Raw genomic sequence first — 54355 nt, forward strand, 5'->3', positions numbered from 1 at the left:
GGGGGGGGGTCCTGGGGTCTGGGTTTTGGGGGGGGACGGGTTGGGGGGGGCGGGCTGGGGGTGGGGGGGTGGGGGGTGGGGGGGGGGGGGCGGGGGGGGGGGGGGCCGGGGGGGGGGGGGGGCCGGGGGCGGCTCCGGGGGCGGGTGCTCCGTGGTACCCGCCCCCTCCGCCGCGCATTCCGTAGCGCCGCCCTGGCAGGGGCGGCCGCGGGGCGGGTGACAGAGTGGGCGGCATGGACGAGGACGGGCTGGTACGGGCGTGGCGGGTGGCCGAGCGGGAGCCGGGGGCGGTGCTGCTGGACGGGTTCCACGCGCTGAAGCACGCGCTGCGCTTCGGGGGTGAGGTGCGGCGGGTGCTGACCGCCGACCGGGCGGCCCTGCTGGCCCTGGCCGGTGAGCTGGCGCCGGACGTCGTGCCCGCGCTGGAGGGGCTCGCGGTGGAGGTCCCGGAGGCGGTGCTGCGCGGGCTGGTGCCGCGCTTGCACCCGACGGGGGTGGCCGCGTCGGCGGTGCGGCCCGCGGCGGAGGCGAACCGGGCGGTGCTGGCCCGTCGGCCGCGGCGGGCGCCGGTGGTGGTGCTGGAGAATCCGCGCAACCTGGGGAACGTCGGGGCGGTGATCCGGCTCGCGGCGGGGTTCGGTGCCACCGGGGTGGTGACCACCGGGGACCTGGATCCGTGGCACCCGAACGTGCTGCGGGGCAGCGCGGGACTGCACTTCGCGACCGCGGTCGAGCGTTCGGAGCCGGAGGAACTGCCGGACGGGCCCCTGTACGTGCTGGACCCGGAGGGCGCGGACATCCGGGACGTGCCGTTCCCGGACGAGGCGCTGCTGGTCTTCGGCACCGAGCGGCACGGGGTGTCGCGGGAGCTCAAGGCGCGCGCGGACCACCTGGTGGCGGTGCCGATGCGGCCCGGGGTGTCCAGCTTCAACCTGGCGACCAGCGTGGGGATGGGCCTCTTCCACTGGATGTCGGGGAGGCGCTGAGGCGCGGTGCCCGGGCGGGCGCCGCGCCTCGGGCGGGCCGTCAGGAGAAGAGCCGGCGCCAGGTGTCGGGGCCCGGGTAGCCGTCCGCCTCGCCGCCGCGCCAGCCCTGGGCCTGCTGGAAGGCCTGGACGGCCCGGCGGTCGCTCTCCGTCCAGCGGGTGCCGGGGCCGACGCCGTACGAACCGCCGAAGCCCTTGCGGACCAGCTGTTCGCCGAGCCGGCGGACGTGGTCGTTGTTCTGGCCGGGCCCGAAGAACTGTGCGCCGGGGAAGGCGGAGCCGCCGGTGGCGGGCGGCGGCGGGGGCGGCAGCCGGTTGCCGCCGTCGATGTTGCGGCCCTTGCCGTTGACCAGGTAGTCCCAGGTGTCCTTGCCGGGGATGCCGTCGGCCTCGCTGCCGCGCCAGCCCTGGGCCTGCTGGAAGGCCTGGGTGGCCTTGCGGTCGGCGTCGCCCCAGCGCGGTCCGGGGCCCTCGGAGTAGAACGCGGCGCCGCCGCGCTGCACCAGCATCTGGCCGAGCCTGGTGACGTACGCGTTGTCGGCGCCGGGGCCGAACCGGCCGGCGCCGGGGAAGGCACTCGACGAGGTGCCCCCGCCGCCCCCGCCGCCGCCGTCGTTGCTGCCGGCGGACAGGCCGGTGTAGCGGTACGGGACGTAGCCGCCGGAGTTGTGCCAGTACGCGTACGGGGTGGAGCGCTTCCGGGCGGAGGGGCCGGTCTGCTCGTAGGCGACGTACTTGGTGCGGGAGGAGTCCGTCCAGCCGCCGAAGATCGTCACGTGCGAACCCGCCTGCGGGTTGGCCGGGTTGTTGTAGATCAGGACGTCACCGGGCTGGAGGTCGTTCTTGGAGATCCGCTCGGCGAAGTCGGGCAGGGTCCAGGTGGTCTGGCTGCTGCCCAGGCCCCAGGCCATCGAGACGAAGCCGGAGCAGTCCTGGCGGTAGCCGTCCGACCAGTAGCGGCTCATGCTGTACGGCACGCCCTGATCGATCCAGGTCTGGGCGCGCTGGATGATCTGGGCCCGGGTGACCGGCGCCCCGGCGGTCTGCGGGGCGGCGAAGGAGCGGGTGCCGGCGCTTCGGCCGTAGGGGCCGCTGACCTCGCCCTGGGGGGTCTGCGGCCGGGTGGCGCTGCTGTCGCCGGGGGTGGGGGCGGGGGCCGCGGTGGCGGCGGCCGTACCGCCGCCTATCGCGGTGCCCACGGCGGCCATCAGGACCGCGGCCCGGCGGCGGACGCTGCGGGCGGCGGCGTGGCCGCCCTCGTGGACCGGCGCGGCGTGCCGCCGGGCGCGTCGGCGGGCGTTGCAGCCCCCGCATATGCAGTCCTCCGCCGGTTCGACGTCGTCGAACTCGATGAGCGGGGACAGGGGGTCGGTCAGGGTCATGCTCCGCCTCTTTCCTGCGGTCTTTCCGGGTCGCCGCCTGACGGCGGGACAGGAGTGGCCTTCCCGGCCCGATTCCGCGTGTTACCGGGACCAAAGTCCCAAAGCGGGCGGGATGCGTCACGGTGGGATGGGCCGAACGAGTGAGACCCGTTCGGCCCCCGGGCGTGGCGCGGGTGGGCGGGAGCCGGTACCAAGGACGAGGCGTGAGGCCTGGTCAGCGGGGAAGGGCGGGCGAGTACTCCGGGTCGGTCCAGCCGAGTGCGGTGGCGTCGGCCGGCTCGACCACACCGGTGACCGTCGGTTCGACGGTCCGTTCGGCGACCGGGACGCCCTGTCGGGCCTCCTCGGACCAGTCGGTCCTGGCCTCGCCGGTCACCAGCAGCGCCCCGCCGGGGCGGTCCCGACGGGGCTCGGCAGCGGAGAGGACTAGGCCCACTCCCAGCGGATGCCGATGTGGCCCGGCTGCTGGTCCGGGGCCAGGACGTGGGCGCTCGCCGAGGCGCCGATCCAGAGCTGTTCGCGGCGGTGGTCGACGTCGGCGCCCGGCTCGCGGTCGTAGCGCTCGCAGTGCGCCGGGACGGCCGCCGGGTCGAAGTGCACCTGGAGCACGTACTCGCGCACCGGGGAGGCGAAGCGGCGGCTGTACTCCATGGTCGGGTCGCCGGGCGGGATCTCCACCTCGTACTCGAAGACCGTGCTGTCGCCGAGGCCGAGCGGGCGGTCCAGCATCAGCTCGGCGACGATCAGCCCGGCCTCGGGGCGGCGGCGCACCCGGCCCAGCCGGCCGTGCCGCACCGAGGTGATCTCGGGGCAGCCGGCCGCCTCCTCGTCGGCCATGTGCACCACCAGGCAGCGGCCGACGCCGCCGACCGTGGCGCGCACCACCTGGCGCATCCGCAGCAGGTTGCCGCGCCGCTCGGCGTCCACGTAGTAGGAGTCGTGGATGCTCAGCCGCTCCAGCTCGCCGGACGGCGGGGCGTCCAGCTCGGCGAAGATGTTGGCGATCTCCTGCTCGCCCGGCCAGACGTCCTCCAGCCCGAGGTGGGAGGTGGTGGCCGCGGCGGCCCAGCGGCCGCGCGGACGCGGCGGGCCGAGCAGGGAGGAGAGCGCGCTGTGCGGCAGGCCGAGCAGCTCCTCCAGCAGGTGGACGGCGCGCAGCGAGCTGGCCCGCTCGGGCTGGCTGCGGCCGCGCCGCCAGTAACTCAGGGTGGTGACGCTGACCCTGACCCCGCGGCCGGCGAGGGCGGCGCGGATGCGGTCCAGGCTGAGGCCGCTGGCCTCGATGGCCAGGTGCAGGGTGTCCGCGAAGCCGCCGACGGGGGCGAGCCGGCCGGGCGACGGGGCGGGGGCGGTGGCCGGAGCCGGTCCGGGGCGCTCCGTGTGCGACCCGACCAGCCGCAGACGCGCGGCGTCCTGAGGCTGTTGTGCGGCCATGCGGTGACCCTCCCCACCAGGTGAGTTCGGTGGGACCGGGCCGGCGCCGGGGCGCGCCGCCAGCGGCTTCACCGAGCTTTGGGGAACCCTATGCACGGTCGAGAGGCTACGTCATCAGTCGTGCGTATGACAGTGGTCACGGCAGGTGAACCGAAGGGTTATCGATCTTGAAACAGTCCGGAAACACGGGCCGCGGTTCCGGGCCCGCACACCGTGCCGGGCGGGCCCGGACGGACACCGCCGGGGCGGGCCCTGACGGCTCCGCCCCGGCGGGGGTTCGGTGGTGCTGCCGGCTGGTGGCCGGCCGGGATGGTGGTCAGCCGACGCGGTGCTCGGCCGGGCCGGTGGTCAGCCGACGTTCAGGGCGACGTCGTCGATCACGAAGCTGGTCTGCTGGGACGAGTCCTCGGTGCCGGTGAACTTGATGGTCACGGTCTGGCCGGCGAAGGAGGTCAGGTCCAGGGTGCGCTGCACGTACCCGGCGGCGGCGTTCACGTTGGAGTAGGTCGCCAGCGTGGTGCTGTTGGCCTGGACGGTCAGCTTGTCGTACGCGGTGGTGCCGGTCTCCGCGGTGTCGATGTGCAGCCAGAAGGTCAGCTTGGCGGAGGCGCAGCCGGCCGGGATCGAGACGGTCTGCGACACGGTGTCGGTGTGGGTCGAGCCGTAGCCGTTCATCCAGGCCTTCCAGCTGCCCGAGTGGGCCGCCTGGGAGGAGCTGTTGTCGACCACGCCGCTGGAGGTGGTCCACGGCGAGGCGGTGCCGGTCTCGAAGCCGCCGTTGGTGACGAGCTGGGCGGCGGTGCAGCCGCCGGACGGCGGGGTGGTGCCGCCGCCGAGCAGGGCGGTGGTCAGCGCGTCGGCGACCGGGGAGCCCCAGCCGGTGACCTGGTCGTAGCCGGCCTTCGCGGGGAAGTCCTGGTTGGAGCCGGTGGTCACGTCGTGGAAGGTGCTGCCGTAGCTGCTGCTGTTCGCGACCGCGTACAGCCGCGGGCTCGCCTCGCCGAGGACCGGCTGCCCGGCGGCCTTGGCCTTCTGGTTGAACTGGGCGGCGTAGCCCGACCAGAGCGGGGCGGCCGCGCTGGTGCCGCCGTAGACCTGCCAGCCGCCGGCCGTGTAGATGGCGAAACCGCTGGCCGGGTCGGCGTTGGAGGAGACGTCCGGGACGGTGCGCATGGTGCCGCTGACGCCGGTGCCGGTCTGCCAGCTCGGCTTGGCGAACACGGTGGAGACGCCGCCGCCGGCGGTGCTCCAGGCGCTCTCCGAGGAGTAGGTGTTGCTGCTGGAGACCTTGAGGTTGGTGCCGCCGACGCCGGTCTGGTGCGGGCTGGAGGCCGGGAAGTCGACCGCCTTGACGGTGGAGCCGCTGGTGGAGCGGGTGCAGTCGCGGGAGCCGTCGTCGCCGGAGGCGGAGAAGATCGAGATGCCCTGGGCGGCGGCCTGCTTGAAGGCGTTGTCGACCGCGGTCATCGAGGCGGGGGTGGTGTCCGGCTCGCAGGAGCCCCAGGAGATCGAGATGACCGAGGCCTTGTTGTCGGCCACGATCTTGTTGGCCATGTCGATCTCGCCCTGGTCGCTGTTGGGGGCCTCGTAGATCAGCTGGGTGGCCTTGGGCGCCGCGCCGCGCACGATCTCGCTGTCCAGCTCGACCTCGCCCTGGCCCTGGCCGGGCTTTGCGTCGTAGTTGGCGCCGTCCACCGAGACGGTGGAGACGGCCGGGCCGGTCAGGCCGTACTGCGAGTCGTAGGTGCTCAGGTTGGTCTTGCTGTAGCCGTCGAACTCCCACAGGGCGACGGTGACGCCGGTGCCGTCCGCGCCGGTCTTGTTCAGGTTGTACGCGCCGGTGTACTGGGCCGGGGAGGTGCCGCTCGGGGTCGCGGTGGCGGCGTTCGGGCTGAGCGAGCCCGGCGTGACCAGGTGGGTCTTGCGGACCGGGTGGTCGTCCAGGCCGCTGACGCCCTGGACCACGGCGGCCAGGTCGGAGGGGATCGAGGCGGCGGCGTCGTTGGCGAAGAACGAGCGCTGCATCTGCGGGTCGACGTACGCGCTCTCGTGGGTGCCGAAGGCCTGCGAGATCTGCGCGGCGGTGCCGTGGGCGCTGACGCTCTGGCGGTTAGCGCTGACCTCGGTGACGGTCAGGCCCTGCTGGGCCAGGTACGTCTTGACCTGGTCGACGGCGGCCTGGGTCGGGCCGAACCGCGCGGTGAACTGCTCCGGCGTCAGGTACCGGCCGAACTCCGGGGTGCCCGGGGTGGCGACGGCGGTGAGGAAGCGGTCCAGTGCGTCGGAGTCGCGCAGCTTCAGGCTGACGGACACCGCGATCTGCTGCTCGGCCGGGACGTCACCCTTCTTCTCCGAGTGGGCCACCGCGGGGTTCAGGGTGTTCGGCAGGGCGACGCGCGGCGAGGCGTTGGGCGTGGCGGCCTGCGCGGTGGAGACGCCGAGCGAGACGGCGGTCAGCGGCAGCACGGCTATCGCGGCGGCGAGGGCAAGGGAGCGGGGACGCAACGGATCCTCCTCTGGCCGGCTGTGGGGGCCGGCAAGGGGCCAGGCGTTCAGGGGGGTCGAGAACGCTGGCTCGAACATGACAGAACCCGTGTGCGAAGTGGCTCATGGCCTGGCAATTCGTTGCTAAAAAACAGTCAAGTGTGGAGAGTGGGAAACTCGGCGGTTCCATACAGTGAATGACCGTGGTTCGGGCGCCGGTCCGGACCGGTTCGGGCCGAGGGGGCGGCCGTAGAATCGGACCGAGCCGAGGGAGTGCGATGACTGACGTGCAGCCGGATCCCAGGGACCCGCGACCGCTGATCGGCGAGCCGCTCGCGCTCGACCTGCTCAACACCCGCTGGGCCGGAACGCCCGTCAACGACCTGCTCGCCGAACCGGACGGCTACGGGATATGGCTCTCCTCGGCCGGCCTCGCGGACCGCTGCCGGGCCGAGGAGTCCGGGCTTCCGGCGCTGCGGGAGACCCGCGAGGCGATCTCCGGAGCCGTCCAGGAGCTGTGCGGGCAGGGCGAGTTGGGCGCCGAGGCGGTGGCCCGGCTGAACGGTGTGCTGCACCACGGACGGCTGCGCCGGGAGCTCGGCCGGCAGGGTCCGACCGAGCGCGTCGAGGTGGACCGGCCCGAGTGGCTCGCCTCCTGGCTGGCGGCGCACGACTTCCTGGACCTGCTGGACCGGGGCGCCCAGCGGATCAAGCAGTGCGCGCACGAGGCGTGCATCCTGTACTTCTTCGACACCTCGCAGAACGGCCGCCGGCGCTGGTGCCGGATGGCGGTGTGCGGGAACCGGGCGAAGGCGGCGCGGCACTATGTGAAGGCGCGGGGCTGACCGGCGTCCGGAGGGGCCGCTGCGCGGGGCGTCGGGGCCGGTTGTGGTGGTCGGCGCGCGGTCGCTGGTGCCGGATGGCGGTGTGCGGGAACCGGGCGAAGGCGGCGCGGCACTATGTGAAGGCGCGGGGCTGACCGGCGTTCGGAGGGGCCGCTGCGCGGGGCGTCGGGAGTGTGTGCGGGCGGGCGCGCGGTGGGTCGGGCGCCCGCCCGTGGGGGGTCAGGCCGGGGTGCCGAGCCGGTCGGTGAGGGCGGTGCGGAGCTCGCCCTGGCCGGGGTCGACGGCGGCCCAGGCGACGTAGCCGTCCGGGCGGATCAGCAGGACGGTGTCGCGCAGCTTGCCGTGCGGGTCGGCGGGGGCGGCGGAGACCATGCGGTCGGCCCAGGGCTCGGCGGCGGCCAGCTCGTCATTGCTGACCAGGACGAACTTCCCGGCGCGCAGCGCCTCGTAGAGCCGCTCCGGGGCGGCCGGGGCGCCCTCGACGGGCTTGCTCAGGGCGGTCAGCCGCAGGTCCGGGACGCGCTTGCCGACCTGCGGGTGGGCGTCCTTGGGGGCGGGGTAGGAGATGCCGATGCCGGAGACCAGCTTGGCGCCGCGCTCGGTGACCGGGTCGAGGTGGCCGCCCAGCGCGGTGAGCGCCCCGCGCAGGGCGCGGGTGGGGGCGGACTCGGCGAGGGCCAGCCGGATCAGCGCGCCGGAGGTGCGCAGGACCGTCTTCCCGACCGGGTGCCGCTCGGTCTGGTAGGTGTCCAGCAGGGCGTCGGTGGCGTGGCCCCGGAGCGCGGCGGCGAGCTTCCAGGACAGGTTGGCGGCGTCCTGGAGGCCGGTGTTCATGCCCTGGCCGCCGGCCGGGGAGTGGCAGTGCGCGGCGTCGCCGGCCAGGAAGACCCGGCCGGAGCGGTAGTTGGGGGCCTGGCGTTCGTCGCTGTGGAAGGTGGAGCTCCAGCGCACCTCGTGCAGGCCGTAGTCCTCGCCGAGGATGGCCCGGGTGAGGGCGGTGAGCTGCTCGGTGGTGGGGGTGGTGCCGTCGGGGTAGCGCTCCTCGCGGTCCCAGGCGATGATCCGGAACCAGCCGTCGCCGAACGGGGCGATGAAGGCGAAGCCGGCCTGGTTGGCGCCGACGGTGATCGCCTGGGCGGGCTCGCGGTCGAGCCGGACGTCGGCCAGCACCACCGAGTCGACCACCGACTCCCCGGGGAACGGGATGCCCAGCAGGTCGCGGACGGTGGAGTGGACGCCGTCGGTGGCGACGGCGTACGCGGCGCGGTGGCTCCGCCCGTCCCGGGTCTCCAGCGTCACGCCCTCGGCGTCCTGCCGCAGTCCGGTGACCTCGGCGCCGCGCAGCACGGTCGCTCCGGCCTGCTCGGCGCGCTCCAGCAGCAGCCGTTCGACGTTGTACTGCGGGGTGATCAGGACGAACGGGAAGCGGGTGGGCAGTGAGCCGAGGTCGATGCCGAAGCGGTCGAACATCCGCAGCTCGGCGAGCGGACGGCCGGTGGCGATCAGTTCCTCGGCCAGGCCCCGGGCGTCCAGCAGCTCCAGGCTGCGGGCGTGCACGGCGAAGGCCCGGGTGAGGTTGGACTCGGCGGCCCGCTTCTCCAGCACGGTGACGCCGACTCCGGCGGCGGCGAGGTCGCCCGCCAGTAGCAGTCCGGTCGGTCCGGCCCCGACGATCAGGACGTCGGTTTCGGTCGTCGGCTTCACGGCCATGTATGCAGCTCCCGTTCCTCGGAGGGGGTCGGACGCCGTTCCCGGCGTTCTCCCAGCCTCCATCATCGCGGGCGCCGTCGGGGCTGTGAACCGCCGGGCCCCGGCGGTGGGTGACCGCCGGGGCTTCGGGCCCGTCTCCGGGCGGGGACGGGACGGCTCAGGCGTGCCGGCGGATCTCGACGGTGCGGAACCGGTTGGCGACGAACGCGCCGTCGCAGTAGGCGGAGTTGGCGGCCGGGTTGGCGCCGGTGCCGTGCAGGTCGGAGAAGGCGGCGGTCTGGTTGGGGTAGACCCCGCCGGTGAGGTTGAGCGAGAGCGAGACGCCGGAGTCCAGCGCGGCCTCGACCAGCAGCGCCTCCACCTCGGGCGAGGTGGTGTAGCCGGAGGCGGTCATGGCGCCCTTCTCGCGGACCGTGGTGCGCAGCAGCTCGACGGCGGCGGCGGTGGATTCGACGGCGACGGCGAAGGAGACCGGGCCGAAGCACTCGCTGCGGAAGACGGCGCGGTCGTCCGGCTTGTCGGCGTCGAGCTTGACCAGCGCGGGGGTGCGGACGGTCGCGCCGGGGAAGTCCGGCGAGGTCACCGTGCGCGGGGCGAGGGCGAGTTCGCCGTACTCGCCGCCGGCCGCGGCGGCCGAGCGCTGCAGTACCCCGGGGTTGACCACGGCGCCGAGGATCGCCGCGGCGCGGGTGTCGTCGGACAGCAGGCCCTCGATGGCGCCGGCCAGGTCGGTGACCACCTGGTCGTAGGACTTGTCGCCCTGGTCGGTGGCGATGCCGCCGCGCGGGATCAGCACGTTCTGCGGGGTGGTGCACATCTGGCCGCTGTAGAGCGAGAGCGCGAAGGCGAGGTTGCCCAGCATGCCCTTGTAGTCGTCGGTGGAGTCGATCACCACCGCGTTGACACCGGCCTTCTCGGTGTACACCTGCGCCTGCTTGGCGTGCTCCTCCAGCCAGTCGCCGAAGGCGGTGGAGCCGGTGTAGTCGATCAGCTTGATCTCCGGGCGGACGGCGAGCGCCTGGGCGACGGTGCCGCCCTCGTGCTCGGCGGCCAGGCAGACCAGGTTGGCGTCGTAGCCGGCCTCAGCGAGCACCTCGCGGGCGGTCCGCACGGTCAGCGCGAGCGGCAGCACGGCCCGCGGGTGCGGCTTGACCAGCACCGGGTTGCCGGTGGCCAGCGAGGCGAACAAGCCCGGGTAGCCGTTCCAGGTGGGGAAGGTGTTGCAGCCGATCAGCAGCGCGAGGCCGCGCGGGACGACGGTGAACTCCTTGGTCATCACCAGCGGGTCGCGCTTGCCCTGGGGCTTGGTCCAGCCGGCCTGCCGCGGCAGCCGGGTCTGCTCGGCGTAGGCGTAGGCGACGGCCTCCAGGCCGCGGTCCTGGGCGTGCGGGCCGCCGGCCTGGAAGGCCATGCCGTAGGCCTGGCCGGTGGTGTGCATGACGGCCTGGGCGAACTCGTGGGAGCGGGCGTTGATCCGGTGCAGGATCTCCAGGCAGACGGCGGCGCGCTCCAGCGGGGTCGCGGCGGCCCAGCCGGGGCGGGCGGCGGTGAGCGCGGCGATCAGCGCGTCCGGGGCGGCGTGCGGGTAGGTGATGCCCAGCTCGACGCCGTACGGGGAGGCCTCGCCGCCGACCTGGTCGCCGTCGGTGGGGTGGCCGTCGAGGGTGAAGGGCTTGCCGAGCAGGGCGTCGAAGGCGGCCTTGCCGTCCGCCGGGCCGCTCTCGCCGTACGCCTTCGGGAACTCGGGGTAGGGCGACCAGTAGTCGCGCTCGGCGGCGGCGGCGAGCGCGGCGTCCAGGGTGGCCTGGTGGCGCTCGACCAGCTCGCTGACGAGGGGGTGGGTGACCGCTGCGGACATCTGTGCGCTCCTCGGAGGGCCTCGAAAAGCAGGACGGGACACGTCACAGAGTAACCGAACGATCGGTCGGCTCAAGGGGGTGCCGGGGAGGAATCCGGGGAAACGCGCGGGGGCGCGTCCATGGCGGACGCGCCCCCGGTGGGCTGGGGTGATCCCGGTCTACGGCACGCCGAGCTCGAAGAGGACGTACCCGGCGTACCAGCCGGAGGCGACCGCCCCGGTGCCCAGGACGGTGGCCAGCACCGGCAGGCTGAGCTTGCGCATCGCCACCGCGAGCGCGATGAACAGCGGGAACACGGGCATCAGGTAGCGCGAGATGTTGCCGGGGATGCCGAGGCTGCCGAGCACCGAGACGATCGTGGCCAGCGTGTAGGCGGTCAGCACCAGCGGCGGGCGCAGCCGGAACATCAGCACGATCAGCACCGGCAGGCTGAACACGATCAGGGTGGCGAGGAGGTCCGGCACCGCGAATCCGTACGGGTAGTCGCTGCGGCCCAGCATCACCCCGCGGATCGCGTGCCAGGTGCCCTGGCCCCAGTCGAAGTAGTGCATCCAGGCGTCGCGCTGGATCCGGAAGTAGCCGCCCCACTCGCCGGTCCGCCAGCCCACCCAGCCGACGTATCCGAGCAGGCCGACCGGGGCCAGCACCATCGCGGTCAGCGGGCGCAGGACGCCGCTCTCCCGGCGGTACAGCTCGACGATCGCGGCCAGGCCGACGGCGCCGATCAGGGCCGCGGCGGTGGGCCGGTTGAGCCCGGCGACCAGGGTGATCACCCCGGCCGCGATCCACTGCTTGGCCATCACGCAGTAGCAGGCCCAGGCGGCCAGCGCGACGAACAGCGAGTCCGAGTAGACGGCCCACTCGGCGCCCGAACCCGGGACGATCGCCCACAGGCCGGCCGCGATCACGCCCGAGCGCGCGTCGCCGGTCAGCTTCTCCACCACGGCGTAGATGCCGGCCGCGGCGAACAGCGAGGACACCACGGAGACCAGCATCCCGGCGCCGTACAGGCCGAGGCCGGTGGCCTCCGAGACCATCCGCATCAGGCCCGGGTAGAGCGGGAAGAAGGCGGCCGAGTTCTGCTCGATGGTGTAGCCGATCGGGCCGTTGGGGATCGGGACGAGCGCCGGGTGGTAGCCGAACTGCGCCACCTGCTGGTACCACCAGCCGTCCCAGGTGGCCAGCACGTCCCAGGGGTTGGCGCCGCCGCCGAACCGGGCCGGCTTCTTCGCGTAGTCGCCGGCGAAGGAGAGCAGCTTCATGAAGACGGTGAAGCCGACCAGCTTCAGCACCGCGTAGCACCACACGGCCGGCCCGAACCGGACCACCAGGGCGCGGCCGCGCTCCTGCCAGGTGCGTGCGGAGTCCGTCGGCCCGTCGCTGCGCTGCTCTGGCATGTCGGAGGCGACTGCCGGTATTGCGTTCATCAGCCGTGGACCCCAGTGCTCTGGACGTGGACGGATCGTCCGGAGAGTCTAGGGCCTGCCCCTGCGGGTTGGTGTGGACCAGTCGGACCCGATCGCGTAACGCGGGACGCGGCCGGGGATACTCGGAGGATGGCCGATCACACCACGCGCACCGCCTACACCGTGGAGTCACTGCTCGCGGTGACCGTCGACGTGTTCAACGAGCGCGGCTACGACGGCACGTCCATGGAGGACCTGTCCCGGGCGGCCGGGATCTCCAAGTCCTCCATCTACCACCACGTGCGCGGCAAGGAGGAGCTGCTGCGGCTGGCGGTGGGGCGGGCGCTGGACGGGCTGTTCGCGATCCTGGCCGAGCCGGCCGCGGTCGAGGGCCCGGCGGTGGAGCGGCTGGAGCACGTGGTGCGGCGCACCGCCGAGGTGCTGCTGGAGGAGCTGCCGTACGTGACGCTGCTGCTGCGGGTGCGCGGCAACACGGCCACCGAGCTGTGGGCGCTGGAGCGCCGGCGGGACTTCGACCACCAGGTGGCCGAGCTGCTGCGGGCGGCGGTCGCGGACGGCGCGCTGCGCGCGGACGTGGAGCCGCGGCTGGCCACCCGGCTGCTGTTCGGGATGATCAACTCGATCGTGGAGTGGTACCGGCCGGGGCTCAAGGCCGCCGACGGGGTCGCGGACGCGGTGGTCCACCTGGCCTTCGACGGGCTGCGGGCGCGCTGAGCCGTCGGCGCTGCCCGGTCGGCGCTGAGTCGTGGCGCTGTCCGGCCGGCTGGCCAGGCCGGGTCAGAGCGGGGGCACCTGGTCGGTCTCCTCGAAGACCAGCATGGTGCGGGTGCCGAGCACCTGGGGGATGGACTGGATGCTGCCCAGCACCAGTTCCCGCAGGGCCTGGTTGTCGGCGGTGTGCACCAGCAGCAGGACGTCGAAGTCCCCGCCGACCAGCGCGATGTGCGCCACCCCGGGCAGCGCCAGCAGCTGCTCGCGCACCGTCCGCCAGGAGTTCTGGACGATCTTCAGGGTGACGTACGCGGACGCCGTCTGACCCGCCCGTTCGTGGTCCACCCTGGCGGTGAAGCCGCGGATGACGCCGTCCTCGACCATCCTGGAGATCCGGGCGTATGCGTTCGCCCGGGACACGTGCACCCGCTCGGCCACCGAGCGGATGGAGGCGCGACCGTCCTGTTGCAGCAGCCGCAGGATCGCCCGGTCGACCCGGTCGAGTCTGGACATCTGTTCAGCCGACATGACCCCCCACCCCCACCGATTGGACGTACTGCCACCAGTCGACCGCCGAACAGGCCGAATGTCCACCACCTTGTCACGCTTCTGGTCAAGATGAACAGACGACCGAACAATCGGTAGGGAGCCCCCGCCACCCCTGGAGGTGCCCCGAGATGACCGTTCTCGACCACAGACACCACACGAGCGTGCCCGGTTGGCTGCCCGGGGCCACCGCCCCCCGCACCGACCCGGCGCCGCTCCTCCCGGACCCCACTCCCGTCCGGGCGCTCGGCACCCCGGCGCTGGAGAAGTACGACCCGGCCCTGCTGCGCGAGCTCTACCGCCGTCTGGTCGTCGGCCGCCGCTACAACCAGCAGGCCACCACCCTGACCAAGCAGGGCAGGCTCGCCGTCTACCCGGCGTCCACCGGCCAGGAGGCCTGCCAGGTCGCCGCCGCGCTGGTGCTCGGCGAGCAGGACTGGCTCTTCCCCAGCTACCGCGACACCCTCGCGGTGGTCTCCCGGGGCGTCGACCCGCTGGAGGCGCTGACCCTGCTGCGCGGCAGCGCCCACACCGGCTACGACCCGCGGGCCAGCCGCACCGCCCCGCTCTGCACCCCGCTCGCCACCCAGGCCCCGCACGCCGTCGGGCTGGCGCACGCCGCCCGGCTGCGCGGCGAGCCGGTGGTCGCGCTGGCGATGCTCGGCGACGGCGGCACCAGCGAGGGCGACTTCCACGAGGCGCTGAACTTCGCGGCCGTGCTGGGCGCCCCGGTGGTCTTCCTGGTGCAGAACAACGGCTACGCGATCTCCGTCCCGCTCAGCGCCCAGTCCGCCGCGCCGAGCCTGGCCCACAAGGCCGTCGGCTACGGCATGGCGGGCCGGCTGGTGGACGGCAACGACGCGCCCGCCGTGCACTCGGTGCTGACCGAGGCGGTCGAGCGGGCCCGGGCCGGCGGCGGCCCGACCCTGGTCGAGGCGCTGACCTACCGGATCGACGCCCACACCAACGCCGACGACGCCACCCGCTACCGCACCGAGCCCGAGGTCGCCGCCTGGCGCGAGCACGACCCGATCCTGCTGATGGAGCGCGAGCTGCGCGGGCTCGGCGTGCTGGACGACCGGCTGGCGCGGGAGGCGGCCGACGAGGCGGAGGCGCTGGCGGCCCGGATGCGGGCCGAGTTCCACGCCGACCCCGAGCTCGACCCGATGGCCCTGTTCGCCCACGTCTACGCCGAGCCGACCCCCCAACTGCGGGAGCAGGCCTCCCAGTTGTCCGCCGAGCTGGCCGCCGAGGCCGAGGTGCAGCACTGATGTCCACGGTAGTTTCCTCCGGCGCCCGTACCGCCTCCATGGCGCAGGCGCTCAACTCCGCGCTGCGGGACGCCATGCGCGAGGACCCGACGGTCCACGTCCTCGGCGAGGACGTCGGCGCGCTCGGCGGCGTCTTCCGGATCACCGACGGGCTCACCGCCGAGTTCGGCCCGGAGCGCTGCCTGGACACCCCGCTGGCCGAGGCGGGCATCCTCGGCACCGCGATCGGCATGGCGATGTACGGGCTGCGCCCGGTGGTCGAGATGCAGTTCGACGCCTTCGCCTACCCGGCGCTGGAGCAGCTGTTCTCGCACGTCGCCAAGATGCGCAACCGTACGGCGGGCCGGCTCCCGCTGCCGATCACCGTCCGCATCCCGTACGGCGGCGGCATCGGCGGCGTCGAGCACCACAGCGACGCCTCCGAGGCGTACTACACCAGCACCCCCGGCCTGCACGTGGTGACGCCGGGGACGGTGGCCGACGCGTACGGGCTGCTGCGCGCCTCGATCGCCTCCGACGACCCGGTGGTCTTCCTGGAGCCCAAGCGGCTCTACTGGGGCAAGGCCGACCTCGACCCGGCGGCGCCGGTCGAGCCGATCGGCCGGGCGGTGCTGCGGCGCACCGGCACCTCCGCCGTGCTGATCACCTACGGCCCCTCGCTGCCGGTCTGCCTGGAGGCGGCGGAGGCGGCGAAGGCCGAGGGCTGGGACCTCGCGGTGCTGGACCTGCGCACCCTGGTGCCCTTCGACGACGAGACGGTCTGCCGGGTGGTGCGCTCGCTCGGCCGGGCCGTGGTGGTGCACGAGGCGAGCGGCTTCGGCGGCACCGGCGCGGAGGTCGCCGCCCGGATCACCGAGCGCTGCTTCCACCACCTGGCCGCGCCCGTGCTGCGGGTCACCGGCTTCGACATCCCGTACCCGCCGCCGATGCTGGAGCACCACCACCTGCCCGGGGTGGACCGGATCCTGGACGCGGTCGCCCGGCTGCAGTGGGAGGACTGAGCATGATGCCCGTCGTGCGGGAGTTCCGGCTGCCCGACCTCGGTGAGGGTCTCACCGGGGCGGAGGTGGTGCGCTGGATGGTCGAGGTCGGCGAGGTGATCGCGGTCGACCAGCCGGTGGTGGAGGTGGAGACGGCCAAGGCCGTGGTGGAGGTGCCCTGCCCTTACGGCGGGGTGGTCACCGCGCGGTACGGCGAGGAGGGCGAGGAGATCGCCGTGGGCGCGCCGCTGGTGACGGTCGCGGTGTCGTCGTCGGTGGGGAGCGCCGCGCAGGGGCCGGAGGAGCCGGGGGTGGTCGCCGCTCCGGTGGCTCCGGTCGCCTCCGAGGTGGAGCGGCCGCTGGTCGGGTTCGGGGTCGCCGAGCCGGGCCGGAGCGGGCGCCGGCGTCGGGTCGGGGTGGCTCCCGCTCGGGCTGCTGCTGTTCCGGAGGCTGCTGCTCAGGGTGCTGTTCAGGCTCCTGCTCGGGCCCCTGTTCAGGCCCCTGTTCAGGCCTCCGCTCAGGCGCCGACCGGGCCGGCGGTGGTGCCGGTGATCTCGCCGCTGGTGCGGCGGCTGGCCCGGGAGCAGGGGGTCGACCTGACCGCGCTGGCCGGGAGCGGGCCGGACGGGCTGATCATGCGTGCGGACGTCGAACGGGCGGTCGTGGCCAGGGTGGCCGCTCCGGCGCCCGCCGGGTCCGCCGCGCCGGCCGTGCGGGAGGGTGTGGTCCCGCTGCGCGGACTGCGCAAGGCGGTGGCCGAGAAGCTGAGCCGCAGCCACCGGGAGATCCCGGCGGCGACCTGCTGGGTGGACGCGGATGCCACCGAAATCATGGCGCTGCGGCGGCAGTTGAACGCGACGCCAGGGCCGAAGGTGAGCGTTCTGGCACTGCTGGCGCGGATCTGCACCGTCGCGCTGGCGCGCTTCCCGGAGCTCAACTCCTCGGTGACCGAGGACGGTTCGGGCATCGTCCGGCATGCGGCGGTGCACCTGGGCTTCGCCGCGCAGGGCGAGCGCGGGCTGGTCGTCCCGGTGGTGCGGGACGCGCAGAACCGCAGCACCGAGCAACTCGGCGAGGAGTTGGGCCGGTTGACCGAGGCGGCGCGCGGCGGTGCGCTCGCCCCGGGCGAACTGACCGGCGGCACCTTCACGTTGAACAACTACGGGGTGTTCGGCGTGGACGGCTCCACCCCGATCCTCAACCACCCGGAGGCGGCGATGCTCGGGGTCGGCCGGATCGTCGCCAAACCCTGGGTCCACCAGGGCGAGTTGGCGGTGCGCGAGGTGACCCAGCTGTCGTTCACCTTCGACCACCGGGTCTGCGACGGCGGGACGGCGGGGGGCTTCCTGCGGTTCGTCGCGGACTGCGTGGAGCAGCCGGGGATGCTGCTGCGGCAGCTCTGATCCCGGCCGTCGGGGGCGGGGCATGGTTGCCCTGGGTGCGCGGAGGGGCACCCAGGGCAGTCGTGGACCGAGGAGAGTAGCGCGTCCCCGGCCCGGATGTCCGGGCTTCGCGCGATTCGTCGGACACGCGCTCCGGCCGTGCCACGCTGCCTTGGCGTCAGCAGAGACAAGCCAGGTGGTGGCGCAGGTCGGCCGGAAGCGAAACGATTCTCTTGGGTACTCGAAACGTAGCGGTGAAGTCCCGCAGGTCAGTTCTGGTCCGCACCGGGTACGGCCCGGCGGGGGCCGCCTCCGTCCCGGGCCTGCCGGCTGCGGCGGCGGAGGCGGAGGTGCAGACGGCGGTACTGCCGCCGGTGTCGCTGCTGGAGCCCGTCCGGCCGGTGGTTCCGGCCCGGCCGCCCTACCCGCCGGCCGTGCCCGTCCCCGTCCATGCCTCCGCCCCCGCCCCTGCTCCCGCTTTCGCTCCCGACACCGCCCCCTCCGGCCCGCTGTTCGCCGAGGCGCCCGGCCTCAACTGGGCCGGGCCGGGCGACCGGTGGAGCGAGGCCTGGGGCGTGCGGACCCCCGTCGGGCAGCTCCCCGCTGCCGTGCTCCCCGCCGCCGGGCAGGACGGGATCGCCGGGCAGGACGGAATCGCCGGCGGATCGCCGCTCACCGCCCGGGACGTCGGGCTGGTCCGGGCCGGCCTCGCCGCCGTCGTGCCGGTCGCCGACCAGGCCACCGCGCACTTCTTCGCGCTGCTCTTCCTGCGCCACCCCGAGCTCCGCTCGTTCTTCCCCGCCGCCATGGACGTCCACCGCGACCGGCTGTTCCGCACCCTGCTGGCCGTCGTGCGCGAGATCGACCGGCCGGCGGCCCTGCGCGCCACGCTGACCGGGCTCGGCCGCGGCCACCGCCGGCACGGCGCGCTGGCCGGGCACTACGTCGCGGTGGAGGAGTGCCTGGTGCGGACGCTGGCCCGGTACGCGGGCGGCGACTGGGACGCCGAGGCCGAATCGGCCTGGCGCCGCGCCTACCGGATGATCGCCTCGACCATGATCGAGGCCGCCGAGGAGGACGCCCGCACCTCGCCGCCCTGGTGGCAGGGCGAGATCGTCCGGCACGAGCGCCGCACCCGGGATGTCGCGGCGGTCACCGTCCGCCCGGACCAGGCGTACCCGTTCCGGGCCGGGCAGTACGCCGCGCTGGAGACGCCCTGGTGGCCGCGGGTCTGGCGGCCCTACTCCTTCGCCGGTGCGCCCCGGCCGGACGGGCTGCTGACCTTCCACGTCAAGGCCGTCCAGGCGGGCTGGGTGAGCAACGCGCTGGTCCACCGGGCCGCGCCCGGGGATGTGCTGCGGCTCGGCCCGGCGGCCGGCTCGATGACCGTCGACCACGCGGCCGGCCCGGACCTGCTCTGCCTCGGCGGTGGCACCGGCATCGCGCCGATCCGCGCCCTGGTCGAGGAGGCCGCCGAGCACGGGGTGCCCGGCCGCCGGGTCGAGGTGTTCTACGGGGCCCGCCGGGCCGAGGAGCTGTACGAGCTGGACGGGCTGCGCGAACTGGCTTTCCGTAACCCGTGGTTGACGGTCCGCCCGGTGCTGTCCGGTGGCGGCCGGGCGGGCGGCCCGCCGCTGGGCGGCCCGTGGTCCGCCGACCGGCTGACCGGTGAACTGCCCGAGGTGGTGGGCCGGTTCGGCCCGTGGAACGGACGCGAGGCGGTGCTCAGCGGGCCGCCTGCGATGGTGCGCCGGGGCATCGGGGCGCTGCTGCGGGCCGGGGTGCCGGCCGAGCGGATCCGGCACGACCCGGTCGGCGACCCGGCCGCCGCCTGATCACCCGAGGTCGGGTGCGAGGAGCGCGCGGATGCCCTCGATGTTGGCCGCCAGGTACGCCCGCAGCCGGGGCGGGACCACGTTGACCGAGGTGACGCCCTCGCGGGTGAACGGCAGCCGGACCACCTCGTACTCGCCGTTGGGGTCGGTCACCTCGGGCCCGTGCCGCCGGCTGAGGTCCATCGAGGCGAGCCGGCAGACGAAGAAGTGCTGCACCTTGATCCCGTGCGGGTGCGGCGGGGTGCCGTCGTCGACGAGGGTCCCCCCGGCCGGAGGCTGGGGGAGCGTGTGGCTGATGGTGTCGACGAAGGCGGGCACCACGTCGACCACCTTGCCGCCGAGCTCCTCGTCCACCTCGCGGTGCAGGGCCTCGACCACCGTCCGGTCCTCGCGCTCGACCCCGCCGCCGGGGGTGATCCAGTACGGGTGCGGCGAACCCGGCCGGACCCGCCGGATCAGCACGATCGACGCCGGGCCGTACGGATCGTCCGGGTCCAGCTCCAGCAGGATCGCCCGCGCGGTGCGCTTCACGACCGGGCGCGGTGGCGGGGTGTGCTTCTCGGGGCCCATGGCCACCTCCGGGACTCGCGCGTTGTGCGGGAGTCTCCCGCGCCGGGGAGGGGGTGAAACCCCGGGAACGGGTCGAAACGCACCGGGAACGGGTCGAATCGTACGGGGAGCGGTCGAAACGCCGACCCGGTCGGGTGCATCCGTTCGGGGTCCCGCTGTGCTGCAATGAGCAGCTATCGGGCAAATCGGAGGTTTCGCTCCGTACGCCCGTTCTGTTCTCCGTTCGGAAAGGCGCGGTGGGGCGATGAATTCGGCGTTCATCTTCTGGCACCGCTTGGTCTGGACCAGCCCCGGCTCGTTCACCATTTGAAAAAGCACGCCTTGTCCACTACATCACCAAACGTGGACGATGATGATCGAACGTGGATTGGTTGCATAAACCGGCACAAAAACCGTCGAAAACATGTCCGGCCGCCGTCGGACCAGCAGACCGACGGCGCGGGCAGAACGAGAGGTACTGGCGCCATGCAGCACAGCACAGTCCAGGGTCACCTGGTGATGAACCTCGTGGTCTCGCACGAGCTCTCCTTCCGCCTCCCGGTGGACCTGGCGTACGAGGCCGACGATCCGTACGCCGTCCGGCTCACCTTCCATCTGCCCGGCGACGCCCCGGTCACCTGGTACTTCGCGCGGGAGCTGCTGCTCGACGGGATCAGCGGACCGGCGGGCGAGGGCGACGTGCACATCCGCCCGGTCGGCGAGGAGCTCTCGGAGGTCCGCATCGTGCTGCGCTCCCCCGACGGCGACGCCCTGCTGTGCGCCTCCTCCGCGCCCCTGATCGCCTTCCTGGCGCGCACCGACCGGCTGGTGCCGATGGGGCAGGAGTTCACCGGGCGGGACATCGACGCCCAGCTCGCGGACCTGCTCAGGGGGCGCGAGAACGCGGGTTGAGCGCTCCGGCGCCGGCCGGCCGCGCGAGCGGAACGGCGAAGGGGCCCGTACCCGGTGCAACACCCGGGTGCGGGCCCCTCTCGGCTGTCCGTGCGATGCCGGTCAGTCGTCGTCCAGGGCCAGGTGCAGGCCCCACGCCACCAGGCTGATGATCAGTGAACCGACCAGCGCGGAACCGAAGTTCGTCACGTGGAAGTCCAGGCTCAGCTTCCCGGAGGCCCAGGAGGTGAGCAGCAGCATCAGGGCGTTGATCACGAAGGTGATCAGGCCCAGCGTGAGGATGAACAGGGGGAACGAGAACAGCTTGACCACCGGCTTGATCAGCCAGTTCACCACGCCGAACACGACGGCCACGCCGAGCACCGTCAGCGTCTTGTGCTGCCAGTCCGCGTTGCCCTGGGCGAGTTGGATGCCGCTGACGATCCAGGCGGCGACCCAGATGGCCGCCGCGTTGATCAGTGTCTTGATGACGAAACCCTTCATGCCGCCCAAGCCTGGCAGGTACCCCGGTCCCGGCGGAACCACCGGACGGCGGGGTGGTGTTGAATGCCCCTGGTCCGGCAGGTGGACGGCCGGGCCCGAGGACGAGGGAGGACGGCGGCGGTGAAGCTCTTCCGGCTGGACGAACTGGACGCCGAACGGGCGGCCAACGACGGTGCGTACCTGCGGTTCCTGCGCGAACCGCGGATGTCCGCCGGGCTGTACGCGCTCGCCCCCGGCGACACCGACACCCAGACCGCGCACGACCAGGACGAGATCTACCAGGTGATCAGCGGCCGGGCCGAGCTGACCGTCGGCGCCGAGACCGCGACGGTCGGACGCGGCACCGTGGTGTACGTGCCGGCCGGCACCCCGCACCGGTTCCACCACATCACCGAGGAACTGCGGGTCCTGGTGGTGTTCTCCCCGCCGGAGGACTGAGCGCCCCGGCGCCGACGGTCAGCCCGGCGCCCGGCGCCCGGCGCCCGGCGCCCGGCGCCCGGGGCCGGCGGCAGGCGCGCCCGGCGGCAGGCGCGCCCCGGCGGCTAGGGTCGGCGGCATGAGCACCAAGACGCTGACCGAAGAACTCTGGGCGGCCATCGAGCCGGTGTACGCCGAGATCCTCGCCCACCCCTTCCTGGCCGGGCTCACCGACGGCACCCTGCCGCGCGAGGCCTTCCGCCACTTCGTCGTCCAGGACTCGCACTACCTGCGCGACTACGCCCGCGCGCTCGCCGTCTGCGCCGCCAAGGCGCCCGGCGAGCAGGACGTCCGGGCCTTCGCCGACGACGCGGTCGGCGCGCTCGCCGCCGAGCAGGGCATGCACGCCGAGTTCCTGACCGCCTTCGGCGGCAGCGCCGAGGAGGCCGCCGCCGAACCGGTGCTGCCCACCACCCGCGCCTACACCAGCTACCTGCTGGCCACCGTCTACGGCGGCTCCTTCGCCGAGGCGGTCGGCGCGGTGCTGCCCTGCTACTGGATCTACGCCCGGGTCGGCGAGGCGCTGCTCGCCCAGGGCTCGCCCGACCCGCTGTACGCCAAGTGGATCGCCACCTACGGCGACGAGGCCTTCCAGTCGGTGGTCCGCCGGGTGCTGGCGCTCACCGACCGGCTGGGCGAGGAGCTGTCCGCGGCCGAGCGCCGCAAGGTGGTCGAGCACTTCGTGACCACCTCGCGCTACGAGTGGATGTTCTGGGACGCGGCCTGGCGCGGGGAGCGCTGGCCGGTCTGAGCCGCGCCGGCCGGCCTGTGCCGCGCCGGCCGGCCGGTCCGAGCCGCGCTGTGCGGCCGCCCGTCGTCCGGTTCCCTCCGGACGGCGGGCGGACCGGCCGTCCCGGGTCAGCCGGTGACGAAGTAGCCGGTCAGGTCGGCGACGACGTTCACCGGGCCACCGTGGTTGAAGACCGAGTACGTCCCCCCGCCGGTGACCCCGGTGGTCACCGAGTTGGCGATGGTCTGCCCGGGCCCGACGTTCACGGTGGAGGTGTTCGGCGGCAGGCCCCCGCCCGGGAACACCGTGAGGTGGCCGGATTCGGTGACGTCGGTGATCGTGACGTTGGCCTCGACGCCCAGCACGTTCGGGACCGAGCCGTCCGTGGGCACCGCCTGGACGGCCGTGGTCGCCCCCCGCTGGAGCTTGCCGCCGGCGACCCGGGTGTCGAGGTTGCGGACGGGCGTCCTGAGCGCGCTGAACAGGCCCCTTCCGGACGGCCCGTAGAAGCCGACGACGTCCACGATCACGTGCACCCAGCCGGCGCGGTTGTAGACGTCGATGCTCCCGTCCGCGCCGACCGGCACCACGACCTGGTTCGCGACCGTCGAGCCCACCGGGAAGTTGACGTTCGAGCCGGTCGCGGGCCGCTGCGTCCCGCTCGGGTAGGCGGTCAGGAAGCTGTCCCAGGAGCCGTCCGTGGTGGTGACGTTGAGGACCACGGCCTTCGCGTCCGCGGTCCCCAGCTCGGGGCGGGCGACCCGGTAGGTGCGCACCGCGTCGCCGCCGAGCCGGCCGGTGCCGTCGCTGCGGCTGTCGGCGATCCGGGTCGGGGTCAGCGGGCCGTACTTGTCGGTCGCGGCGGTCCGGTAGTAGCCGACCACGTCGAGCACGACGTGTGCGGTGCCCGCGTTGTTGTAGACGTTGACCCAGGGGGCGTCCAGGCCGACCGGACCGACCGCGACCGTGACCAGGTTGGAGATGGTCTGGCCCGCCGTGAAGTTGATGCTGGAGGTGGTGGGCCTGGTGCCCGCCTGGGCGGTGGAGGCGAGCGTGACGTAGCCGTCGGCGGTCGGGTCGGTCACCGTGAGGTTGACCATCACGGCCGTGACGTCGGTCGGCACGACGGAGCCGCAGGACATCGGCGGGTGGTCGGCGCAGTGCTGCGCGAGCGGGGTGCTGTAGGACTCGCCCTCCTTGAGCGGTCCGAAGTGGTTGTGCCGCGGGGTCTGGTCGAAGGAACGGGTGTCCAGGACCCGGGTCGGGGACATCCCGACGAACCCGGCCGGTGCGGTGACGTCGGCGGCGGCGGTCGCGGCCGGCACGGTTGCCGGCACGGCGGCCGGGACCGCGCTCGCCGGGACCGCGGCGAGGGCCGCCACGGTCAGGTGGAACGCTGCGAGGGCGGCTGTGGACATGGCTGTTCTGGCCCGCATGATCAGGTTCTCCCCTGGTCGATGGCGCCGGGACGGGCGTTCTCACGGCACTGGTTGGACGCTTGGGAACGCCCGGGGTTGTGCGCCGCCGCCGGAATTCTCGGGGGTCACCCGGGGGGTCGGGGTCGGGGTGATCTCGGGGTTCTCTCCGGGCCGTTGGGCCTCGTTCCGGCACTCGCGCCACCGTACGATCGAAGTACCGAAAGCAAGCGGGATGCGGCACCGGACGGCGGCCGACCCGAGGGGAGAAGAGGAACCGACATGGCTGAGCTCTGGAAGTCGCTGCCCTCCTGGGTGCGCAACATCGTCATCCCGGTGCTGGTCCTGGTGCTGGCCTGGAACATCGTCGCCTTCGTGTTCGGCGTCGTCGGCGCACTGCTCTCGATCGTGATCAAGCTCCTGGTGGTGGTCGGCATCGCCGCCGCCGTGGTGGTCCTGGTGAAGAAGGCCGCCAAGAGCTGACCCGCACCCCGCAACGCCGCCCTGAGGCCCGGCCTCCCCACACCAGGGGAAGCCGGGCCTCGGCCGTTCTCCGGCGCCGGGCCGACGCGACGGCCGCCGGGCCGACGAGACGGTGGGACGGCCGACGGGGCGGAGCGGCCGGCCGGGAGGGGTGGGGTGCTCTGGACCTGCGGCGATCCGCTCGCTACCGTGTTGGGCGTCGTGTGCAGGCAACACCGCCTGCGACGCGGGAGCTCGGAGCACCGGGCTGAGAGGACGCTGACCGGGACGTCGACGGACGGACCGACGGCTGCGTCGACCGCAGGAACCTGACCGGGTAATGCCGGCGTAGGGAGTAGAGGTCAGATGACCACGTTCGAAGCACAGCCGCAGTCTGCCCAGGGCGCCCCCAGCAGCGAGCGCACCGGCTACCCGACTCCGGCCTGGCGCAAGGCCCACCGCGAGGGATCGCGTCCCGACCTGCGCGTTCCGTACCGCGAGGTGCGGCTCACCAACGGCAGGACCGTCCCGCTGTACGACACCTCCGGTCCGTACACCGACCCGTCCTTCGAGCCCGACGTGCGGCGCGGCCTGCCCGCGCTGCGGGACGCCTGGATCCGCCAGCGCGGCGACGTCGAGGAGTACGACGGCCGCGAGCCGCGCCCCGAGGACGACGGGATCAAGCACACCTCGCCGCGCGGCGGGAACCTGCGCAACCTGGACGCCGTCTTCCCCGGCCGTCCGCGTCGCCCGCTGCGCGGTCGCGACGGTGTCGCCGTCACCCAACTCGCTTACGCCAAGCGGGGCGTGGTGACGCCGGAGATGGAGTTCGTGGCGCTGCGCGAGGGCCTCGCGCCCGAGTACGTGTGCGCCGAGGTGGCCCGTGGCCGGGCCGTCATCCCGGTCAACGTGAACCACCCGGAGGTGGAGCCGGCCGTCATCGGCACCAACTTCCTGGTGAAGATCAACGCCAACATCGGCAACTCCGCCGTCACCTCCTCGATCGAGGAGGAGGTGGAGAAGATGACCTGGGCGACCCGCTGGGGCGCCGACACCGTCATGGACCTCTCCACCGGGCGCAACATCCACACCACCCGCGAGTGGATCCTGCGCAACTCCCCCGTGCCGATCGGCACTGTTCCGCTCTACCAGGCGCTGGAGAAGGTGGACGGCAAGGCCGAGGAGCTGAGCTGGGAGGTCTACCGGGACACCATCATCGAGCAGTGCGAGCAGGGCGTCGACTACATGACCGTCCACGCCGGCGTGCTGCTGCGCTACGTCCCGCTCACCGCGCGCCGCAAGACCGGCATCGTCTCGCGCGGTGGCTCGATCATGGCGGCCTGGTGCCTGGCCCACCACCGGGAGAACTTCCTCTACACCAACTTCGAGGAGCTCTGCGACATCCTGGCCGCCTACGACGTCACCTTCTCGCTCGGCGACGGCCTGCGCCCGGGCTCGATCGCGGACGCCAACGACGAGGCGCAGTTCGCCGAGCTGAAGACCCTCGGCGAGCTCGGCCGGATCGCCCGCGAGCGCGACGTCCAGGTGATGATCGAGGGCCCGGGCCACGTCCCGATGCACAAGATCAAGGAGAACATGGATCTCCAGAAGGAGATCTGCGACGAGGCGCCGTTCTACACCCTCGGCCCGCTGACCACGGACGTCGCCCCCGGCTACGACCACATCACCTCGGGCATCGGCGCCGCGATGATCGCCTGGTGGGGCACCGCGATGCTCTGCTACGTCACCCCCAAGGAGCACCTGGGCCTGCCCAACCGGGACGACGTCAAGACCGGCGTGATCACCTACAAGATCGCCGCCCACGCCGCCGACCTGGCCAAGGGCCACCCCGGCGCCCAGGCCTGGGACGATGCCCTCTCCGACGCCCGCTTCGAGTTCCGCTGGGAGGACCAGTTCAACCTGGCCCTCGACCCGGAGACCGCCCGCGACTTCCACGACGAGACCCTCCCCGCGGAGCCCGCCAAGACCGCGCACTTCTGCTCGATGTGCGGCCCGAAGTTCTGCTCGATGAAGATCTCCCAGAAGATCCGCGACGAGCACGGCGACGGTTCCACCGCCGTGAACACCGAGTTCGACGCCGAGGCCCTGGCCGGCATGGCCGAGAAGTCGGCCGAGTTCGCCGCCCAGGGCAACCGGGTCTACCTGCCGCTCGCCGACTGACCCGCGTCGAGCGCCGTCCCGAGAGTGTCTGTCGACCCCGGGGCGGCGCTCGGCCGTCGTGTCATCGAGCCGCCGTCGGGGCGGGCGCCGGTTCGGTCGGGGCCGATGAGGCGGCCTCCAGCGTGCGGCGGATCACCGCCGAACCGTGCTCGACGGCCTCGGCGATCGGTGCGGCCAGAGCGTCGGGCAGGACATCGGTGTGCCACACGAACCTCGTCCGGCCGCCGGGCTCCGGAAGGGCCTGCATGGACGCGTGGTGGTGGGACGGGTGGAGGGTGCCGCCGACGACCGTGTAGGCGACCCGCATCGCCTCGTGGTCGAGGTCGACGAGCCGTTCGAACACGATCGTGCCATCGGCGAAGGTGACGGCGCGCGTGTCCGAGATCAGCAGCGTGTCGGTGACGAACCCGGGCGCCAGCCGCTCGTGCACCGCGCCGTAGTCGCTGAGCACCGACCACACCGCCTCGGGGCGGGCGTGGATGACGAGTTCCTTGTGGATCGAGGCCATGGGTGATCGACTCCTCGTCAGGCCGAAGCGATGCAGAACGGGTGGCCCTCGGGGTCGGCGAGAACGGTCCACTCGCCTTCGCCGGGCTGGAACTCCGGCCTGGTCGCCCCCGCCGAGAGCAGTTCCTTCAGCGCGACCTCGGGATCGGCGACCGTGAAGTCGAGATGGGCGTGCTTCGCGGCGTCGGGCCAGCCGGGCCCCCGGTAGCCGGCGACCCGCTGGAAGGCCAACCGGACTGGCCCGCTGCCGAGTTGGACGAAGTCGTCGTCGGCCTGTCCGACGTCCCAGCCGGTGACCTTACGGTAGAACTCGGCGAGGGCCCGGGGATCGGCGCAGTCGATGGTGATCGCGGTGAGCTCCGCGTGGACGGCCATGGATGGCTCCCTTCGTGTCATCAGGTGGGCCCCAGCATCCGGGGCAACGGCGCCGGAGGTCTTGAAGATCCTTGCGGGCCGTTCTGTCGGACCCGGCGGGTACCGTGCGCGGCATGCTGTCCGCATCGACCCTCGCCGCCCGGCCGGAGTTCACGGTGACCGTGGTGGGGTGCCGCTCCGACCACGCCCGGTGGTCGCAGCCGGAGACCCGCGACGACCACCGCCTGGTGCTGGTGCGACGCGGCAGGTTCCGGCGATCGGCCGACGGCACCGACGCCGATCTGGACCCGACCATGGCCTACTTGGGCGCGCCCGGCGAGCAGGAGCGCTTCGCGCACCCGGCCGGCGGCGACGTCTGCACGTCGGTCAGCTTCGAGCCCTCCCTCCTCGGACGTCCGCCCGCCGCCACGACGGTGTACGTCGACGCGCGCGTCGATCTCGCCCACCGCCGTCTGGTGGCCGCCGTCGGCACCGGCGACATCGACTACGCGCTGACGGAGGAACTGCTCCGGCTCGTCGCAGCCGCGGCCGGTGAGCCGACTGCCCGCGCCCGGCCGACCGCCGGCGTCCGGCCGGCCGACCGGGCGCTGGCCGCGGCGGCGCGCGAGGCGATCATCGAAGAGGCCCCGGAGGCCGGACGGCTCTGCGCACTGGCCGCGCTGCTGGAGGTGTCGCCCTACCGACTGAGCCGGGTGTTCTCCCGGCAGACGGGCGTCTCGCTGACCCGCTACCGCAACCGTGTGCGCGTCACCCGGGCCATGGACCGGATCGCCGAGGGCGAACCCGGCCTCGCCGACCTGGCGGCACAGCTCGGCTTCGCCGACCAGGCGCACCTGACCCGCACCATCCGCGAGCACGTCGGACACACCCCCACAGCGCTGCGCCAGCTGCTCGCCCCGGTTCGTGCCCGTCACGAGCCGATGGGCCGATGACCTCGGGGAACGGCGCCCGCGGCTCACCGGTCGTCGGGCGTGGGGAGAAGTCGTCGAAAAAACTTCGCGGGGAGCGATGAGTTTCCGGGACGGGTGGGGTCTACCTCTTTGCAAGCGACGGGCGTGACCGCGGAGGAGAGACCGAGATGACCGAGAACCTGGGCGAGTTGACCATCACCCGTGAGCTGCCGGGCGCCCCGGCCGACGCGTTCGCGGCGTACTTCGAGCCGGAGCGGTTCGTCCGGTTCTGGGGGCCGGTCGGCACCCACGTGCCGCTGGAGACCGTGACCATCGAGGCCAAGGTGGGCGGGCGTTACGACAGCACCATGGTGCTGGACGCGACCGGTGAGCGGTACCCGGTGAAGGCGGAGATCACCGGGATCCGGGACGGCGAGTTCTTCGCGATGGTGGAGGAGGGCTCGGGCATGCGGTCCACCCTCACCTTCACCGGGCTCGACGGGGGCGGTACCCGGGTGGTGCTGCACCAGACCGGGGTGCCGGAGATGTACCGGGGCCCGGAGGCCGAGGCGGGGCTCAACTCCAGCTTCGACCGGCTGGTCGAGCACCTCGCCGGCCGGGACTGACCGGCGGAGCGCCCGGACCGGCCCCCGCCCCGGGCCACCCCCGTGGGGCCGGGGCGGGGGCCGGTCAGTTGGCGGCGTCCTGGGGGTACCAGCGGAGTTCGACGGTGTTGCCGTCGGGGTCGCTGACGTAGACGGAGGTGGCGGTGCCGCGGGCGCCGTAGCGGGGGACGGGGCCCTCCAGGACGGTGAAGGTGCCCGCGTCGATGACCTCCTGCCAGTCGAGGGGTTCGACGGTGAGGCAGAAGTGGTCGACGTTGGACTCGTGGCGGGGGCCGTGGGCCAGGTCGATGATGGTGTCGGGGCTGACCCGGATGGAGGGGAAGGACACCTTGCCGGCGCGCCATTCGTCGACGCGGACCGGCTCCAGGCCGAGGAGGCCGGCGTAGAAGGCCAGCGAGCGCTCGACGTCGGCGACGTTGAGGACGAGGTGGTCGAAGGCTACGACGCGCATGGGTGATCGGCTCCGCTCGGGTGGGGCTGTCGGGGACGGGTTCAACGATCCTCCCGGCCGGGCGCGCGATCAACGCGGGATCGGCATACGATCGTTGAGCAGGATTCAACGATCGGGGGGTGGGGCCGGGATGCTGGAGCGGCTGGAGATCGAGGTCTTCCTCGCGCTGGCGGAGGAGCTGCACTTCGGCCGGACCGCGGAGCGGCTGCGCCTGACCACCGGGCGGGTCAGTCAGGTGGTGGGGAAGCTGGAGCGCCGGGTCGGCGGCCGGCTGTTCGACCGCACCAGCCGGTCGGTCCGACTCACCGCGGTGGGGCGGCGGTTGGCGGACGACCTGGTTCCGGTGGTGGCGGCGATGGAGGCGGCGCTGCGTCGGGCGGAGGACGCGAACCGGGGTGTCACGGGGGAGCTCCGGGTGGCGTTCCTCGGGGAGTGGACGGCGCCGGTGCTGCTCAAGGCGGCCGCGCTGTTCGGCGAGCGGTACCCGGACTGCCGGGTGGACGTGCGGGAGGTGCAGCTCTCCAACTCGCGGGCGAGCCTGGTGGACGGCTCGATCGACGTCCTGATCGCCTCCTACCCGTTCGACGGCATGTCCCGCGGGCCGGTGCTGCTGACCGAGCGGCGGGTCCTCGCGGTGGCGGCCGGGCACTCGCTGGCCGGTGAGCGCTCGGTGTCGCTGGAGGTGCTCGCCGACCATCCGGTGGTGCAGTACCCGGCCGTCACCTCGGTGGGCTTCAAGCGCGACCGCACCCCCGACCGGACGCCGTCCGGCCGTCCGGTGCCCAAGGGGCCGTCGGGCAGCACCTTCTCCGAGATGCTCAGCCTGGTCGCGATGGGCCGCGGGGTCCTCCCGGTCGGCGAGCACTCCCGCCACTACTACCCGCGCCCGGACGTCGCGTACGTGCCGATCCGTGACGCGCCCCCGATCGAGCGCGGCCCGGTCTGGCTGGAGAGCAACACCACGGCCCGGGTCCGGGCCTTCGTGCAGGCGGCGACGGACGTCGTCGGGGAGCGGTCGGAGGCGTCGGCACCCCTGTGCGTGGTGGCGCCGGAGTGAGGGACGCCGTGCCCGGCGCAGGGCTCAACCCGCCCTGCGCCGACGGTAGTAGTGCACGGTGAGCACGGCGAGCAGCGGTCCCCAGGCGGCCAGCGGCAGGTAGCTGATCCAGAACACGGCGGTCTGCCAGCCGTGGGTGATGATCCCGGCCTTGTCGCCCCGGATGGTCAGGCCGAGCGAGAACATCACCATCGAGTACGGGAAGACCATCAGCACCGTCGCGCCCAGCCCGGCCGGGACGACGGCGGCGAGCACGGGGACGGGGCGGCCGCGGAGGACGGGGATCCAGCGCGGCCACGCCTCGCCCCAGCGGGCGACCAGGCCGAAGCAGAGCAGGGCGAGCGCCTCGCTGACCACGCTGAGCGCCAGGATGTACGCCCAGCCGCCGTCGAAGGACGCCGGGTCCTGCTCGGGGGGCGTCGGGCCGTGTTCGAGCAGCGGCAGCCCGAGGATGAAGCCGCCGATCCGCCAGAGGCAGGAGGGCAGCACGGCCAGGGTGATCGCGTAGGCCGTCCGTACGGCCCAGCGGGGCACGCCCGGTGCGGGTGTGCCGTGCAGCCGTGCCGCGATCGTCCGTGCGCCCATGGTTCCGCCTCCCGGCCCGGGCGGACGCCGTCCGTCCGCCACCGGCTCCGACCCTTCCGGAGAACGCGGGCGGGGGCGTCCTCAGCCGGGCTGAACCGGGCGGAACCCGCTCCCCCGTGCAGGGGAGCGGGCTGCCACCGCGCGGACGGCGTCGACGGCGGTCGATCTGGTACCTGGGGATGACAGGTGATCAGGATCCCCGGTGTGACGACCGGTTGGGCGCCGGCGCGGGAAGGTGGGGGCCGGCCTGGTGTCGACCGGGCAGTCGGGGCGGGCCGCCGGGGCTCCGGCGGAGGGTCAGGGCAGCAGCAGCCCCCAGGACAGGGCCCAGGGCAGGAACACCGCCCCGGCCAGCAGCAGTGCGCCGAGCCGGGCCCGGTCGGCCGCCGAGGCGGCGGCCAGGGCGGCCCGCCCCCGCAGGGCGACGGCGGCGGCGACGGCGGCCGACCCGAGCGCGAACAGGGCGAGCAGTTGGACGGCCAGCCAGACCACCGGGCGGCCGAACAGGACCGGGCCGGGGAACATCGCGGCGGTGACCATCAGGAAGAGCAGGTATCCGAGGGCGCCGAGGAGGGCGGCCGTTCCGGCGAGGGCGGCCCGGCGGGCGGCCCGGGGCAGGGCGGTGGGGCGCGGCCGGCGGCGCAGGCGGCGGCCGGCGCCGGTCAGCGCGTAGCCCGCGAAGCCAATCAGGCAGAGCAGGGTGGCGACGGCCTCGAACCAGGTGGACTCGTACCAGGGGAGCGGTTGGAGCGCGCGGCTGCGGGTGTCCTGGTGCGGGGCCGGGTCGGCGGTGGCGGTGGGCAGGCCGGTGGCGAGCCGCTGGATCCAGCCGGACTCGGTGTCGGCGTAGTCCGCCGGGAGCCGGTCGGGCCGGTCGTAGCCGTCGTCCCCGGTGAGGTGCAGGTTGTGCCGGACGCCGGGGACGGTGCGCAGCGTGTAGTGGGTGTTGCCGCCCCGGTCGAGGGCCTGGCGGATGATCGTCGCGCTCTCCTCGGGGGCGGCCTCGCGGTCGAGGGTGCCCCACTCGGCCAGGACCGGCTGCCGGACCCGCTCCCACACCGGCACCGGGTCGTAGCCGGCCTCGGGGAAGAGCCCGGCGGCGGTGAGCTGCCGGACGGAGGTGTCCGAGAGCGTGTCGAGCAGCGAGCCGGAGACGCCGGCGTGGCGCAGGTAGCCCCGGTACGCCCAGGCCTGTTGGCGGGCCGGGGTGAGGCCGACGGCGCCGACGGTGACCAGGTACGTCGCCTCGGCGGAGCGGGTGGCGGCGAGCGAGGCCACCCAGGCGCCCTCGGACAGGCCCCACAGTCCGACCCGGTCCGGCGCGACCTCCGGTCGGGTGCGCAGCAGCCGGACGGCGGCCAGGGCGTCGTCGGCCAGCTGCCCGTAGTCCCGGTGGGTCATCGAGTAGCCGTCGGTGCGCTTGTCGAAGATCAGCGTGGTGACGCCGTGCCGGGCGTACGCCTCGGCGGCGGCGCGCAGTTCGGCCAGCGGGCCCGGTCCGGCGCCGGGGATCATGACCAGCCCGGGGCCGCGGGTGCCGGCGGTCGCGGCGGGGGCGGCGAGCACCAGGCCGTGCAGGACGGTGCCGTCGGCGCCGGTGAACTCGACCGGGCTGGGGGACGGATCGCCCGCCGCCGACGTGGTGCTCGCAGGTGTGGCTGTGGCGTTCAGCGGCGCGGCGCCCGCCGGTCCCCCGGTGGCGAGCAGCCCCAGCAGGGCTGCCAGCAGGGCCGTCAGCAGGGCTGACGTCCGGGCGGCGGCCGTCAGCGGTGCCGGTCCGGTGCGTGGTGGTCGGATGGGTCCGGTGTTCATCGCTGCGCTCCCCCGGTCGTTCTCCACTGGTGGCTTCCACCCTGGCGGGCAGCGGAGTTCGGGGCGATGGTGGCCGCACCCGGACCGGGGGTGGGGATGGCCCCCGGAAGCCCCCGGAAGCCCCCGGGCGCTTCCGGGCGCTTCCGGTGCCGGGGCCCGGGGCGCGCCGGCCTCAGCCGACCTCGTCGGGCCCGGTGAAGTCGGGCGGCGTGTACCCGGGCCCGGTGAAGTCGGGTCCGGTGAACGCGGCCGGGCGGGGAGTGCGGCCCTGGGGGTCGGTCAGCCCTTCGGCGCCGGGGCTGCTGAACGCGGGCGAGGTGTAGCCGGGGCTGCTGAAGTCCGGGCTGCTGTGGCCGGGGCCGTCGGGGCCCTGGTCGCCGGTGCCCTGGTCGCCGGTGCCGACGGTGCGGTCGGGCCCGGCCGCCGTGCCCGGCACCGGCGGCAGCGCGTCGAGCAGGTACGGGACGAGTCCGCGCTCGCGCAGCGCGCCGCGCCACTCGCGGTGGGCGTCGCCGAGTTCGGCGGCGAGCTCCGGGTCGGTGCCGGCCGGGGCGGTCGCGGCGCCTTCGCGCAGGGCGGTGAGCAGCAGCCCGATGACGCCGATGGCCATCGCGGCGACCCCGGCGGCGAGTGCCACCCACCCGGCCGTGACCAGGGAGCGGGCGAGGGCGAGGTCCGGGCCGGCGGCGCGCATCAGGTAGCCGATGAGCAGCAGGAACAGGGCGGCGGCCCAGGCCAGGATCGGGGTGAGCACGGTGAGGACGGGGAACAGTCCGGCGCCGCCCCCGCCGGAGCGCAGCTGGGTGAGCAGCCCGGGGGCGGCGGGTTCGCCGCCGGGCGGGGGTGGGGGCGTGTTGTGCAGGCTGCCGCGCAGCCGGGTGTAGTGGGCGTACTCGGTGGCGGCCGCGGCGTTGACGCGGTCGGCGTCGCGCAGGGCGCGGATGCGCAGTTGGTCGGTGGTGAGCGCGCCGGGTGCGCGCAGGGCGGTGAGGACGGTGCGGTCGCGCAGGGCTTCCGTGAGGAGGCGCTCGTACTCCGGGCGGTCCTCGGCGAGCAGGGGCGGGGGGTTGGACATGGGGACCCCGTTCGTGCGGACCCCGTTCGCTCTGCCCCGGGGGCGCGCGGCCCTCAGGGCGCCGAAACGGGCGCGGAGGCGGGCCGCCGGACGGGCGGCCGGGTGTGGTGTGCCTCATGGTAGGGGCGGGCGCGCCCGGGCTGACAGTCGGTTTCCGGTATTTCGCGCCCCGGGACGCGCGCATGCGACCACCCGCACGCCGGGAACAACTGTTCGACGGCGATGGTCGGTTGACGATCGGTCGGCAACCGTCCAGGCGGTCCAGGCGGTCCAGGCGGTCCAGGCGGCCCGGGCGGCCGACGGCCGGACCGTCTCAGCCGATGGGCAGCCGGGCGACCAGCAGCCGCCCCTCCATGGTGACGCCGCCGTCCATCGCCACCGCGAGGTCGTCCGCGTACACGTACGGCCCGGGGATGTGCGGCGGCTGGCCGTCGTCGTTGTGCACCGCGCCGGTGAGGTACGGGATCGGGCTGTGCCCGTGCACGATGCGGCTGCCGCCGTAGGTGTCCAGCAGCTCGTGGACGGCCGTCGGTCCGGCGTCGCCGCGGAAGGCGAACCGCTTGGTGAAGCGGCGGAAGCAGTCCCACCACTCGTCCACGCTGCCGTCGGCGAGCAGGCTGTGCACGGCGTCGTTGACGTCGGGGATGGACTCGCCGTACTCCAGGTACGCGGTGGTGTCGGAGTGCAGCAGCAGGTGGCCGTCCTCGACCGCCATGGCGGGGAGTCGGGAGAGCCAGCTGATGTGGTGCGCCTCCAGCCGGTCCAGGTCGTTCTGCTGGCCGCCGTTGAGCCGCCAGGCGGCGAGGAAGGAGGCGGTGCCGGCGGTGGACTGGACGGGCTCGTCGCCGTACTTGGCGGCGCCGAGGAAGAGCAGTTCGTGGTTGCCCATCAGGGCGCGGCAGTAGCCGCCGGCCGCGGCGGCCTCGGCGGCCAGCTGCATGACCAGGTCGATGACGCCGATGCCGTCGGGGCCGCGGTCGGTGAAGTCGCCGAGGAACCAGATCCGGGCGCGGCCGGCGGACCAGTGGCCGTCGGCGTCGATCAGGCCCTGGTGGCGCAGCTCGGCGCGCAGTTCCTCCAGGTAGCCGTGCACGTCGCCGACGACGTAGACCGGGCCGGGGGGCTCGCCGGGGCCGGGGGCGGGGTACGGGTAGGTCGGCGCGGCGGGGTCGGGCAGCGGCGGGCCGAGCTCGATGGTCGGCGGGTCGTCGCGGCCGTCGAGCCGGAGCGCGGGGGAGGGCTGGTCGGGCAGGGTGGGCTCGTAGCCGCCCTGGTCCTGGCCTTCGTAGCCGCCCTGCTTCCGGCTTTCGTAACCGCCCTGGTCCTGCCCGTCGTAGCCGGTGCGCTCCTCGTAGCCGGGGCCGTCCTCGTACCCGGGCCCGTCCTCGTAGCCGCCCTGCCCCTGGTGCGAGAAGGCCGGGGTCTGGTCCATGCCGATGCCCTGGGCGTGCACGGTGTGGCCCTGGCCGTCGGCGGGCCAGTGCTGCTCCAGGTAGCGGGCTCCGCCGTAGCCGCTGTAGGTCTCCCCGTCGTAGCCCTCCCCCTCGTACGGCGGGGCGGGGTAGCCGGCGGCGGCGTCGGGTTCGTAATAGGTGCCGTACGGCAGCACGTCGAGGTCCGGCTGGTGGCGGGGGCCCGAGTGGGGGTGCTCGGGCCCGGGGAAGCGGTCCTCGGGTGTCATTCGCCCATCATAGGAAGACCACTCTCCCGGCGTCGTCACCTGGTGGGTATCCAATCCTCCGGAGCGTCAGCCGGGCGGCCTCGCAAGGTCCGTTTTGTCCTGGCTCGGTACGGTCTCATCGGCCGGGGTCGGGCGGCGTGTCCCGGCCCCGGGGCGGCGGTGGCGCGGTGGTCTACACCTCGCCCGGTGGCCTCGGCGGGCTGACGGTGGTGCGCGGGCTCCGGCGCTGGGAGGACGCGCGGACGATCAGCTCGGTCGGCATCAGGGTGCCGGGCGGCGGCCCGGTGCCGGCGGTGCGGAACCGGGGCGGGAAGAGCCGGGCGATGTCCACGCCCGTCCCGGAGTCCACGCCCTCGATCGCGTCGATCAGCAGGTTGACCACGGTGGTGCCGATCTTGCGCGGCTTGAGCGAGAGCGTGGTGATCGGCGGCTCGGTGGTCGCGTAGACGTCGCTCTCGCTGCAGCAGACCAGCAGCAGGTCGTCCGGCACCCGCAGGCCGTAGCGGCGGGCGGCGGCCAGCAGGTCGGTGCCGTTGGGGTCGAACAGTCCGTAGACGGCGTCCGGCCGGTCGGGGCGGGCGAGCAGCCGGTCGGCGGCGACGGCGCCGGCGGCCGGGTCGTGCGCCGGGTAGGTCTCGTACACCGGCTCCTGTCCGACCTTGGCGCACCAGCCGAGGTAGGCCTCGGTGGAGAGCCGGGTGTAGGTGTCGGTGCTGGTGCCGGTGAGCAGGCCGATCCGGCGGGCGCCGGCTTCGGAGAGGTGGTCGAGGATGCCGAGCACGGCGGCCTCGTGGTCGTTGTCGACCCAGGCGGTGACCGGGCAGTTGCCGGGCTTGCCGTCGCTGACCACCGGGACGCCGGACCGGTACAGCTCGCTCACCAGGGGGTCCTGGTCGGGCGGGTCGATCACCACGGTGCCGTCCAGGGCGATGTTGCCCCAGACGTCGTGGCGGGAGGAGGCGGGCAGCACCACCAGCGCGTAGCCGCGGCCGAGGGCGGCGCTGGTGGCGGCCCGGGCCATCTCGGCGAAGTACGCGAACTCGGTGAAGGTGAACGGCTCTTCACCGTAGGTCGTGACGGTCAGGCCGATCAGGCCGGACCGTCCGGTGCGCAGGGTGCGGGCGGCCGCGGAGGGGCGGTAGCCGAGGCGCTCGGCGACCTCGCGCACCCGGCTGCGGGTCTCGTCGGGCAGGCGGCCCTTTCCGTTCAGCGCATCGGAGACAGTGGTGATCGACACTCCGGCGGCTGCTGCCACATCCCGGATGCCGGCCCGCTCCAGACGCCGTGAGGTGGTGGGACGCCGACCGCTCTGGTTGGCTGCTGCTGTCATGGCGGACCGATCGTATGGCTCCTGACAAGGGTCTGTGACCGGCGCATCGGGAGCCCTCGGAGATACGTTTCTCCAAGAGTGAGCCGGGGTGCGCCCCTTCGATACCCGCCTGAAACCAGGCCTCTTACCTCTGACATGTGCCAAAGGAACGGGGCAGAATGGCTGATCTGCGCCTGTAACCCGACCGGGCATCTCACTCCTACGGGTGAGGGCGGTCGGTATCGTGCAAGGCACCCGACCGGGGTGGTCCGGGCGCGTCACGAGGTCCCGGGCACGGAGGCGAACCCGTCCGTGGCGGGCGAGCGCACCGGAGAGTTCCGCAACTGGAAACGGAGTACGACCGTGAGCAGTGGTACGTCAGCGCAGGGCCCGCGGCTGCGGCCGACCCTCGACGGCATCCCCACCTACAAGCCCGGCAAGCCGGCCGGCGCCGACGCCTACAAGCTGTCCTCGAACGAGAACCCCTACCAGCCGCTGCCTGGTGTCCTGGAGACGGCGGTCCAGGCGGCCGGCTCGTTCAACCGCTACCCCGACATGGGGGTCACCGAGCTGACCTCGGTGCTGGCCGAGCGCTTCGGGGTGCCCGCCGAGCACATCGCCACCGGCACCGGCTCGGTCGGCATCGCCCAGTCGCTGGTGCTCGTCACGGCCGGCCCGGGCGACGAGGTGGTCTTCGCCTGGCGCTCCTTCGAGGCGTACCCGATCGTCGCCACCGTCTCCGGCGCCACGCCCGTCCCGGTGCCGCTCAAGGCGAACGGCGACCACGACCTGGACGCGATGCTCGCCGCCGTCACTCCGAACACCCGGCTGATCTTCGTCTGCAACCCCAACAACCCCACCGGCAACGTGATCCACCGCGCCGAGCTGGAGCGCTTCCTGGACGCCGTCCCGAGCGACGTCCTGGTCGTCGTGGACGAGGCCTACATCGAGTTCATCCGCGACCCCGAGGTGCCCAACGGCATCGAGCTCTACCGGGACCGCCCCAACGTCTGCGTGCTGCGCACCTTCTCCAAGGCGTACGGCCTGGCGGGCCTGCGGGTCGGCTTCGCCATCGCGCACGAGCCGGTGGCGGCCGCGCTGCGCAAGGTCGCCACCCCGTTCGGCGTGAGCCAGCTCGCCCAGAACGCCGCCGTCGCCTCGCTGCGCGCGGAGGAGGCGCTGCTGGAGCGGGTGGAGGCGCTGGTCGAGGAGCGCACCCGGGTGGTGGCCGGGCTGCGCGCCCAGGGCTGGGAGATCCCGGACTCGCAGGCCAACTTCGTCTGGCTCTGGCTCGGCGAGCGCTCGACGGAGTTCGCCGCCGCCTGCGCCGAGGCCGGCGTGATCGTGCGGCCGTTCCCGGAGGGCGTGCGGGTGTCGATCGGCGAGGCCGAGGGCAACTCGATCTTCCTCTCGGTGGCGGAGGCCTTCCGCAAGTCGCTCTGACTTCTCCCCAGGGGCCCGCAGGGGCGCGCCGGTTCTCCGGCGCGCCCCTGCGGCGTTCCCGCACGGCTCTCTCTCCCGCCGGTGCCGCGCGGGTCCCTCGGTGTCGCGCGGTTCCGTGAGAACGCCCTCAGAACATCCTGCCGGAAGGCTGGAGGTCGCTGGGAGCCCGCTGGGAGTTCGGCCAACGGCCGCCCACGGGGTGGCCAAGGCGTCCGCGCGGGCGGGGTGATCCGTCCGCAATGCCCGGATCCGGCCGGTCAGCCTTCTCCCAGCCGGGGCCCAGGACGACGCAAGAGCTCCCCGGGAAGCTGTCCGGCATGAAGGTGCTCCCACGGCGGCGAGGCGCCGTCCTCGTCAACTCCGCGCTCGGCGTGGCCCTGCTGGGCGGTGCCGCCCTGGTGTACGCCACGGTCAGCGGCAGCTCCGGCCCGGCTTCCGCGAAGCCCGCGGCCCGTACCGCGACGGTGTCCAAGGGCACCGTCCTGGCCACCGTGTCCGGATCCGGCACCCTGGTCTCACCGACCGACGCGGCCCAGGACTTCACCACCGGTGGCAAGCTCACCGCGGTCAAGGTCGCGGTCGGGGACGCCGTGAAGAAGGGCCAGGTGCTCGCCACCGTCGACACCACGGCGGCCCAGCAGCAGGTGGACGCGGCCCAGGCGGCCCTCACCACCGCCCAGGCCAACCTCACCAAGGCCCAGGCCGGCGTCACCACCACGACCACCGAGCAACTGCCGGGCGCCACCTCCGCCGCCACCCCCGGCGGCGGGGCCGGCAGCGGTGGCCGCGGGGCGGGCGGGAGCAGTACGCCCGCCCCGCAGACCACCACCGTCACCACCACCAAGGTCGACGACGCGGCCGTGGCCCAGGCCCAGCAGCAGGTCGCCACCGCGCAGACCAACCTCGCCAACGCCCAGGCGGCGCTATCCGGCACCACCCTGACCGCTTCGGTGGACGGCACCGTCGCCTCGGTCTCGGGCAAGGTCGGCGACAGCGTCGGGGCCACCGCGGGCGGTTCCAGCTCCTCCACCAAGTCCACGGGGAGCAGCGTGAGTTCGGCGTCCGCCCCGAGCGGCTTCATCGTGCTCACCAACCCGACCGGGATGCAGGTCACCGCGAACTTCTCCGAGCTCGACTCGCTCAAGCTGAAGAAGGGCGAGGCGGCCACCGTCAGCCTGAACGCCCAGTCCGACACCAAGCTCAACGCGACCGTCCTGTCGGTCAGTTCGCTGCCCACCGGCAGCGGCTCCGGCGGCGCGGCCGGCTCCGCCGCCGTCCAGTACGCGGCCACGCTCCAGATCACCGGTGACACCAGCACCCTGCGCACCGGCCTCAGCGCCACCGTCCAGGTGATCACCGGCGAGGCCGACAACGCGCTCTCGCTGCCCACCTCCGCGCTGTCCGGCACCGGCACCTCGCGCACCGCGACCCTGGTGCAGCCGGACGGCGCCACCGAGCGGGTCACCGTCGGCGTCGGGGTCGAGGGCGACAGCACGGTGCAGGTGGTCTCCGGGCTGAAGGAGGGCGACAAGGTCGAACTCCCCACCACCAGCGGCGGCAACGGCTTCCCGAACGCCTCCTTCCCGGGCCTCGGCGGCAACCGGGGCGGGGCCGGCGGGGCCGGCGGCGGGGTCTTCCCGGGCGGTGCCGGGGGTGCCGGCGGGGCCGGTGGCGGTGGCGCCGGTGGCGGGGCCGCCCGCGGCGGCAGGGGCTGAGCGCGGTCATGCGTCACGTCATCGACAAGCGCGTCCCCGCGCACCCCGTGCCGGTGATCCGGATCCGCCGGCTCACCAAGGCGTACGGGCACGGCGACGCCACCGTGCACGCGCTGCGCGGCCCGTCGGATCCGGAGACCGGCGAGCCGCAGGGCGTCAGCCTGGACATCGAGCAGGGCGACTACGTCGCCGTGATGGGCAGCTCCGGCTCCGGCAAGTCCACCCTGATGAACATCCTCGGCTGCCTGGACGTCCCGACCGCCGGCCGCTACCTGCTGGACGGCACCGACGTCGGCCACCTCGACGAGCAGCAGCTCGCCCTGGTGCGCAACCGCAAGATCGGCTTCGTCTTCCAGTCCTTCAACCTGGTGCCCCGCACCACCGCCCTCGCCCAGGTCGAACTGCCGCTCGCCTACGCGGGCGTGCGCACCGCCGAGCGGCGCCGCCGGGCGATGGCCGCGCTGTCGCTGGTCGGGCTGGCCGAGCGGGCCGGCCACAAGCCCAACGAGCTCTCCGGCGGCCAGCAGCAGCGCGTCGCGGTGGCGCGGGCGCTGGTGACGGCGCCCGCGATGCTGCTCGCCGACGAGCCGACCGGCAACCTCGACAGCCGCTCGACGGAGGAGGTGCTGGCCCTGATCGACGGCCTCAACGCCACCGGCCGCACCGTTGTGCTGATCACCCACGAGGACGAGGTCGCCCGGCACGCCAAGCGGGTGCTGCGGCTGGTCGACGGGCAGGTCGTGAGCGACCTCCGGCAGGCGCCCGTGGAGGGGCCGCCGCCCTTCCTGGACCGGGTGGGGGTGTCGGCGTGATGCTCTGGCAGACGCTCCGCTTCGCGGTCGGCGGCCTGGCCGCCAACAAGGTGCGCTCGGCGCTCACCATGCTCGGGGTGCTGATCGGCGTGGCCTCGGTGATCCTGCTGCTGGCGGTCGGCAACGGCTCCTCGGTGGCGGTCAAGGACTCGATCACCTCGCTCGGCACCAACGCGCTGACGGTCAGCTCCGGTTCGGCGAACGGCGGCTCCCGGGCCACCTCCTCGGTCAAGAAGCTCACGGTCGCCGACGCCAAGGCGCTGGCGAGCGACGGCGACGCGGCCGCGATCCGGTCGGTCGCCCCGGTGGTCACCACCAGCGGGACGGCGCTGTACGGGAACGTCTCGTACAGCCCGGGCTCGATCGTCGGCACCTACCCGTCGTACTTCGAGACCGCCAACCAGAAGGTCGCCCACGGCGAGTACTTCACCGACGACGACGTGCTCGACTCCCGCAAGGTCGCGGTGCTCGGCGCGACGACGGCCAAGCAGCTGTTCGACACCGAGAACCCGGTCGGCAAGCCGGTCGTCCTCGGCGGCACCCCGTTCACCGTGGTCGGCGTGCTCCAGGCCAAGGGCGGCAGCGGCTTCACCGACCCGGACGACGTGGTCATCGCCCCGCTGCCGACCGTGCAGAACGCCTTCACCGGCTTCGGCTCGGTCAACCAGATCCTGGTCCAGGCCGCGAACGCGGACAGCACCACGGCGGCCCAGTCCGAGATCACCCGGGTGCTCCTCGGGACGCACGCGATCGCCGACCCGGCGAAGGCGGACTTCCGGATCACCAGCCAGGCCTCGCTGCTCACGGCGAGGGAGAGCACCACCAAGACCTTCACGGTGCTGCTCGGCGCGGTGGCGGCGATCTCGCTGCTGGTCGGCGGCATCGGGATCACCAACATCATGCTGGTGACGGTCACCGAACGGACGCGCGAGATCGGCATCCGCAAGGCGCTCGGCGCGCCGCGCGCGGTGATCCTGGGGCAGTTCCTCACCGAGTCGACGCTGCTGTCGGTGATCGGCGCGGGCTTGGGCGTGGCGGCCGGGATCGCCGGCTCGCACTTCAGCATCGTCGGCATCAAGCCGGTGGTGATCCCCGAATCGGTGATCGGCGCGTTCGCCATCGCCGTCGCCATCGGGCTGTTCTTCGGCAGCTACCCCGCCAACCGGGCCGCCTCGCTGCGGCCGATCGACGCCCTCCGGCACGAGTAGGACTCCACAGTCATGAGCAAAGAGGTCATGCGCAAAGAGATCGCCAGGGTCAGCCCGGACGCCGGGACGGACGCTGGGACCGACGCCGGCACCCCGGCCGAGCAGCTCGCCCTGCTCGCCACCCCGCCGGACGCCCGCGACGTGAGCGCCGAACTGGCCGCGCCGCCGAGGCGGAAGCTGCCGTGGCTCAGCCTGGTGCTGGCGGGCGGCGTGATCGCCACCGGGGCCTTCGCGGGCGGGGTCTGGTACCAGAAGGACAACGGGCCGGCGGGCGGCGGGAAGTCCTCCGCCCGGCCGGCTGCGGCCGCGGCGGCTCAGGGCGGGGGCTATGGGCAGGGGCAGAACGGGTCCCGTCGCCAGGGGCAGGGCGGTCAGGGCGCGGGGCAGGGCGGTTTCGCCCGGGGCACGGTCAAGGCCGTCGACGGCAGCACCGTCTACCTGACCGACGCCAACGGCAACACCATCAAGGTCACCACCGGCGACGCGACGAAGGTCCAGCTCAACAAGGAGGGCAAGGTCGGAGACCTCCAGCCCGGCCAGAGCGTGACCGTCGTCGGCACCCCCGACGCCAACGGTGGCTACACCGCCAGCCAGCTGGTCGAAGGGGCCGCCGGTGGTGCGGGCGGGCTCGGCGCGGGTGGTCTCGGCGGTGGCGGCTTCGGTGGTGCCGGTGGCGGTGCTCCCAGGAACCCGTCCGGCGGCTGACCCGGAGCCGACGGACGCCGCGAGGCCCTCGCCCCTTCGGTGGGCGAGGGCCTTCGCGTGTTCAGCGGCTCACTGCTCCCACACCGCGTTCCGGTCCAGGTCCCGGAGCAGGTGGAGGAGGTTGATCAGGGTGCTCACGGGCGCGTTGCCGAAGTCGACCAGGAGACGCCCGTCGAGGATGGTCTCCCCGGCCGCGGCGGAGCCCCAGAGGAGGCCGTACGGGAGGCCCCGGCGGTGCAGCTCCCCGAGGAGGGCGGTGATGTGCGGGGCGGTGAAGTCCCGCATCCGGGGATCGTCGGGGGCGATCGGTTCGCGGGTCACGCGATGGAGTCCAGCTCGTACCAGACGGTTTTGCCGCGTTTCTGGGGGTCGACGCCCCAGCGGTGGGTGAGGCCGGAGACGAGCTGGAGGCCCCGTCCGGTCTCGGAGAGGAAGTCGAGGGACTTCTCGTTCGGGAGCGCGTCGCTCTCGTCCGCGACGCAGACCCGGAGGGTGCGGGCGTCAAGGGAGAAGTAGACGACGGGCGAGGCGGTGTGAGCGTGTCGCCACGCGTTGACGATCAGTTCGCCGAGGGCGAGCTCGGCGTTGAAGATGGTCTCGGTGTCCCAGGCGGCGCGGGTCAGGACGTCCCGCAGGGCCTGCCGGGTGAGGGTGAGCGAGGGGGTGTTGAGGGTGCACACGGGAACCTCCGAGAGGCATGAGTGTGGAGGGGGAAGGCCGTGAGCCAGGCCAGGGGCTGGTTGCTCTTCGGCGGGAGGGCAGTTGGCGCCTACTGCCCGGAACCAAGGCGTGTCTGACGATCCATCGGATCGTTCTGGAAATGACGATAGCGCGCGTCGCCACAGATTTGTGGCGATCCACGAGAAGTTCCCCCGAACGTGGTTGTCTTTCTGCGGCAGACTGATCCCATGGCCCTACGATCGAACCCAACCCTCCGTCAGCTGAGGTTGGGCGCCGAGCTGCGCAGGATGCGGGAACAGGCCGGCCTGGGCGGCAGCCAACTCGCCCGCGCACTGGGCATCAACCCCGCCCACGTGACCCAGATGGAGAGCGGCAGGACCGGAATCAGCGTCGAACGCCTGCGCACCATCGCCGCGTTGTGCATGTGCGTCAACGAACCCTTGATCGACGCGCTCGCGGACATCATCACGGACCGCGACAAGGGCGGCTGGTGGGAGGAGTACCGCGGAAACCTTTCGCAGGACTTCCTTGAGGTCGCTGAAATCGAAGCTCACGCAGGAGGCCTCTCGGTCTACACGATGGCCTTCATCCATGGGCTGCTTCAGACCAATGCCTACGCCTCAGCTGTCTTTGCTCGCTCCTACCCGCCTTTGCCGGAGCACGAGGTCGATCTGAGGGCATCCTTTCGCTTGCGGCGTCAGCACATCATCCGGTCCGATGCGACTCCATACACCGCATACATCCACGAAGCAGCACTGCGCATGCAGTTCGGTGGAGCCAAGGTCCAGGCCGAGCAGCTTGAAGCCCTTGTCGAGGCCTCGGAGAGGCCCAACATCTCCATCCGAGTCGTGCCGTTCGACGTCGACATGATTCCGCTACCCAATGAGAACTTCACGTACGTCGAGGGTCCGGTTCAGGAGCTCGACACAGTCCAGTCGGACTCGGGCGTCGGAAACCTTCTCTTCGACGCCCCAGCCCACACAGCCAGGTTTCGGTCGCTGCTCGCCCGGATCGGCTCATCTGCTCTCTCGCGGGAGGAGTCCCGAGAGTTTATCCGCTCCATCAAGAAGGACATGGAAAGTAAATATGCGTAACTCCACCTGGCAGAAGTCCAGTTTCTCGGGCTCGAACGCCGACTGTGTTGAGGTGCGGACCATCGATGGTGTGATCGAACTCCGCGAGTCCGACGAGGGTGACGTCATCGTTCGTACGACCGCTCGCAAGTTCGCGTCCCTCCTCCAGGGTGCGAAGGCGGGCGAGTTCGACCGCCTGATCACCTCCCGCGCCTAGCGAATCGTTCCGGTGGCCCCTTGCTGCTACGCAAGGGGCCACCGGTAAATCGATGGCCGGTTCGGCTGGGCCCGATGAAGATCGCAGGATGCACCCCTTCCTGCAGACCGAGCGTCTCCTCCTGCGGTCGTTCACCGAGGCCGACCTCGACGACCTCTTCGCCCTCGACGACGACCCCGAGGTCATGCGCTTCATCAACGGCGGCAAGCCGGCCGACCGCGAGGCGATCCGCACGCGCACCCTGCCCCGCCTCCTCCACGACCACCCGTGTTCCGGCGCCCGGGGCTTCTGGGCAGCCGAGGAACGCACCACCGGTACCTTCCTGGGCTGGTTCGAACTCCGTCCGCTCGACGACCACGATCCTGCCGTCGTCGAACTCGGCTACCGCCTGAACCAGTCCTCCTGGGGCAAGGGTTACGCCACCGAGGGCTCGAGGGCCCTCGTCGCCAAGGGGTTCACCGACCTCGCGGTGGAGCGGGTCACCGCGAACACCATGGCGGTGAACGCGCGCTCCCGGCGCGTGATGGAGAAGTCGGGGCTGTCGTTCCTCCGGAGCTACTTCGGGGACTGGCCGGAGTCGATCCCTGGGTCCGAGCACGGCGAAGTCGAGTACGAGCTCCTCAAGGCGACCTGGGAAGCACAGGAAGTCGACCGGCCCGACTTCCCCCGCAGGTAGCGCACTTCAGGCCGGTGGCCCCCTTGCGGTCTCGCAAGGGGGCCACCGCACCGATACCCGTAACGCCTACGGTTGGATCACGAAGTACACCACCAAGCCCGCGGTCAGGCACAGGAACAGCTGCACCATGAAGCCCCAGGGGAGCGGCACTTCGTCCGTGTCGCCGGCCTGGTCGGCCGCGAGCTGCCGACGTGCGAGCTTCCCGAGGTGCCCGGCCGTCCCCAGCGCCATCGACAGCATCGCCAGCGCGTACATGGACAGCGCGCCGGCCGTGTTCATCCCGTTCGCGTGGGAGCGGCCGACCAGGAAGAGCGCCCCCAGGTCACGGCGTTCGCTCACGCCCACTCCCGAGCACACTATTCAGACCGCTCCGGCCCCGCGCCGCCCGAACCCGGCAAGATCCCCGCCGATCCGCTGCACGGTCCCGGCAAGCCCGCGCGGGAAGTCGGCCGGTCCGACTTCCTGCGCGAGGTGGCCGGTGAGGTTCAGTCGAGGCAGAACTCGTTCCCCTCGACGTCCTGCATGTTGAGGCACGACTCGTTCTTGTCGTCGGCGAGCAGCAGCTGCCCGCGCGTCGCACCCAGGGGGAGCAGCCGCGCGCACTCGGCCTCCAGCGCCGCCAGGCGCTCCGCACCCACCAGCCCGGTGCCGACCCGCACGTCGAGGTGCACCCGGTTCTTGACGACCTTGCCCTCGGGGACGCGCTGGAAGTACATGCGCGGGCCCACGCCCGTGGGGTCACTGGCCGCGAACCACGCGCCCCGCTCCTCGGGCGGCAGCGAGCGCTGGTAGTCCTCCCACGTGTCGAACCCCTCCGGCGTGGCCGGCGGGACGTACCCCAGGGCCTCGCACCAGAAGCGGCCGACTTGCTCCGGGTCCGCGCAGTCGAAGGTGATCTGGATCTGCTTGACCGATGCCATCGGGCCACCATAGCCATGACAAGCAGGCCCCGCCGCTCAATTTTCCGGCGCGGGGCCGCAGGTCGGCGGGGGTGGGGCTGGACCCACCCCGCTGTGGGGCTGGACCCATACCGGGCCGCCGGCCCGCTCCGTAGCGTCGTTCCCACAACGACACGGAGGGGAAGGAACCATGGCGACCACGACCGACCAGTCCACCTTCACCACGGTGAAGAAGTGCATCGCGCTCTTCGGAGCGGGCGGCGCCGTCGTCCTCGGCACGGTCGCCGTGATGGCGTCCACGGGGCACGCGACGACGCCCTTCATGTGGATCCGCGGCGTGATCTTCCTCGCCATCGCGCCCTTCCTCCACCGGCTGGCCACCCGCGCCGCCGCCGGCTCCGCCAGGGCCTTCGACCGTGTCCGCACCCTCACCACCGCCATGCCGATCGCCATCATCGCGGTGGACCTGATCCCCGGCCTCTGCCCGCCCTGGTACGCCGTCCTCCAGAGCCTCTCCGCCCTCCCCCTCATCGCTGTCGCCATCCTCACCCGCACCCCCACCCTCCGCGCCACCTTCCCCAAGCACTGACCCAGGCCGCACAGGAACTCGGCCCGCCCACCCCTACCCGGCGGGGGCCTGGGGCCCCCCCCCCGCGCGCCGGCGCCCCACCACCACCCCACCCACAGCGAGGAGACACCCGTGCGCGTGCGCATGCTCGTCCAGATCTCCGGCACCCGCAACGGCCAGGACTGGCCGCCGCCCGGCGCCGTCCTCGACCTGCCCGAGGCCGAGGCCCTCCAGCTCGTCGCCCACCGCAACGCCGCCGTCGTCGAGGAACAGGACGATCCCGAGGCCGAGCAGGACGACACCGATCCCGAGGGCGGCCAGGACGACACCGATCCCGAGGGCGGCCAGGACGACACCGATCCCGAGGGCGGCCAGGACGACACCGATCCCGAGGGCGAGACCACCGAGGACGGCACCGGCGCGCGCCGCCGCGGCCGCCCGCGCCTGCCCCGGGACGCCGAGGGCAACATCGTCCGGCCGTGACCACCGACTACGCCACCCTCGACGCGCTGAAGATGGCGCTCCAGATCGACGCGGGCGACCTCACCCGGGACCCACTGCTCACCATGGCGCTGAGCGCGGCCGCGCGCGGCATCGACTCCGCGACCGGCCGGCGTTTCTGGCTCGACCCGGCCCCGACCGCCCGCACCTACAACCCCACCGGCCGGACCCTGAGCACCGACGGCGGCGAGCGCCTGGTCGTGGACGACATCGGCGACACGGCCGGCCTGCTCGTCGAGACCGGCACCGCCGGCGCCTGGACGGCCGTCACCGGCTACGAGACCGGGCCGGACAACGCGATCGTGCGCGGCCGCCCGGTCACCGCGCTCGTCAGCCCGGCCGGGACCTGGGGCGGCGGCACCACCCGCGTGCGGGTCACCGCCCGCTGGGGCTGGCCCGCCGTCCCCGACGACATCGTCCAGGCCACCCTCATCCAGGCCGCCCGCCTCTACCGGCGCAAGGACTCCCCCGAGGGCGTCACCGGCTCCGCCGAGTGGGGCGTCGTCCGGCTGTCCCGCCGCGACCCGGACGTCTGGGCACTGATCGAACACTTCATCCTTCCCGGCTTCGGATAGGAGGCCCCCGCTGTGCAGTTCGCCGCCGTGCGCGCCGCCATCGCCGACGCCGCCCGCGCCGTCACCCTCCCGGCTGGCGCCGCCAAGCTCACCAGCACCGGCTACACCCCCGACAGCGTCAGCGCCCCGCACTTCTTCGTCGGCGAGTACACCGTCGACTACGACAAGACGTTCGGGCGCGGCCGGGACGAGGCGGAGTTCACGGCCCGTGTCCTCGTCGGCCGCCAAGACGACCGCGCCGCCCAGCTCATCCTCGACGCCATGCTCTCCGGCGCCGGCCCTGCCTCGCTGAAACAGGCGATCGAGGCCGCCCGCGGCGCCCCCGGCCAGGCCGCCCTCGGGGGCCTGGCCGACGACCTGAGGGTCGAGCGGGTCCAGGGCTACCGCTGGTACGAGCACGCCGGCACCCAGTACGTAGGCGCGGAGATCATCATCCGCGTCATCGGCGACGGAAGGACGTGACCGATGCCCGCCCAAGTCCTCACCGACACACGCCTGTTCGCCGCCGGCGCTGACCTGACTGGCGCCTCCAACAAGGTCGAACTGTCCTCCGAAGTGGAGGTCAAAGAGCGCACGGTCTTCGGCACGGGCGGCTGGAAGCTGGTCCAAGGCGGCCTGCGCTCCAGCAACCTCAGCGCGGAGGGCTTCTGGGAGGCCGGTGATCCCGGCCTGGTCGACGACGCCACCTGGGCAACGATCGGTGGCGTCGTCCCGTGGACCGTCGCCCCGCTCCAGGCCGCCGTCGGCTCCCTCGCCTACCTCACCCAGGCACTGCGCACCGACTACACCCTCGGCGGCGCGGTGGGAGACCTCGCCCCGTGGCAGGCCGGCGCGTCCGGCACCGGCGTGACGGCGCGCGGGCAGATCGCCCACCCACCCGGCACCGCCCGCTCCAGCAACGGTTCGGGCACCGCGCTCCAACTCGGCCCCGTGCCGGACGGCACGCGGCTCTACGCCACGCTGCACGTCCTCTCGGCCGCCGGGACAACCCCCTCGCTCACCGTCCGCATCGAGTCCGCGGCCGACGCCGCGTTCACCACCCCGACCACCCGCGCCACGTTCACGGCCGCCACCGGCCTCGGCGGCCAGGCCCTCGCCACCACCGGCCCGCCCGTCACCGACACCTGGTGGCGCATCGCCTGGACCGTCGCCGGCACCGGCAGCCCCTCGTTCGCGTTCGTCGCCGCCCTCGGCATCCAGTAAGGAGCCCCCGCCCATGCCCACCATGGTCCTCACCGCCGCCTACCTCAACATCGGCGGCAACGTCCTGTCCGACTACACCCGCAAAGTGGAAGTCGCGGTCGAGGTCGAGGAGAAGGACGTCACGACCTACGCCTCGCTGGGCTGGAAGGTCGTCATCGGCGGCCTCAAGTCAGGCACCGTGGCCCTGGAGTTCCTCCAGGACTACGCCGCCACCAAACTCGACTCGATCATGTGGCCACTGCTCGGCACCGTCGTCCCCTTCGAGGCCCGCGCCGACCAGGCCGCAGTCGGCCCGTCCAACCCCAAGTACAGCGGCAACATCCTCGTGAAGGAATGGTCGCCGATCTCCGGCAGCGTCGGCGACGAGGCCAGCGTCGGTGTCAGCTACCCGACCTCGGGCGCCGTCACCCGCGCCACCAGCTGATGACCCAGAACAACCCCGTAGACCTCTCGGTCAGCTTCGAGGGCATCGACGCCCTCACCGCTGCGCTGCGCGCCGAGGAGGACGGCAAGCTGCTGCGCCGAGACCTCGCCAGGGGCATGCGCGACGCGCTCAAGCCCGCGGCCGAGCAAGCCAAGTCCGGGATCATGTCGATGACCGCGACCACCACCACGGCCCCCGCGCTGCGCTCCGCGATCGCCAAGAAGATCCGCCCCGAGGTCAAGTTGGGCGGGCGCTGGACCGGGGCCAGAGTCAAGTCTCGCAAGATCGCGGGGATCAGAGGCTTTGCCAACGCCCCCAAACGCACACAGCGCGCCGGAGGTTGGCGCACCCAGACGTTCGGTCGCGGCGCCTGGCGCGTCCAGCACGGCAAGGTCCAGTGGTTCGACCGCGCCATGTCCCCGAACTCCGCCGCCTACCGCCAGGCCGTCGCCGACGCGATGGAAGCCATGGCCCGCCGGATCGCCGACCGGGCCCGATAGGAGACCACCACCCATGTACCTCGTCTACGAGCCCGAGGGCAGCGACGAACCGCAGCGCTGGAAGTACCAGCCCACCAAGCTGATGTCGGCCGAGCGCGAGCGGCTGGAGAAGCTCACCGGCCGGGACTTCAGCGCGTTCACTCAGGCCGTCCTCGCGGGCAACTCCCTCGCCCGCCGCGCGCTGCTGTTCATCTTCCTCAAGAGGCAGCACCCCGCCACGCGCTTCGACGACGTCGACTTCGCGTGGGACGAGCTGCGCCTGGAGCTGTCCCGCGCCGAGCTGGAGCAGGTCCGCGAGCAGGCCGCCGAGACGGCCCCGGCCGACCAGCGGGCCGCGGTCCTGGCCCAGCTCGACAAGGAGATCGCCGAGGCCTACGAGGACCCGGAGGGAAAAGTGCTTCCGCCGATCGCCGGGTGAGGCGACTCGGCGATGCCGCGCACCTCCTCGGGATCCGCCCGTGGGAGTGGGCGCTGATGACGGTCGAGGAGACCGACCGGGTCTTGGCCTGGCTCGACTCCTACGAGCAGCAGGTGACCGAGGCCCGCGCCCAGCGGTAGCCCGCACAGCAACGAGCACGAGGAGGTGAACATGGCCTCCGACACCTCCCTCGTGTTCAACCTGATCGCCAAGGACCGGGCGTCGGCCGTGTTGGGCCAGATGAAGGAGAAGGTTGCGACGGCGGCGGCCGGGATCTCCGCCGGCGTCGCCGGAGCGCTCGGCAAGGGCGTGCTGGACAACCTCGACATGGGCGCGGCCTCGGACAAACTGGCCGCGCAGCTCGGCGTCGGTGCCGAGCGCGCCGCCGAGCTGTCCAAGACCAGTGCCGCGGTCTACAAGAAGGCCTGGGGCGAGAGCACCGCCGACGTCAACGACGCGATCAAGGGCGTCGTCCAGAACATCGGCGGCGACGCCGCGACCACCGGTCTGGAGCGCATCACCACCAAGGCCATGGCGCTCGCCAAGACGTTCGACGTGGATGTCGCCGAATCCACCGCCGCAGTAGGCCAGTTCCTGCGCACCGGCCTCGCCAAAGATGCCGACGAGGCGTTCGACATCATCACCAAGGCCATGCAGTCTGGGGTCGACAAGAGTGGTGACCTGATCGACACCGTCGGCGAGTACTCCACGCAGTTCCGGCAGCTGGGCCTGGACGGCGCAACAGCAACGGGCCTGCTGGCCCAAGGACTTCGGGCCGGCGCCCGCGACGCCGACACCGTCGCCGACGCACTGAAAGAATTCGTACTTATCGCTCAAAAGGGCGATGACGCGACGATGGCCGCGTTCAAGGGCATCGGCCTCAACGGCAAGGAAATGCAGCGAGTCTTCGTCGAGGGCGGCCCCAAGGCAGCGAGCGCACTCGATCAAGTGTTCGACAGGATTCGGTCGATCAAGGACCCGGTGGAGAAAAATAACGCGGCCCTTGCGCTGTTCGGGACGAAGAGCGAGGACACCCAGAAGGCGTTGATGTCGCTCGACCCGTCAAGCGCGAAGGCGGCGCTCGGCGACGTCGCCGGGGCCGCCGACCAGATGGCCAAGACCATCGGCGACAACCCGGCGGCCGCGCTGGAGCGCTTCAAGCGCGAGGCGACCATGAAGCTTGCCGAAGTCGGGGGCCAGCTCGTCCAGTTCGGACAGGCGCACGCTAGTTGGGTGCAGCCGCTCGCGATCTCCCTCGGCGTGGTCGCGGGGGCGATCCTCCTCGTCCAGGGCGCCACCATGGCGTGGGCCGCCGCCCAGGGCATCTGGACCGGTGTCCAGACGATCGCCACCGCAGCTCAGTGGGCGTGGAATGCCGCCCTTGCGGCCAACCCCATCACGCTGATCATCATCGCCGTCATGGCCCTAGTCGCCGCCGTCGTCCTGCTCTGGCAGCACTCCGAGGCGTTCCGCGACATCGTCACGAGCTGCTGGACCGTGGTGTGGGGCGCGATCTCCGGGGTCTACAACTGGGTCGCCGCCAACTGGCCTCAGATGATGGGGATCCTGGTCTCGCCGATCACCGCCGCCGTGTCGTGGATCTCGCGCAGCTGGGACTCGCTGCGCGCCGGCGCGGGCGCCGCGTTCGACTTCGTGGCCAGCCTGCCCGGCCGGATCGCCGCCGGCTTCGCGAGCCTGGGCGAGATCATCATGAGCCCGTTCCGGGCGGCGTTCAACGGCATCGCGAGGCTCTGGAACAGCACCGTCGGCCGGTTGTCGTTCACCGCGCCGGACTGGATCCCGTACTTCGGCGGCAAGGGCTTCAGCATGCCTCACATCCCCATGCTCGCCCAGGGCGGGCACATCACCGGATCCGGCACCGTCCTCGTCGGCGAGGCCGGGCCCGAGCTGCTCAACCTCCCCGGCGGGGCCACCGTCACCCCGCTCTCCCGCGCCGCCGCCGGCGGCGGTGTCGTCGAGGTCCGTATCACCCTCGACACCGCCGGCGCCGATTCCGACATGCAGCGCCTGATGCGTCGGATCACCCGGGTCAGCGGGCAGGGCAACGTCCAGACCGCGTTCACGTAGAAAGGGGGCGGCCCGGGTGGCCTTCCCGACAAGTCCGCTGGGAGTCCGCGTCGACCTCCAGATTGACGGCACCTGGACCGACATCACCGCCGATGTCCGCCTGGGCGACCGCATCCACATCGAGCGCGGCCGACACGACGAGGCCTCCCGCTGCGACCCCGCCAAGTGCACCATGACCCTCAACAACCCCAGCGGGAAGTACAGCCCCCGCAACGCGGCGAGCCCGCTGTACGGGCGGATCGGCCGCAACACCCCGCTCCGGGTTCGGGCGCCCGGGCCGCTGCGCTACCTCGACATCACCGGAGCCCCAGGCGGCCGCGCCACCACCCCCGACGCGGCCGCCCTCCGCATCACCGGCGACATCGACATCCGGATCGAGTTCGACCGGCTGTGGTCCCTGCCGCCCGCCGACAACAACTTCTACGAGCTCGTCGGCCGCCACAACGGCGCCTCCACCGGCCGCAGCTGGAGACTGCACGTCGGCAACAAGTACCTCAGCCTGGACTGGACCACGGACGGTACGACCGCGACCGCACGATCGATGATCTCGTCCGTGCCCATCGACGACCTGCCCCCGACCGGACGCCTGGCCGTCCGGGCCACCCTGGACGTCGACAACGGTGGCGGCGGGTGCACCGCCCGCTTCTACACCGCCGCCAGCATCGCCGGGCCCTGGACGCCGCTCGGCACTCCGGTCACCGCCACGGGCATCACCACCATCTACCCCGGCGTCGCGCCCCTGGTCATCGGCGACAACCCGGACATCCCGATCCCCGCGGTGCCCGCTCACGTGCTGCGCGCCGAGGTCCGCAACGGGATCGACGGCGTGGTCGTCGCCGGTCCGGACTTCACCGCCCAGGCCTCGGGCACCACGGCGTTCACCGACTCCGCCGGCCGGACCTGGAGCATTGTCGCCCCCGCTGCCATCTCCGACCTCGTCTCCCGGTTCACCGGCGAGGTGTCCAGCTGGACGCCCCGCCGGGACGTCTCCGGCCACGACACCTACATCCCCATCCAGGCCGCCGGCATCATGCGCCGCCTCGGCCAAGGCGCGGCCCCGCTCCAGAGCACACTGCGACGCTCCGTCCCGTCCGGCCGGCCTCTCGCGTACTGGCCGCTGGAGGACGAGCGGGGCGCCACCCAGGCCTACAGCCCGATCCCCGGGGTCGCCGCCCTGGAGACCACCGCCGTGGACTTCGCCGCCGACAGCGACCTGCCCGGCTCCGCACCGCTGCCCACGCTCCGCACCGGCGCACGGCTGCGCGGCACCGTCCCGGCCCCCGCGGCGACGCCGACGTCGTGGCAGATCACCCTGATGTACCGGTGCGAGACCTTCCCGGCCGCGACGTCCCGCCTGCTCGCATGGTCGGCCACCGGCACGGTACGCACGTGGATCCTGGACGCGGGGGCGCTCGGCGGCACCGCGATGCACCTGTACGGCCTGTCCGCCACCGGTGCCACGGTGTTCGACTACCTCGCGGCGTCGGACGTGGTCGCCGGGCCGGAGTGGCGCCAGCTCGTCATCACCGCCACGCAGCACGGCGCCCAGGTCGACTGGGAGATGATGTGGTTCCCCGTCAGCTCGCAGGAATCCGGCTACCACACCGGGTCGTACACGGGCACGCTCGGTGTCCCGACCGACATCGACGCGCAGCTCGGCGACGGCCTGACCGGCATGTCCCTCGGGCACCTGGCCGTGTTCGGAGCCGTCACGGACGTCTACACCCGCGCCGACAACGGGTGGACCGGCAACCGGCCGTCCGAGCGGATCGGTCGGCTGTGCGGTGAGGAGGGCGTGCCGGTCGTGACCCAGGGGGCCGTCGATCCCCAGGTCGCGCTGGGGGCGCAGCGCCCGGGCGCGCTGTTGGCGCTGCTCCAGGAAGCGGCCGACGCGGACCACGGCGTCTTGGCCGAGCGGATCGACGACCTCGCGCTCTGGTACCGGGCGGGTCACCTGGCCTACAACCAGGCCCCGGCGCTCGTCCTTGACTACGCGGGCGGCGACGTCGCCCCGCCGCTGGAGCCCGCGGACGACGACCAGAGCGTGAGGAACGACATCACCATCACGCGGGCGGGCGGGTCCAGCGCCCGAGCCGTCGACACGACCAGCCGCATGTCGACGCAGCCCCCTCCGGCCGGCGTCGGCCGGTACGACGAGGGCGTCACCCTGAGCCTGTGGCAGGACGAGCAGCTGCCCGACCTCGCGGGCTGGCGACTGCAC

At 73.0% G+C, this 54355-nt stretch carries 57 protein-coding genes and 1 riboswitch (1 of these 58 cut by a window edge); of the genes, 34 read left to right on the forward strand and 23 right to left on the reverse strand.

Annotated elements, in window-relative coordinates:
• The first annotated feature begins 233 nt into the window (after positions 1–233).
• Complete coding sequence (locus ACFWP2_RS34810; RefSeq protein WP_380459116.1) at positions 234–986, forward strand: TrmH family RNA methyltransferase; 753 nt, start codon at positions 234–236, stop codon at positions 984–986.
• A 40-nt stretch (positions 987–1026) separates the two neighbouring features.
• Here the strand turns inward: ACFWP2_RS34810 and ACFWP2_RS34815 are convergent, their stop codons facing one another.
• The 4 genes from ACFWP2_RS34815 to ACFWP2_RS34830 form a co-directional block, all read right to left on the reverse strand.
• Positions 1027–2367, reverse strand: coding sequence for a peptidoglycan-binding protein (locus ACFWP2_RS34815; RefSeq protein WP_380459119.1), 1341 nt, complete (start codon positions 2365–2367; stop codon positions 1027–1029).
• A gap of 214 nt (positions 2368–2581) precedes the next feature.
• Positions 2582–2803 (reverse strand): hypothetical protein, encoded by a 222-nt coding sequence (locus ACFWP2_RS34820; protein WP_380459122.1) that lies wholly within the window; start codon positions 2801–2803, stop codon positions 2582–2584.
• Positions 2794–3801 carry an XRE family transcriptional regulator gene (locus ACFWP2_RS34825; RefSeq protein WP_380459124.1) on the reverse strand — a complete coding sequence of 336 codons (1008 nt, stop codon included), beginning with the start codon at positions 3799–3801 and terminating at the stop codon, positions 2794–2796. Before ACFWP2_RS34825 ends, ACFWP2_RS34820 begins: the two co-directional genes overlap by 10 nt.
• A gap of 348 nt (positions 3802–4149) precedes the next feature.
• Positions 4150–6306 carry a protease pro-enzyme activation domain-containing protein gene (locus tag ACFWP2_RS34830; protein ID WP_380459127.1) on the reverse strand — a complete coding sequence of 719 codons (2157 nt, stop codon included), beginning with the start codon at positions 6304–6306 and terminating at the stop codon, positions 4150–4152.
• A 257-nt stretch (positions 6307–6563) separates the two neighbouring features.
• Here ACFWP2_RS34830 and ACFWP2_RS34835 point away from each other — a divergent pair, with 257 nt between their 5' ends.
• Positions 6564–7130 (forward strand): CGNR zinc finger domain-containing protein, encoded by a 567-nt coding sequence (locus ACFWP2_RS34835; RefSeq protein WP_380459129.1) that lies wholly within the window; start codon positions 6564–6566, stop codon positions 7128–7130.
• A 219-nt stretch (positions 7131–7349) separates the two neighbouring features.
• Here the strand turns inward: ACFWP2_RS34835 and ACFWP2_RS34840 are convergent, their stop codons facing one another.
• The 3 genes from ACFWP2_RS34840 to ACFWP2_RS34850 all read right to left on the reverse strand — a co-directional run bounded on the left by ACFWP2_RS34840 (position 7350) and on the right by ACFWP2_RS34850 (position 12096).
• Positions 7350–8840, reverse strand: coding sequence for an FAD-dependent monooxygenase (locus tag ACFWP2_RS34840; RefSeq protein ID WP_380459132.1), 1491 nt, complete (start codon positions 8838–8840; stop codon positions 7350–7352).
• Between the two features lie 157 nt (positions 8841–8997).
• Positions 8998–10698 (reverse strand): phenylacetic acid degradation protein PaaN, encoded by a 1701-nt coding sequence (paaN, locus tag ACFWP2_RS34845; RefSeq protein ID WP_380459135.1) that lies wholly within the window; start codon positions 10696–10698, stop codon positions 8998–9000.
• A 159-nt stretch (positions 10699–10857) separates the two neighbouring features.
• The gene (locus ACFWP2_RS34850; RefSeq protein WP_380459138.1) at positions 10858–12096 is read right to left on the reverse strand and encodes a hypothetical protein; all 1239 of its coding nucleotides are present in this window, start codon (positions 12094–12096) and stop codon (positions 10858–10860) included.
• Positions 12097–12255: 159 nt separating this feature from the next.
• Here ACFWP2_RS34850 and ACFWP2_RS34855 point away from each other — a divergent pair, with 159 nt between their 5' ends.
• Entirely contained in the window at positions 12256–12840 is a 585-nt protein-coding gene (locus tag ACFWP2_RS34855) for a TetR/AcrR family transcriptional regulator (RefSeq protein WP_380459140.1), read from the forward strand.
• A gap of 63 nt (positions 12841–12903) precedes the next feature.
• On the opposite strand, the gene ACFWP2_RS34860 is transcribed toward ACFWP2_RS34855, so the two are convergent.
• Positions 12904–13350: an Lrp/AsnC family transcriptional regulator gene (locus ACFWP2_RS34860; RefSeq protein ID WP_380459143.1), complete on the reverse strand. Its 447-nt coding sequence runs from the start codon at positions 13348–13350 to the stop codon at positions 12904–12906.
• A 164-nt stretch (positions 13351–13514) separates the two neighbouring features.
• Here ACFWP2_RS34860 and ACFWP2_RS34865 point away from each other — a divergent pair, with 164 nt between their 5' ends.
• The 4 genes from ACFWP2_RS34865 to ACFWP2_RS34880 all read left to right on the forward strand — a co-directional run bounded on the left by ACFWP2_RS34865 (position 13515) and on the right by ACFWP2_RS34880 (position 18851).
• Positions 13515–14654 (forward strand): thiamine pyrophosphate-dependent dehydrogenase E1 component subunit alpha, encoded by a 1140-nt coding sequence (locus tag ACFWP2_RS34865; protein ID WP_380459146.1) that lies wholly within the window; start codon positions 13515–13517, stop codon positions 14652–14654.
• Positions 14654–15655, forward strand: coding sequence for an alpha-ketoacid dehydrogenase subunit beta (locus ACFWP2_RS34870; RefSeq protein WP_380459148.1), 1002 nt, complete (start codon positions 14654–14656; stop codon positions 15653–15655). The genes ACFWP2_RS34865 and ACFWP2_RS34870 overlap by 1 nt, the downstream gene beginning before the upstream one ends.
• A gap of 5 nt (positions 15656–15660) precedes the next feature.
• Positions 15661–17037, forward strand: coding sequence for a dihydrolipoamide acetyltransferase family protein (locus ACFWP2_RS34875; protein ID WP_380459283.1), 1377 nt, complete (start codon positions 15661–15663; stop codon positions 17035–17037).
• A 233-nt stretch (positions 17038–17270) separates the two neighbouring features.
• Positions 17271–18851 carry a globin domain-containing protein gene (locus ACFWP2_RS34880; protein ID WP_380459150.1) on the forward strand — a complete coding sequence of 527 codons (1581 nt, stop codon included), beginning with the start codon at positions 17271–17273 and terminating at the stop codon, positions 18849–18851.
• Here the strand turns inward: ACFWP2_RS34880 and ACFWP2_RS34885 are convergent, their stop codons facing one another.
• Positions 18852–19421, reverse strand: a complete 570-nt coding sequence (locus ACFWP2_RS34885; RefSeq protein ID WP_380459153.1) for an NUDIX domain-containing protein — start codon at positions 19419–19421, stop codon at positions 18852–18854.
• Between the two features lie 465 nt (positions 19422–19886).
• On the opposite strand from ACFWP2_RS34885, the gene ACFWP2_RS34890 reads away from it, so the two are divergent.
• Positions 19887–20312, forward strand: a complete 426-nt coding sequence (locus ACFWP2_RS34890) for an SsgA family sporulation/cell division regulator (RefSeq protein WP_380459156.1) — start codon at positions 19887–19889, stop codon at positions 20310–20312.
• Between the two features lie 102 nt (positions 20313–20414).
• Here the strand turns inward: ACFWP2_RS34890 and ACFWP2_RS34895 are convergent, their stop codons facing one another.
• Positions 20415–20795: a phage holin family protein gene (locus tag ACFWP2_RS34895; protein WP_380459159.1), complete on the reverse strand. Its 381-nt coding sequence runs from the start codon at positions 20793–20795 to the stop codon at positions 20415–20417.
• Positions 20796–20915: 120 nt separating this feature from the next.
• On the opposite strand from ACFWP2_RS34895, the gene ACFWP2_RS34900 reads away from it, so the two are divergent.
• Together ACFWP2_RS34900 and tenA are read left to right on the forward strand one after the other, a co-directional pair.
• Positions 20916–21233, forward strand: a complete 318-nt coding sequence (locus tag ACFWP2_RS34900; protein ID WP_224279738.1) for a cupin domain-containing protein — start codon at positions 20916–20918, stop codon at positions 21231–21233.
• 118 nt (positions 21234–21351) lie between these two features.
• Positions 21352–22023 carry a thiaminase II gene (gene tenA, locus ACFWP2_RS34905; protein WP_360351006.1) on the forward strand — a complete coding sequence of 224 codons (672 nt, stop codon included), beginning with the start codon at positions 21352–21354 and terminating at the stop codon, positions 22021–22023.
• Positions 22024–22130: 107 nt separating this feature from the next.
• On the opposite strand, the gene ACFWP2_RS34910 is transcribed toward tenA, so the two are convergent.
• Positions 22131–23420 (reverse strand): hypothetical protein, encoded by a 1290-nt coding sequence (locus ACFWP2_RS34910; RefSeq protein ID WP_380459164.1) that lies wholly within the window; start codon positions 23418–23420, stop codon positions 22131–22133.
• Positions 23421–23699: 279 nt separating this feature from the next.
• On the opposite strand from ACFWP2_RS34910, the gene ACFWP2_RS34915 reads away from it, so the two are divergent.
• Together ACFWP2_RS34915 and thiC are read left to right on the forward strand one after the other, a co-directional pair.
• Positions 23700–23900: a DUF5326 family protein gene (locus ACFWP2_RS34915; RefSeq protein ID WP_049653234.1), complete on the forward strand. Its 201-nt coding sequence runs from the start codon at positions 23700–23702 to the stop codon at positions 23898–23900.
• A gap of 216 nt (positions 23901–24116) precedes the next feature.
• Positions 24117–24251, forward strand: a riboswitch (TPP riboswitch).
• On the forward strand, positions 24246–26060 hold the full coding sequence (gene thiC / locus ACFWP2_RS34920) for a phosphomethylpyrimidine synthase ThiC (protein WP_380459167.1): 1815 nt from the start codon (positions 24246–24248) through the stop codon (positions 26058–26060). (Overlaps the previous riboswitch by 6 nt.)
• 61 nt (positions 26061–26121) lie before the next feature.
• Here thiC and ACFWP2_RS34925 read toward each other — a convergent pair whose 3' ends face one another.
• Together ACFWP2_RS34925 and ACFWP2_RS34930 are read right to left on the reverse strand one after the other, a co-directional pair.
• On the reverse strand, positions 26122–26568 hold the full coding sequence (locus ACFWP2_RS34925) for an SRPBCC family protein (protein ID WP_380459170.1): 447 nt from the start codon (positions 26566–26568) through the stop codon (positions 26122–26124).
• Between the two features lie 17 nt (positions 26569–26585).
• Positions 26586–26942 (reverse strand): VOC family protein, encoded by a 357-nt coding sequence (locus tag ACFWP2_RS34930; protein ID WP_380459173.1) that lies wholly within the window; start codon positions 26940–26942, stop codon positions 26586–26588.
• A 113-nt stretch (positions 26943–27055) separates the two neighbouring features.
• Here ACFWP2_RS34930 and ACFWP2_RS34935 point away from each other — a divergent pair, with 113 nt between their 5' ends.
• Together ACFWP2_RS34935 and ACFWP2_RS34940 are read left to right on the forward strand one after the other, a co-directional pair.
• Entirely contained in the window at positions 27056–27874 is an 819-nt protein-coding gene (locus ACFWP2_RS34935; RefSeq protein ID WP_380459176.1) for a helix-turn-helix transcriptional regulator, read from the forward strand.
• Positions 27875–28020: 146 nt separating this feature from the next.
• Positions 28021–28458, forward strand: coding sequence for an SRPBCC domain-containing protein (locus ACFWP2_RS34940; RefSeq protein WP_380459178.1), 438 nt, complete (start codon positions 28021–28023; stop codon positions 28456–28458).
• A gap of 64 nt (positions 28459–28522) precedes the next feature.
• Here ACFWP2_RS34940 and ACFWP2_RS34945 read toward each other — a convergent pair whose 3' ends face one another.
• Positions 28523–28909 carry a VOC family protein gene (locus tag ACFWP2_RS34945; RefSeq protein ID WP_380459181.1) on the reverse strand — a complete coding sequence of 129 codons (387 nt, stop codon included), beginning with the start codon at positions 28907–28909 and terminating at the stop codon, positions 28523–28525.
• 130 nt (positions 28910–29039) lie between these two features.
• Between ACFWP2_RS34945 and ACFWP2_RS34950 the strand changes: the two genes are divergently transcribed.
• Positions 29040–29966, forward strand: coding sequence for a LysR family transcriptional regulator (locus tag ACFWP2_RS34950; RefSeq protein WP_380459184.1), 927 nt, complete (start codon positions 29040–29042; stop codon positions 29964–29966).
• Positions 29967–29990: 24 nt separating this feature from the next.
• Here ACFWP2_RS34950 and ACFWP2_RS34955 read toward each other — a convergent pair whose 3' ends face one another.
• From ACFWP2_RS34955 to ACFWP2_RS34975, 5 genes are all read right to left on the reverse strand, one after another.
• Positions 29991–30551 carry a hypothetical protein gene (locus ACFWP2_RS34955; RefSeq protein WP_380459186.1) on the reverse strand — a complete coding sequence of 187 codons (561 nt, stop codon included), beginning with the start codon at positions 30549–30551 and terminating at the stop codon, positions 29991–29993.
• A gap of 297 nt (positions 30552–30848) precedes the next feature.
• Positions 30849–32363 carry an alpha/beta hydrolase family protein gene (locus ACFWP2_RS34960; protein WP_380459189.1) on the reverse strand — a complete coding sequence of 505 codons (1515 nt, stop codon included), beginning with the start codon at positions 32361–32363 and terminating at the stop codon, positions 30849–30851.
• A gap of 172 nt (positions 32364–32535) precedes the next feature.
• On the reverse strand, positions 32536–33438 hold the full coding sequence (locus ACFWP2_RS34965) for a hypothetical protein (RefSeq protein ID WP_380459191.1): 903 nt from the start codon (positions 33436–33438) through the stop codon (positions 32536–32538).
• A 313-nt stretch (positions 33439–33751) separates the two neighbouring features.
• Entirely contained in the window at positions 33752–35119 is a 1368-nt protein-coding gene (locus ACFWP2_RS34970; protein ID WP_380459194.1) for a metallophosphoesterase, read from the reverse strand.
• Between the two features lie 172 nt (positions 35120–35291).
• On the reverse strand, positions 35292–36449 hold the full coding sequence (locus tag ACFWP2_RS34975) for a LacI family DNA-binding transcriptional regulator (protein ID WP_188296553.1): 1158 nt from the start codon (positions 36447–36449) through the stop codon (positions 35292–35294).
• A 342-nt stretch (positions 36450–36791) separates the two neighbouring features.
• Between ACFWP2_RS34975 and hisC the strand changes: the two genes are divergently transcribed.
• From hisC to ACFWP2_RS35000, 5 genes are all read left to right on the forward strand, one after another.
• A complete protein-coding gene (gene hisC / locus ACFWP2_RS34980) occupies positions 36792–37871 on the forward strand; it encodes a histidinol-phosphate transaminase (RefSeq protein WP_380459198.1) in 1080 nt (359 codons plus the stop codon).
• Between the two features lie 317 nt (positions 37872–38188).
• Positions 38189–39586: an efflux RND transporter periplasmic adaptor subunit gene (locus ACFWP2_RS34985; RefSeq protein ID WP_380459201.1), complete on the forward strand. Its 1398-nt coding sequence runs from the start codon at positions 38189–38191 to the stop codon at positions 39584–39586.
• Positions 39587–39594: 8 nt separating this feature from the next.
• Positions 39595–40398, forward strand: a complete 804-nt coding sequence (locus ACFWP2_RS34990; RefSeq protein WP_380459203.1) for an ABC transporter ATP-binding protein — start codon at positions 39595–39597, stop codon at positions 40396–40398.
• Entirely contained in the window at positions 40398–41606 is a 1209-nt protein-coding gene (locus ACFWP2_RS34995; protein WP_380459206.1) for an ABC transporter permease, read from the forward strand. The genes ACFWP2_RS34990 and ACFWP2_RS34995 overlap by 1 nt, the downstream gene beginning before the upstream one ends.
• A gap of 12 nt (positions 41607–41618) precedes the next feature.
• Entirely contained in the window at positions 41619–42311 is a 693-nt protein-coding gene (locus ACFWP2_RS35000) for a DUF5666 domain-containing protein (RefSeq protein WP_380459208.1), read from the forward strand.
• Positions 42312–42380: 69 nt separating this feature from the next.
• On the opposite strand, the gene ACFWP2_RS35005 is transcribed toward ACFWP2_RS35000, so the two are convergent.
• Entirely contained in the window at positions 42381–42632 is a 252-nt protein-coding gene (locus tag ACFWP2_RS35005; RefSeq protein WP_380459210.1) for a hypothetical protein, read from the reverse strand.
• Positions 42629–42991 (reverse strand): ATP-binding protein, encoded by a 363-nt coding sequence (locus ACFWP2_RS35010; RefSeq protein WP_380459213.1) that lies wholly within the window; start codon positions 42989–42991, stop codon positions 42629–42631. The genes ACFWP2_RS35005 and ACFWP2_RS35010 overlap by 4 nt, the downstream gene beginning before the upstream one ends.
• A gap of 267 nt (positions 42992–43258) precedes the next feature.
• Between ACFWP2_RS35010 and ACFWP2_RS35015 the strand changes: the two genes are divergently transcribed.
• The 3 genes from ACFWP2_RS35015 (at position 43259) to ACFWP2_RS35025 (ending at position 44958) form a co-directional block, all read left to right on the forward strand.
• Complete coding sequence (locus tag ACFWP2_RS35015) at positions 43259–44086, forward strand: helix-turn-helix domain-containing protein (RefSeq protein WP_380459216.1); 828 nt, start codon at positions 43259–43261, stop codon at positions 44084–44086.
• Positions 44079–44282: a DUF397 domain-containing protein gene (locus ACFWP2_RS35020; RefSeq protein WP_380459218.1), complete on the forward strand. Its 204-nt coding sequence runs from the start codon at positions 44079–44081 to the stop codon at positions 44280–44282. Before ACFWP2_RS35015 ends, ACFWP2_RS35020 begins: the two co-directional genes overlap by 8 nt.
• Positions 44283–44370: 88 nt before the next feature.
• The gene (locus tag ACFWP2_RS35025; RefSeq protein ID WP_380459221.1) at positions 44371–44958 is read left to right on the forward strand and encodes a GNAT family N-acetyltransferase; all 588 of its coding nucleotides are present in this window, start codon (positions 44371–44373) and stop codon (positions 44956–44958) included.
• Positions 44959–45024: 66 nt separating this feature from the next.
• Here the strand turns inward: ACFWP2_RS35025 and ACFWP2_RS35030 are convergent, their stop codons facing one another.
• Positions 45025–45297 carry a hypothetical protein gene (locus tag ACFWP2_RS35030; RefSeq protein ID WP_380459223.1) on the reverse strand — a complete coding sequence of 91 codons (273 nt, stop codon included), beginning with the start codon at positions 45295–45297 and terminating at the stop codon, positions 45025–45027.
• 146 nt (positions 45298–45443) lie between these two features.
• Positions 45444–45878, reverse strand: a complete 435-nt coding sequence (locus ACFWP2_RS35035; protein WP_380459226.1) for a VOC family protein — start codon at positions 45876–45878, stop codon at positions 45444–45446.
• A 169-nt stretch (positions 45879–46047) separates the two neighbouring features.
• Between ACFWP2_RS35035 and ACFWP2_RS35040 the strand changes: the two genes are divergently transcribed.
• From ACFWP2_RS35040 to ACFWP2_RS35090, 11 genes are all read left to right on the forward strand, one after another.
• Positions 46048–46446 carry a hypothetical protein gene (locus ACFWP2_RS35040; protein ID WP_380459229.1) on the forward strand — a complete coding sequence of 133 codons (399 nt, stop codon included), beginning with the start codon at positions 46048–46050 and terminating at the stop codon, positions 46444–46446.
• Between the two features lie 111 nt (positions 46447–46557).
• Entirely contained in the window at positions 46558–46908 is a 351-nt protein-coding gene (locus ACFWP2_RS35045) for a hypothetical protein (RefSeq protein WP_380459231.1), read from the forward strand.
• A complete protein-coding gene (locus ACFWP2_RS35050) occupies positions 46905–47501 on the forward strand; it encodes a phage gp6-like head-tail connector protein (protein WP_380459234.1) in 597 nt (198 codons plus the stop codon). The genes ACFWP2_RS35045 and ACFWP2_RS35050 overlap by 4 nt, the downstream gene beginning before the upstream one ends.
• Before the next feature lie 12 nt (positions 47502–47513).
• On the forward strand, positions 47514–47963 hold the full coding sequence (locus tag ACFWP2_RS35055; RefSeq protein WP_380459236.1) for a hypothetical protein: 450 nt from the start codon (positions 47514–47516) through the stop codon (positions 47961–47963).
• A gap of 3 nt (positions 47964–47966) precedes the next feature.
• Positions 47967–48704: a hypothetical protein gene (locus ACFWP2_RS35060; protein ID WP_380459239.1), complete on the forward strand. Its 738-nt coding sequence runs from the start codon at positions 47967–47969 to the stop codon at positions 48702–48704.
• A 13-nt stretch (positions 48705–48717) separates the two neighbouring features.
• Entirely contained in the window at positions 48718–49128 is a 411-nt protein-coding gene (locus tag ACFWP2_RS35065; protein WP_380459242.1) for a hypothetical protein, read from the forward strand.
• Positions 49128–49628 (forward strand): hypothetical protein, encoded by a 501-nt coding sequence (locus tag ACFWP2_RS35070; RefSeq protein WP_380459245.1) that lies wholly within the window; start codon positions 49128–49130, stop codon positions 49626–49628. Before ACFWP2_RS35065 ends, ACFWP2_RS35070 begins: the two co-directional genes overlap by 1 nt.
• Positions 49629–49641: 13 nt before the next feature.
• Positions 49642–50046, forward strand: coding sequence for a hypothetical protein (locus ACFWP2_RS35075; protein WP_380459247.1), 405 nt, complete (start codon positions 49642–49644; stop codon positions 50044–50046).
• Positions 50043–50186, forward strand: a complete 144-nt coding sequence (locus ACFWP2_RS35080; protein WP_380459250.1) for a hypothetical protein — start codon at positions 50043–50045, stop codon at positions 50184–50186. The genes ACFWP2_RS35075 and ACFWP2_RS35080 overlap by 4 nt, the downstream gene beginning before the upstream one ends.
• Positions 50187–50217: 31 nt before the next feature.
• The gene (locus tag ACFWP2_RS35085; protein ID WP_380459251.1) at positions 50218–52134 is read left to right on the forward strand and encodes a phage tail tape measure protein; all 1917 of its coding nucleotides are present in this window, start codon (positions 50218–50220) and stop codon (positions 52132–52134) included.
• A gap of 16 nt (positions 52135–52150) precedes the next feature.
• Positions 52151–54355 carry the 5' portion of a hypothetical protein gene (locus ACFWP2_RS35090; protein WP_380459254.1) on the forward strand. Its footprint extends 543 nt past the window's final position, so the window shows 2205 of its 2748 coding nt (coding positions 1–2205); the start codon lies at positions 52151–52153; the stop codon falls past the right edge of the window.

Source organism: Kitasatospora sp. NPDC058444, from assembly GCF_042721415.1.
GTDB lineage: Bacteria > Actinomycetota > Actinomycetes > Streptomycetales > Streptomycetaceae > Kitasatospora.

What these genes read in the sequence shown, in the direction of transcription:
- ACFWP2_RS34810 (WP_380459116.1), top strand. Translation starts at nt 234, where the DNA reads ATGGACGAGGACGGGCTGGTACGGGCGTGGCGGGTGGCCGAGCGGGAG.
- ACFWP2_RS34815 (WP_380459119.1), bottom strand. Translation starts at nt 2,367, where the DNA reads ATGACCCTGACCGACCCCCTGTCCCCGCTCATCGAGTTCGACGACGTC.
- ACFWP2_RS34825 (WP_380459124.1), bottom strand. Translation starts at nt 3,801, where the DNA reads ATGGCCGCACAACAGCCTCAGGACGCCGCGCGTCTGCGGCTGGTCGGG.
- ACFWP2_RS34835 (WP_380459129.1), top strand. Translation starts at nt 6,564, where the DNA reads ATGACTGACGTGCAGCCGGATCCCAGGGACCCGCGACCGCTGATCGGC.
- ACFWP2_RS34840 (WP_380459132.1), bottom strand. Translation starts at nt 8,840, where the DNA reads ATGGCCGTGAAGCCGACGACCGAAACCGACGTCCTGATCGTCGGGGCC.
- paaN (WP_380459135.1), bottom strand. Translation starts at nt 10,698, where the DNA reads ATGTCCGCAGCGGTCACCCACCCCCTCGTCAGCGAGCTGGTCGAGCGC.
- ACFWP2_RS34850 (WP_380459138.1), bottom strand. Translation starts at nt 12,096, where the DNA reads ATGCCAGAGCAGCGCAGCGACGGGCCGACGGACTCCGCACGCACCTGG.
- ACFWP2_RS34855 (WP_380459140.1), top strand. Translation starts at nt 12,256, where the DNA reads ATGGCCGATCACACCACGCGCACCGCCTACACCGTGGAGTCACTGCTC.
- ACFWP2_RS34860 (WP_380459143.1), bottom strand. Translation starts at nt 13,350, where the DNA reads ATGTCCAGACTCGACCGGGTCGACCGGGCGATCCTGCGGCTGCTGCAA.
- ACFWP2_RS34865 (WP_380459146.1), top strand. Translation starts at nt 13,515, where the DNA reads ATGACCGTTCTCGACCACAGACACCACACGAGCGTGCCCGGTTGGCTG.
- ACFWP2_RS34870 (WP_380459148.1), top strand. Translation starts at nt 14,654, where the DNA reads ATGTCCACGGTAGTTTCCTCCGGCGCCCGTACCGCCTCCATGGCGCAG.
- ACFWP2_RS34875 (WP_380459283.1), top strand. Translation starts at nt 15,661, where the DNA reads ATGCCCGTCGTGCGGGAGTTCCGGCTGCCCGACCTCGGTGAGGGTCTC.
- ACFWP2_RS34885 (WP_380459153.1), bottom strand. Translation starts at nt 19,421, where the DNA reads ATGGGCCCCGAGAAGCACACCCCGCCACCGCGCCCGGTCGTGAAGCGC.
- ACFWP2_RS34890 (WP_380459156.1), top strand. Translation starts at nt 19,887, where the DNA reads ATGCAGCACAGCACAGTCCAGGGTCACCTGGTGATGAACCTCGTGGTC.
- ACFWP2_RS34895 (WP_380459159.1), bottom strand. Translation starts at nt 20,795, where the DNA reads ATGAAGGGTTTCGTCATCAAGACACTGATCAACGCGGCGGCCATCTGG.
- tenA (WP_360351006.1), top strand. Translation starts at nt 21,352, where the DNA reads ATGAGCACCAAGACGCTGACCGAAGAACTCTGGGCGGCCATCGAGCCG.
- ACFWP2_RS34910 (WP_380459164.1), bottom strand. Translation starts at nt 23,420, where the DNA reads ATGTCCACAGCCGCCCTCGCAGCGTTCCACCTGACCGTGGCGGCCCTC.
- ACFWP2_RS34915 (WP_049653234.1), top strand. Translation starts at nt 23,700, where the DNA reads ATGGCTGAGCTCTGGAAGTCGCTGCCCTCCTGGGTGCGCAACATCGTC.
- thiC (WP_380459167.1), top strand. Translation starts at nt 24,246, where the DNA reads ATGACCACGTTCGAAGCACAGCCGCAGTCTGCCCAGGGCGCCCCCAGC.
- ACFWP2_RS34925 (WP_380459170.1), bottom strand. Translation starts at nt 26,568, where the DNA reads ATGGCCTCGATCCACAAGGAACTCGTCATCCACGCCCGCCCCGAGGCG.
- ACFWP2_RS34930 (WP_380459173.1), bottom strand. Translation starts at nt 26,942, where the DNA reads ATGGCCGTCCACGCGGAGCTCACCGCGATCACCATCGACTGCGCCGAT.
- ACFWP2_RS34935 (WP_380459176.1), top strand. Translation starts at nt 27,056, where the DNA reads ATGCTGTCCGCATCGACCCTCGCCGCCCGGCCGGAGTTCACGGTGACC.
- ACFWP2_RS34940 (WP_380459178.1), top strand. Translation starts at nt 28,021, where the DNA reads ATGACCGAGAACCTGGGCGAGTTGACCATCACCCGTGAGCTGCCGGGC.
- ACFWP2_RS34945 (WP_380459181.1), bottom strand. Translation starts at nt 28,909, where the DNA reads ATGCGCGTCGTAGCCTTCGACCACCTCGTCCTCAACGTCGCCGACGTC.
- ACFWP2_RS34950 (WP_380459184.1), top strand. Translation starts at nt 29,040, where the DNA reads ATGCTGGAGCGGCTGGAGATCGAGGTCTTCCTCGCGCTGGCGGAGGAG.
- ACFWP2_RS34955 (WP_380459186.1), bottom strand. Translation starts at nt 30,551, where the DNA reads ATGGGCGCACGGACGATCGCGGCACGGCTGCACGGCACACCCGCACCG.
- ACFWP2_RS34960 (WP_380459189.1), bottom strand. Translation starts at nt 32,363, where the DNA reads ATGAACACCGGACCCATCCGACCACCACGCACCGGACCGGCACCGCTG.
- ACFWP2_RS34965 (WP_380459191.1), bottom strand. Translation starts at nt 33,438, where the DNA reads ATGTCCAACCCCCCGCCCCTGCTCGCCGAGGACCGCCCGGAGTACGAG.
- ACFWP2_RS34970 (WP_380459194.1), bottom strand. Translation starts at nt 35,119, where the DNA reads ATGACACCCGAGGACCGCTTCCCCGGGCCCGAGCACCCCCACTCGGGC.
- ACFWP2_RS34975 (WP_188296553.1), bottom strand. Translation starts at nt 36,449, where the DNA reads ATGACAGCAGCAGCCAACCAGAGCGGTCGGCGTCCCACCACCTCACGG.
- ACFWP2_RS34985 (WP_380459201.1), top strand. Translation starts at nt 38,189, where the DNA reads ATGAAGGTGCTCCCACGGCGGCGAGGCGCCGTCCTCGTCAACTCCGCG.
- ACFWP2_RS34990 (WP_380459203.1), top strand. Translation starts at nt 39,595, where the DNA reads ATGCGTCACGTCATCGACAAGCGCGTCCCCGCGCACCCCGTGCCGGTG.
- ACFWP2_RS34995 (WP_380459206.1), top strand. Translation starts at nt 40,398, where the DNA reads ATGCTCTGGCAGACGCTCCGCTTCGCGGTCGGCGGCCTGGCCGCCAAC.
- ACFWP2_RS35000 (WP_380459208.1), top strand. Translation starts at nt 41,619, where the DNA reads ATGAGCAAAGAGGTCATGCGCAAAGAGATCGCCAGGGTCAGCCCGGAC.
- ACFWP2_RS35020 (WP_380459218.1), top strand. Translation starts at nt 44,079, where the DNA reads ATGCGTAACTCCACCTGGCAGAAGTCCAGTTTCTCGGGCTCGAACGCC.
- ACFWP2_RS35025 (WP_380459221.1), top strand. Translation starts at nt 44,371, where the DNA reads ATGCACCCCTTCCTGCAGACCGAGCGTCTCCTCCTGCGGTCGTTCACC.
- ACFWP2_RS35035 (WP_380459226.1), bottom strand. Translation starts at nt 45,878, where the DNA reads ATGGCATCGGTCAAGCAGATCCAGATCACCTTCGACTGCGCGGACCCG.
- ACFWP2_RS35040 (WP_380459229.1), top strand. Translation starts at nt 46,048, where the DNA reads ATGGCGACCACGACCGACCAGTCCACCTTCACCACGGTGAAGAAGTGC.
- ACFWP2_RS35060 (WP_380459239.1), top strand. Translation starts at nt 47,967, where the DNA reads ATGCCCGCCCAAGTCCTCACCGACACACGCCTGTTCGCCGCCGGCGCT.
- ACFWP2_RS35065 (WP_380459242.1), top strand. Translation starts at nt 48,718, where the DNA reads ATGCCCACCATGGTCCTCACCGCCGCCTACCTCAACATCGGCGGCAAC.
- ACFWP2_RS35070 (WP_380459245.1), top strand. Translation starts at nt 49,128, where the DNA reads ATGACCCAGAACAACCCCGTAGACCTCTCGGTCAGCTTCGAGGGCATC.
- ACFWP2_RS35075 (WP_380459247.1), top strand. Translation starts at nt 49,642, where the DNA reads ATGTACCTCGTCTACGAGCCCGAGGGCAGCGACGAACCGCAGCGCTGG.
- ACFWP2_RS35085 (WP_380459251.1), top strand. Translation starts at nt 50,218, where the DNA reads ATGGCCTCCGACACCTCCCTCGTGTTCAACCTGATCGCCAAGGACCGG.